This window comes from Rahnella aceris (assembly GCF_011684115.1).
In the GTDB taxonomy this organism is placed as follows: domain Bacteria; phylum Pseudomonadota; class Gammaproteobacteria; order Enterobacterales; family Enterobacteriaceae; genus Rahnella; species Rahnella aceris.
On sequence record NZ_JAADJV010000006.1, the window covers coordinates 114,785 to 171,823 of the forward strand.

Sequence of the window (57,039 nt, forward strand, 5' to 3'; positions counted from 1 at the left end):
TGGAAATGATGGTTGTGGGGAACATGACGGCTGATCAGGTTAAAGCGATGTCTCAGCAAATTATGCAAAAGCTGGGCGCGCATGGGACACGGTGGTGGCGCGGAAAGCAGGCTGTAGTGACTCAGCCGCTGAAAGCAAATATCCAGCGTATCGGGACAAGTTCGGACTCAGCACTGGCAGCGGTATATGTTCCCACCGGTTATGATGAAGTTCAGAGCATGGCGTACAGTGCATTGCTGGGACAGATTATTCAGCCATGGTTCTACAGCCAGCTTCGGACACAGGAACAGCTGGGTTATGCCGTGTTTGCTTTCCCTATTCCGGTAGGAAAACAGTGGGGGATTGGTTTCCTGCTGCAAAGTAACAGCAAGCAACCTGACTATCTGTATCAGCGCTATCTGGCATTTTATCAGCAGGCCGAAAAACGTCTGCGTGAAATGAAGGATGATGAGTTTCTGCAATATAAACAGGGACTGGTGCATGAAATGCAGCAAAATCCGCAGACGCTAGATGAGGAAGCCGACCGTCTGGGGAATGATTTCAGTCGCGGAAATCCGCAATTTGATACCCGCACGAATGTGATCCGGGTTATTGCCGGGCTGACTCAAACTCAACTGGCGGATTATTTCGATCAGGCTGTAATGAAGCAGGATGGTCTGGCGATGCTTTCGCAGGTCTCAGGCAACGATAGCAAGATCCCACAATATGCGGTGCCTGAGGGCTTTAAAACCTGGCCTGACACCTCCACGTTGCAACAGGTGCTGGAACCGCACGCGGATAAATAACGTGCTGATGTGCAAAGCAAAATAAAAAGGACGCGAGAGCGTCCTTTTTTACCACGGAGGAAAGGTGGCGAGATTTTTACAGTTCGGCGATCAGTATTTTGGAGCGACGCTGGTAGTTGTACATTTCTTGTTTCTGAATCGGCAACACATCCACTTCTGCTGGCTTGAAGCCACGTTCCTGGAACCAGTGAATACTGCGGGTCGTCAGTACGAACAGCCTGTTCAGCCCCATAAGTTTCGCCTGGCTGGCAACGCGTTGCAGTAACATTTCACCGCGTGAAGAGCTGCGGTAGTCGGGGTGAACCGCCACGCAGGCCATTTCGCCAATCCCTTCATCATGGAAGGGGTAAAGCGCTGCGCAGGCAATGGTCAGGTTATCCCGCTCGATAATGGTAAATTTATCGATTTCCATTTCCAGCTGTTCGCGGGAACGACGCACCAGAATACCCTGTTGCTCCAGCGGCCGGATAAGTTCCAGAATGCCGCCGATGTCGTTGATGGTTGCACGACGCACTTGCTCGGCACTTTCCATCACGATTTGCGTACCAATACCGTCTCGCGAGAACAGTTCCTGAACCAGCGCACCGTCTTCCTGATAACTGATCAGGTGACTGCGACGTACACCACTGCGGCAGGCTTTCACCGCGCCGCGCAGGAAGCGAACGGTGCCGGAAAGATAGTCACCGCTGGATTCCATCTGATCAATTCTTTGCTGTGCATCATTAGGGAACAGTTCGGAAATAATATTACCTTCCTCGTTGATTACCCCCTGAGAAGAGCAGAAGCCGATCATTTTTTCCGCTTTCAGTTTGATTGCTAGTTGTGTCGCTACTTCCTCAGAAGTCAGGTTGAAGCTTTCACCGGTAACCGAAACTGCCACCGGGCCAAGCAAGACAATGGCATTGCTGTCGAGCTGACGGTGAATCGCTTCTTCATCAATACGGCGGATACGGCCGCTGTGACAGTAATCAATACCGTCATCGACGCCCAGCGGTTGAGCAATGATAAAATTGCCGCTGACGACGTTGATGTGCGCACCTTGGAGTGGCGTATTATTCAGACTCATCGAAAGTCGCGCTGTGATATCGAGCTGCAGCAGACCTGCGGCTTGCTTAACCAGCTCGAGCGCGCGGGCATCGGTGACGCGGATGTTTTTATGATAAATCGGTTCGTAATTATGCTCAGAAAGGTTCTCATCAATCTGCGGTCGGGCGCCATAAACAACCACCAGACGGATGCCTAAGCTGTGTAACAGGCCGATATCATTGACAATATTGCTGAAATTCTCATGTTCAATGGCTTCTCCACCGAGCATGACAACGAATGTTTTGCCACGGTGAGCATTTATATAGGGAACTGAGTGGCGAAATCCCTGGACCAGTTCAGTACTACGTTCCTTCACGGCAAAACCTCGTATGAATTTTTATTCGTAATTTTTGTATTTTTATTCTTTTATGGCCCTGTGGCAAGTAAGAAATCTCTGTTTTTGTTTTAACCCTTATCACAAACATACAACAAATTGATAAATAGACTAAATGTTTAGGAATGACATGCAGGATATGATTCGTTAGAATTCGTAAATTGAGTTTTTTATCATCTTTTTTTAACTTTTGGACCTTTTTGAGACTGCATGACTGACGATACTCACAATCCCGGAAGACGACGCCTCCTGCAAACCGTAGCTGCTTCCTGGATGCTCAGCGTGAGTAAAGTAGGTTTTGCGGCCAGCTCACAGGTTATTGCCGTACGCATCTGGCCCTCGTCTACTTATACCCGAATCACCCTCGAATCCAGCACGCCCTTAAAATATAAGCAGTTTCTGCTCAGTGATCCGCCACGCGTTGTGGTGGATATCGAAGGCGTGCATCTCAACAGTGTGCTCAAGGGACTGGGTGAAAAAATCCAGCAAAGTGATCCTTACATCCGGCAGGCGCGGGTGGGGCAGTTTGATACCAAAACGGTGCGTCTGGTGTTTGAGCTAAAGCGTACAATCAATCCGCATGTCTTCACGCTGAAACCGGTCGCTGAATTCCATAACCGGCTGGTGATCGATTTGTATCCGCAAGAAGGTGAGATCAGTGCTCAGGATGATCCGCTGCTGGCGTTACTGGAAGATTACAACCGCGGAGATGTCGCGAGAACATTACCGCCGGAAACGAAGAAAGACGGCCAGGCGGGGCGAAGCCGGCCACTGGTGATTATGCTTGATCCCGGCCATGGCGGTGAAGATCCGGGAGCCATTGGCAAATACAAGACCCGTGAGAAAGATGTCGTGTTGCAGATTGGCCGCAGATTACAGAAGCTGATTGCGCGTGAACCCAATATGAAAGCGCATATGACCCGCAATGAAGACGTGTTTATTCCGCTCAAAGTCCGCGTGGCAAAGGCACGAAAACTGCGGGCAGACCTTTTTATCTCTATCCACGCAGATGCCTTTACCAGTCGGGCAGCAAGAGGCTCATCGGTTTTTGCGTTGTCGACCAAAGGCGCCACCAGTTCCGCAGCACGTTTTCTCGCACAAACGCAGAATGAATCTGACCTGATAGGCGGCGTCAGTAAAAGTGGCGACCGGTATCTGGATCACACGATGTTTGATCTGGTTCAGACGGCAACCATCAGCGATAGCCTGAAATTTGGCAAAGAAGTGCTGACGCGCATGGGAAAGATTAATCATCTGCACAAAAATAAAGTGGATCAGGCCGGATTCGCGGTATTGAAAGCGCCGGATATTCCGTCGATTCTGGTCGAAACGGCGTTTATCAGTAACATTAATGAAGAGAAAAAATTGCGGACTGCGCATTTTCAGCAGCAGGTGGCGGAGTCAATTCTGGCCGGGATCAAAGCGTATTTCGCACAAGGCGGGATGTCGACGATGGGATGAGTCGCGCGGGGGCGGGGTGATTATTCCGCGCTTCGCCGGAATTCAGATACAAAAAAACACCCGTTAGGGTGCCTGATGTTTTTCACTGATTTTTAGTAGTTGGTTGCGGGGGCCGGATTTGAACCGACGACCTTCGGGTTATGAGCCCGACGAGCTACCAGGCTGCTCCACCCCGCGTCCGTCACTACTGTTTACTGCTTTATTTCATCACATTATTCGAACTGAGCATCTTTATGCGTCTGTCTCGAATTGGTTGCGGGGGCCGGATTTGAACCGACGACCTTCGGGTTATGAGCCCGACGAGCTACCAGGCTGCTCCACCCCGCGTCCGTATACTGCTTTAATTCATCGTACAATTCAACCGGGCATTTAATGCATCGATATCGAATTGGTTGCGGGGGCCGGATTTGAACCGACGACCTTCGGGTTATGAGCCCGACGAGCTACCAGGCTGCTCCACCCCGCGTCCGATGGAGGCGAACTATACTCCCCATGAGATTTCGTGCAACCCTTTTTTGAATTTATTCAAATAAAGCACTTAGTTGCTGGCTTTTTATGCACAAAATCGCCGTTTGGTGTTCAATTTGGCTCAGTACACTTTTTTCGGCTGTGGTAATTCCTTTCTGATAGGGCGTTTGTTATCGTTTCGCCAGCCATTTCCCTGAAAGTAAGAGAGCGCGGAATAATGAAAGGACGTTGGAGTAAATATCTGCTGGGTGGTCTGGTGTTAGCGGTGCTGGCGGGGTGTTCTTCGCGACCGACTGACCGGGGCCAGCAGTATAAAGATGGCCGTCTGGATAATGCGCTTGAATATGTGAATGAGCCGAATGCTACAGGCAAGCCGGTAAATGCGCTGGATTACTCTAATCAGGTCGCTGCGGTACAAATTGCCTCTTCTTCTTTATATGGTCGTAATAACACGACATTCCAGGCTGTTGAACAATGGCTGCGCTCCGGGGCTGATACCCGCAATCTTAGCCAGTACGGCATCAGCGCCTATCAGATGGAAGGTGCTGACAATTTTGGTAACGTGCAACTGACCGGCTATTACACGCCAGTTGTGCAGGCGCGCTACACCCGTCAGGGCGAATTCCAGTATCCGCTGTACCGTATGCCGCCTAAACGCGGTCGTCTGCCCGATCGTGCTTCGATTTACTCCGGTGCCCTGAGTGATAACTATGTGGTGGCCTGGACCAACTCCCTGATGGATAACTTTATGATGGAAGTACAGGGCAGCGGTTATGTCGATTACGGCGATGGTCGCCCGTTCATGTTCTTCGGTTATGCGGGCAAGAATGGTCACGCTTACCGCAGTATCGGCAAAGTGCTGATCGACCGCGGTGAAGTGGCGCGTGAGAATATGTCTATGCAGGCGATCCGCCAGTGGGCAGATACTCACAGCCCGGCAGAAGTGCGTGAATTGCTGGAACAGAATCCGTCATTCGTTTTCTTCAAGCCTGAACCTTTCGCGCCAGTTCGCGGTGCCAGCGGTGTGCCGCTGATTGCCAAAGCCTCTGTAGCTTCTGACCGTTCGCTGATCCCGGCGGGTACTACCTTGCTGGCGGAAGTGCCGGAGCTTAACGATAAAGGCAAGTTTACCGGTAAATATCATATGCGTCTGATGGTCGCACTGGATGTTGGTGGTGCGATTAAAGGACAACATTTCGATATGTATCAGGGGATTGGTCCTGACGCTGGCCACTCCGCAGGATTTTATAATCACTATGGACGCGTCTGGGTGTTAAAATCAGCGCAGAACGGCAAGCCGTTGTTCACGGCATACGCGCCATCCAACTAGATTTCAAACGACAAAGTCTTCGAACGCACTGAGGTTTATCTTTTCATGACAGCGACTTACTCCGACGCTTATCAGCAACGTTTTGGCGGAACTGCCCGGCTTTATGGTCAGCAATCGCTGGAGCTGTTCTCGCAGGCGCATATCTGTGTGATTGGTATTGGCGGAGTGGGGTCATGGGCTGCGGAAGCGCTGGCCCGCACCGGTATTGGCGCGATCACGCTGATTGATATGGATGATGTGTGTGTGACCAACACCAACCGTCAAATCCATGCGTTACGTGAAAACGTCGGGCAGGCAAAAACGGAAATTATGGCGCAGCGCATTCTGGCGATTAATCCGGAGTGCAAAGTCACCTGCATTGATGATTTTATTACGCCGGATAACGTGGCTGAGATGCTCGATCACGGATTCAGCTATGTCATTGATGCTATCGACAGCGTCCGGCCTAAAGCCGCGCTGCTGGCCTATTGCCGTCGTTATAAAATTCCGGTGGTGACGACGGGCGGTGCGGGTGGTCAGATTGATCCGACCCAAATTGCTGTCGTGGATCTGGCGAAAACCATTCAGGATCCGCTGGCGGCAAAACTGCGTGAACGTCTGAAAAATGATTTCAACGTGGTGAAAAACAGCAAAGGTAAGCTCGGAATTGACTGTGTGTTTTCCAGCGAGCCGTTGATGTATCCGCAGGCTGATGGCTCGGTATGTGCTGCAAAGGCAAGCGCAGAAGGCCCTAAACGCATGGATTGCGCGTCTGGTTTTGGGGCTGCAACGATGGTTACCGCGACGTTTGGTTTTGTCGCGGTATCCCACGTACTGAAGAAGATGATGGCTAAGGCGCAGCGTCAGGCTCAGGCAGCCTGACGAGCCAGGGCGATTACGCCTTCTGCCAGCGCATGAAGCCCGCTGGAGCGGCTGGTACTCAGTTGCTCACGCAACCCCAATACATCAAACAGCGCCAGCGGATCCCGCATTAAAATCTCGTCTGGCGTTTTGCCTTCCACGGCGGTCAGTAGCACTGCCAGCAAACCTTTAACGATCCTTCCTTCGCTGTCACCATAGAAATGCATTGTTCCATTCACCGCTTTTTCCGCGCCTAGCCATACCCGGTTTTCACAACCAGACAGCTCATTTTCCGGCGTTTTCAACGTCGTATCCAGCGGTGGCAAAGATTTCGCCAGCAGGATTAACTGACGGTAGCGGTCTTCCCACTGACGGAATGACGCGAATTTTTCGGTCAGTGAGGATTCAGTGATCTCATGGCCGAAAGGATGTGGCGCTAACATGGTATTCCCCAAAGAATGAATTAGTCGGCTAACAGATCGAAAGCATATTTTACTGCCCTGACCAGCCGCATGACGTCCTGTTCATTATTATACGGCGCAAATGAAGCCCGTAATGTGCCGCTGATGCCCAGAGCATCCATCAATGGCTGGGCGCAATGCTGTCCGGCGCGCAAGGCAATGCCTTGTTCAGCCAGCAATGTCACAAGGTCACTGTGATGCACACCGGCGATATCGAATGCCAGAAGTGAGGCATTCTGACAGCGGAAACTGCGGAAACCCTCAATCTGCGTAAGCTGCTCTTCAGCCAGACTCGCCAGATTTTGTGTATATTTCTCTGCCGCTTGCAGATCTACGGTTTTTAACCATTTCAGCGCTGCTGACATCCCGATCACACCGGCAATGTTAGGCGTACCCGCTTCGAAGCGGTGGGGCACGGCCTGCGGTGTAAAACCGGTCATGGAAGCCTGGGTCAGCATTTTCCCGCCGCCCTGCCACGGTGCCATATTCTCGAGCAATTTAGTTTTGCCATACAGCACGCCGATGCCTGTCGGCCCGTAAAGCTTATGGCCGGAGAAGGCATAAAAGTCGATATCGAGTTGTTGAACGTCTGGCGAACAATGAACAACGCCTTGTGCGCCATCGATCAGAACGGGCGTGTCGTTAGCGTGTGCCAGTTCAACGGCACGGGCTATATCGGGTATTCCGCCGGTAACATTCGACATTTGCGTCAGTGCCAGCAAGCGGGTTTTGTTGTTCAGCAGGACGGAAAGGGCGGTGATATCAGGAATGCCGCACTCATCCACTGGCAGCGTGATCACCTGCGCCTGACATTGTTGTGCGACCATCAGCCACGGAATGAGGTTAGCGTGATGTTCCGCCTGACTGACAATAATCTCATCACCCGGTTGCAGTCGAGGGCGTAGCCAGCTTTGTGCCACCAGATTTATGGACTCCGTGGTTCCCCGCGTCCAGACGATATCTGCGGAATGCGGCGCGTTGATCCACTGCGCCACCAGCCTTCTGGCCTGCTCGTAGTCATCTGTCAGGGTTTGCGCCGCATGATACTGGCTGCGGTGCACGGTGGCTCCTTCCTGAGAGTAGAAATTTACAGTGGCCTCGATCACCGCCTGCGGCTTCAGGGCGGTGGCGGCACTGTCGAGATAACATTGCCCCTGAGACAACGCAGGAAACTGTTGACGAAAATCTGCGGGGTTAAAATCAGTCATACGAAATCAGATCCTTCGGCCTGAGTTAAAAATACAGGTTTATCTGTAACACAAGCCGCTTATTCATTTTAGGAATGGTTACCTGGAAATTCATCAGAGGTTTGTTATGCTGAATTACGAAGACTAGAAGCATTAGCCTGGAGTCTAACCAGGAATTTGAAGCATATTAATCTGCAAGGAGTCTATGATGAAGAAGATCGCCGCCGTAATTTCAGCTGCACTGCTGACGACAACACTTGCCGCCTGTTCGAGCAACTACGTGATGCATACCAACGATGGCCGCACCATTGTTGCTGAAGGCAAACCTAGCACCGACAGTGATACCGGTATGATCAGTTATACCGATGCGTATGGCAATAAGCAGCAGATCAATAAATCTGAAATCAAAGAAATGGCAGAAGGGAATTGATTCCTGACGTGAACACCTTGAGTCAGTCGCTCAGGTAACCTCACATTTTGCTTTGTGACAAAACCGGCTCCTCTTGCGAGGAAGCCGGTTTTGTCACATTATGCGCTCGTCATTCTGCTGCCTGGTGTTTCCTTTGCGTCCTTTATGCAGCAAAAAAAGCAAAAAAAAAGCACCGCAAATTGCGGTGCTAAAAAATCACTTTGGACAGACAGGGTAATGTACAGGAAGTGAAAAGTTTGTAGCATTCAAGCTACGCGTCTGGATTGCCAGACAATTGCAAACACAACATCACAACCACAAGCCAAAAGTATTTCAGCATCCTCATACCAATCTACTTTTCGTTCCGGCTCAGGAAGTGGCGCCACTATAGGTTTTTGCCTGTACATCCTCAACGGACAAATTATAATGTCTCGGATTAAAAAAACTAATACCTAAACCCACGGACAGGCGTTCCGCTAACCGGCGAATAAGAAGTATCCATTCTATGTCAAAACGTTTACCGCCTTTGAATTCTCTGCGGGTGTTTGATGCCGCAGCGCGTCACCTTAGTTTTACTAAGGCTGCCGAGGAACTGTTCGTCACGCAGGCCGCTGTTAGCCACCAGATTAAGTCACTTGAGGACTTTTTAGGGTTAAAACTGTTTCGCCGCCGCAATCGCTCTTTGTTACTGAGCGAAGAAGGGCAGAGCTATTATCTGGATATCAAAGAGATATTCTCTGCTCTGAATGAGGCCACACGTAAACTTCAGGCACGCAGTGCCAAAGGCGCGCTGACCGTCAGTTTACCGCCCAGTTTTGCGATTCAATGGCTGGTGCCAAGATTGTCTGGCTTTAACTCAGCTTATCCGGGCATCGATGTACGCATCCAGGCGGTAGACCGTGAAGAAGATAAATTGGCCGACGATGTCGACGTCGCCATATTCCATGGTCGGGGTAACTGGCCGGGGCTACGGGCAGAGCGATTGTATGCGGAGTATTTACTGCCGGTTTGTTCTCCTTCGTTGCTGATGGGGGATAATCCGCTGAAGGAACCCGCCGATTTAAGTCATCACACACTGCTGCACGATGCTTCCCGTCGGGACTGGCTGGCGTACACCAAACAGCTTGGGTTGCAGCAGGTGAATGTGCAGCAGGGGCCTATTTTCAGCCACAGTGCGATGGTGGTTCAGGCCGCCGTTCACGGGCAGGGTATTGCGCTGGTGAATAATGTCATGGCACAGACTGAGATTGAGGCCGGACGTCTGGTGTGTCCGTTCAGTGAAGTTTTAATTAGTAAAAATGCTTTTTATCTGGTTTGTCATGACAGTCAGGCAGAACTGGGTAAAATAGCCGCCTTTCGTCAGTGGATCCTCGCCCGTGCAGCCAGCGAGCAGGAAAAACTGCGCTTTCGTTTCGATCAGGCCTGATTCCTGGGGATAGAAAGTCCTGAGTCTGCTGATGAGATTGATTAATCAGGTTTTTCATCAGCAAATAACGATAACAGGTAACGCATAATGACCAGTCGTTCAATGTTGATTTTCGCCGCTATCAGCGGTTTTATCTACGTCGCTTTCGGTGCTTTTGGCGCACATGTGTTGAGCCAGTCGCTCGGCGAAGCGGAAATGGCATGGATCCATACCGGGTTAACTTATCAAAGCATTCATACGCTGGTAGTGATGATTCTGGGTGTTGCGATGCAGCGCCAGCGCAATGTGTGGTTCTACTGGAGCAGCGCCTTTTTAGCGCTGGGAACCGTTTTATTCAGCGGCAGCCTTTATTGTCTGGCGCTGTCACATCTCCGTTTGTTCGTTTTTGTCACTCCGATTGGCGGTACCTTGTTCCTGGTCGGTTGGATTTTGTTGTTGATCGGCGCATTGCGCCTGAAGAAAAAGGCCGAACGCCATGAATAAACTTGCTCTCTACTGCCGTCAGGGTTTTGAAAAAGAATGCGCAGCAGAAATTACTGACAAAGCTGCGAAGATGGAAATCTTCGGTTTTGCCCGCGTGAAAGAAAACAGCGGTTATGTGCTGTTTGAATGCTATCAACCAGATGATGCTGACCGTATCGCCAAAGAACTGCCCTTCCGCGAGCTGATTTTTGCCCGTCAGTTGATCGTGGTGGGAGAGTTGCTGAAAGATTTGCCGCCGGAAGATCGTGTTTCTCCGATTGTCGGCATGGTTCAGAACGTGATTACCAACGGTGGTGAGCTTCGCGTTGAAGTGCCTGATACCAATGAAAGCAAAGAGCTGACCAAGTTCTGCCGCAAACTGACTGTGCCGCTGCGTTCCGCGATGCGCGAATGCAAAGTGCTGGGCAAGAAAGAGAATGCGCTGCGTCCGGTAGTGCATGTGTTCTTTATCGCCCCGGGTTGCTGCTATGTGGGGTATTCCTACAGCAATAACAATTCACCGTTCTATATGGGTATTCCGCGCCTCAAGTTTCCTTCCGAAGCGCCAAGCCGTTCAACGCTGAAACTGGAAGAAGCTTTCCATGTCTTTATTCCGGCTGATGAGTGGGATGAACGTCTGGCAAGTGGCATGTACGCGGTGGATTTAGGCGCGTGTCCTGGCGGCTGGACGTATCAGCTGACACAACGCAGCATGATGGTCACGGCTGTCGACAACGGTCCGATGGCACCCAGCCTGATGGAAACCGGTCAGGTGATTCATCTGCGTGAAGACGGCTTCCGTTACAAATCCACCAGCACTAAGAACTACTGGCTGGTGTGTGACATGGTCGAAAAACCGGCTAAAGTGGCTGCGCTGATGTGTGACTGGCTGGTCAACGGCTGGTGCCGTGAGGCGATCTTTAACCTGAAGTTGCCGATGAAAAAGCGTTACGAAGAAGTCTCTAATATTCTTGAACGCATCGACGAACGTCTGAAAGAAAATGGCGTGAATGCCGAGATCTTCGCGAAGCAGCTTTATCACGATCGCGAAGAAGTCACCGTGCATATCCGCCGTTTCTGGTCGGCTATTGGCGGACGCCGCGACGAGCGTGATCGCTGATACTCGTCATACTTTGAACTGCAGGGGCGTGGGCTGCGTGCGTTCGCCCGAATCACTTACTTGCCACCTGCCTGCAATTCAAATTATTCAGAGTATCCTTCCTGAACACTTGCGTTTGAGAAGTGCTTTTTTATGGCAAACGCAGTTGCTGCAAATTGCCATCCAGCGCGACGTCGGTTTGCAGCGTTGATACACGTTTGCAGGCATACGCCAGTTCACGGTGCTCTTCGAGTTTTTTACGCCATTTTTCCGGCACGCCTTCCAGATTGTCGTAAAGCTCATCCAGCGATCCGGTCTGCGTCAGTAACGTGACCGCCGTCTTCGGGCCTATTCCCGGCACTCCCGGGATTTTACTGCTGCTGATCCCGGCCAGACCCCAGTAATCGGTGAGTTGCTGTGGCAATACGCCAAACGTTTCCTGAACAAACGGCATATCCAGCCAGCGTTTCTGGAAGTAATCGCGGATCTGAATATTGGGTGCCAGTAACTGACAGTACCCTTTATCGGTTGAAACGATGGTGACCTGATGGCCGCCGGATGACACTTTCGCGGCCAGTGTTGCCGCCAGGTCGTCTGCTTCATTACCTGCAGAATGCCAGCAGGCAATGCCTAGCCCTTCAAAACCGGCTTTCAGGCTGGGCATTTCCGCAACCAGATTATCTGGCATTGGTGAGCGCCCGGCTTTGTAGTCGGGCAGACACTGATGACGCCAACTGTCTGCCCGGTCATCTTCGTCAAATACGGCAACGGCATGTGTGGGCTGAGTATGCTGAATCAGCTGACCTATGGCGTTCTGGCAGGTAATCAGACAAGGCGAACCCTGAACCGCATGGATACGGCGGATCAGGTTCAGGGCATCAATAATCAGCAGATGTATTGCCATGTTAATCTCCATAATAAAGGCGACTCGCGTCGCCCTTAGATCTGCTTTAGAAGTGTGACTTGCCGTGTGATCGGTCGGTCAGGCACAAATCTCATAGCAAGGAATATATGCGCTGCCCGGCAATTTCATACGGTGCTGGGCGACGAAACCTTGCAGCAGGCTGTCCATTTTTTTCATTAAAGCCGGATCGCCGTGCAGCTTGAAGCGACCATGTTTTTCGATGGCGTGGATCCCAAATTCTTTCACGTTACCGGCCACAATACCGGAGAAGGCGCGGCGCAGTGCGGCGGCCAGTTCCTGCGGTGGCTGGTTAGGATAAAGATTCAGGTTCGCCATGTTTTCATGATTCGGTTCGAACGGGTGCTGCAAATCGGGCGCAATGCGAATCGACCAGTTGAAACTGTAGGCATCTCCGCTGTTACGACGGTTTTCTTTCACCAGCGGCATGGCGCGTTTCATCTGACGGGCGACTTCTGTCGGATCGTCGATGATGATGGTGTAGAACTTACAGGCTTCTTCACCCAGCGTTTCTTTAATGAAGGCATCAAGAACGTGGAAGTAATCCGCGCTTTCTTTCGGGCCGGTGAGGATCAGCGGTAAAACCTGATCGCTGTTTTCCGGATCCATCAGAATGCCCAGCAGATACAGTAATTCTTCTGCGGTACCTACACCGCCAGGGAAGATAATGATCCCGTGCGCAATGCGCACGAACGCCTCAAGCCGTTTTTCGATATCCGGCATGATGATCAGTTCGTTGACCAGTGGATTAGGCGGCTCAGCAGCAATAATCGACGGTTCTGTCATGCCGATAAAGCGGCCGGCTTTGTAGCGCTGTTGCGCGTGGCCGACGGCGGCGCCTTTCATCGGGGCTTCCATTGCGCCCGGGCCACAGCCGGTACAAATGTTCAGTTCACGCAGACCCAGCTGACTGCCGACGTTACGGGCATACTGATATTCAATTTCATTAATTGAATGTCCGCCCCAGCAAACCACCATGTTCGGATCTTCATCCAGATGCAGGGCGCGGGCATTGCGTAAGATAGAGAACACCAGATTGGTCAGATGCGCTGAGTTTTTGGTATTCAGGTGCTGAAAACGACCGGCGTTGTCAATTTGCCCGCTCACGAACAGAATATCGCGCAGTACAGCAAACAGGTTGGCCTGTAATGAGCGGATAATCCGGCCATCCACAAATGCGTCTTCCGGTGGGTTTACCAGTTCCAGTTTCACGCCACGCTCTCTGCGCAGCACATTGATATCAAAGCTTTCGTAACGGTCGAGAAGCTCTTTACTGCTGTCAGTCTGGCTGCCGCTGTTAAGCACGGCCAGTGAACAATTTCGGAAAAGACGATAGAGGTCGCTGCTCGCAGTACGTTTGAGCATGTCGACTTCCAGCTGCGACAACAAATCCATTGAGCCTAACGGGCTGATATGTGTAATCAAAGTTGCTCCTTGACACCAACGGGTGCAGTGATTCTTTCTGCTACCTGATTGCGGCGCATGATTTTTCGGATCATATTTTTTGCGCCGTACGCGATTTAACAGTAACCCCGTCATCAGGCTTTTACCAATGCTGACAGAGCGTTAGCTCAGTTCTTGAGCAACGTCTCGCATTATTGTCTGACAAGTCGCGCGGTTGCAGGTTCAAACGGGAAGTTGGATCTCCATGGATTGATGTCCAGACCACCGCGGCGTGTATAGCGCGCATAAACGGCAAGCTTTTCCGGCTGGCAGAAACGCAGCAAATCATTAAAGATGCGTTCAACGCATTGTTCGTGGAATTCATTGTGATGGCGGAAAGAAACCAGGTAACGCAGCAGCGCTTCATGGTCGATTTTCGGGCCGCGATATTGGACCTGAACGGAACCCCAGTCTGGCTGATGGGTGATCAGGCAGTTGGATTTCAGCAGATGACTGACCAGCGACTCTTCAACGATCTCAGCACCTTTAGCATTGGCCAGATAATCCGTGCTGAACTCGTAACTGTCGATCTCAATATCCTGCTCATCGATGCAAACACCGTCAAAATGCCCAACCGCTGAACCTTCAATCTCAGACAGACGGCTGACGCTCACCGTGACTTCGCCTTGCGCGCAGGCGCTTAAATCACGGGTTAATGTTTCCTTGACCGCCTGCCAGTCCGCGAAAACGGTCTGGTTGAAGCTGTTCAGATAGAGCTTGAAGCTTTTGGATTCGATCAGATTCTGGCTGTTGGCATTCAGACTGATTTCACCCACGGCAACCTGCGGCAGGCCTTTGGCATTGAGCCACGACAGTTCATACAGCGTCCAGATATCTGCGCCATGAAACGGTAAGTTGTCCGGATATAAACCCAGCGGTTCACGGTTCATGCTGCGCGGAACGGCCTGCAATAAAGACGCGTCGTATTGATCGACATAAGCCGTACTTTTACCCAGCGTCAGTTGCGCCAGGGCGGGGTTATCCTGATATGAGGACATGCTGTCACCTTACGAAATAGGTACAATAGAGAATAATCCCTAGTTTACCCCAGCCTTACCGGAAGATGAGAGAATTATGGAGTCTGAAGTTTCTGTAGCATTGCGTGAATTTACTCAACGTTATGTCGATCTCTGGCAACAGGAAACCGGCATGCCGCCCGCCAGTGAAGCCCTTTTTGGTGTGGATTCGCCGTGCGTGGTCAAAACAGATGAAGACAAGGTCTTCTGGCTAACACAGACGTTTACCCCTGATGCGACCTTGCAAAATGTAGAACGGGCGCTGGAATTACAGTTGCGTCCTGAGGCGCATGAGTTTTACACGACACAGTATGCAGGGGACATGACCGCCAGCTGGCAGGGAAATCCGCTGACGTTGTTGCAGGTCTGGAGCCAGGAAGATTTCACCCGTTTGCAGGAAAATCTGATCGGGCATCTGGTCACGCAAAAGAGGCTGAAGCTGACACCTACCCTTTTTCTGGCGACCACAGATTCCGAGCTGGATCTGGTTTCGTTATGCAATGTGACCGGTAATGTCGTGCTGGAACAGTTCGGCAGTAAAAAACGAACTATACTCTCGCCATCGTTATCAGAATTCCTTACAATGCTGACCGCTGTTTGTCCCGCCTGAGCAACATCATCTGAACGACCCATCCCGCAGAGCACAAATGGCTCACAAGCGTGTGAGAGATCTCTCACAAAGGCTGTAAGAGATCTCGCTAATTTGACTTAATTACTTCCTGGTTAAAATAATTTTCATAAATAAAATCAATTAGTTGGTTGATTTATTGGTTGTGAGACGGCTTACGCCCGCTGAGGTTGGCTTACAGCCTGCCTTGCTCCCAAGGCCGAAATCAACGATTCTAGTCAGGCACTAAGGAAGCATGAAGCAGAACATCAGGATGATGGCTGATTCATAAAAAAGGGGACGGCTCAGGAAGAGTCAGGACGGCATCGGATTATGCCAGGATGTTTCAGGACGAAACCAGGGACACCTCCAGGACGGAGAAGAGAGCTCACAAAGGAAGCTGAGCGGGTCACAGATGACCAAGGGACATCAGTCAGGATGACTTAGGACAGACCGTCAGGATGAAAGTTGGACGATGCAAAGGACAGCCGGTTAGGATAACCGCAGGAAAAGTTTTCAGGGATTGAGCAGGGAGCACTCAGGTAGCTGGATTGCTATAAAACGAACCGGGGGCACTGTGAAAACAGTGCCCCCAACTTTTATGTCTATAAAAATTACTTCTGTAAAATCTTCCTTCCAGCCCAAAGCGCCAGCCATTCCTCAGCCGATCGCCCCCAAGACATCATCCTGCCCCTGCTTTTTCGGCAACAGGAATAAAGTGGCAAAAATATCCAGCAGATAAATCGCGGCCAGCAAGGTAATTGCTGCGGTAAATGACACCTGTGCCACCAGCATTCCAATCACCAGCGGGCCAAAACCACCGACGCCACGTCCGAGATTAAATAACAGATTCTGGGCCGTCGCCCGGACACGTACCGGATAGAGATCGGAAATCAGGCCGCCGTAACCGCCAATCATGCCATTCACGAACATCCCCATCAGCGCGCCTGCGAACAACATCAGCGCCGGGTCAGACAACTGCGCGTAACACACCACCATCACGACAGCGCCAATCTGATAAATCAGGAAGATTTTCCAGCGCGGGAAACGATCCGACAACATGCCGAACAGCCAGATGCCGAAGGTCATACCGACAACCGTCACGGCGGTCCACAGGCCAGATTTGGTCAGTGAGAAGCCAAAGTTTTTCGACAGATAACTCGGCATCCAGATCATCAGCCCGTAATAACCAAAGTTCTGAACAGAGCACAGGATCAGAATGCCGATGCTGGCTTTGGTCGTGGCTTTATCGCGGAACAGTAACTTAATGCGGCTAAACAGTGAGCCATCATTATTGCTGGCAGTGTGTTTTACGAAGGCTTCCGGTTCGCCCATTGTGCGGCGGATAAGGAAAGAGGCCAGCGCCGGTAACAGTCCGACCAGGAACATGCCGCGCCAGCCGATAATGCCCAACAGCATCGGTGTCAGGAAGGCGGCCATTAGCACGCCGAGCTGCCAGCCCATGCCGACATAGGCCGAGGCGCGGTTACGTTTTTCCGCTGGCCACGCTTCTGCAATCAGCGCCATGCCGATACCAAATTCACCGCCCAGGCCGACACCAGCCAGAGTGCGATAGATCAGTAAATCCCAGTACCCTTGTGCGAAAGCGCATAAACCGGTGAAGAGGGAGAACATCAGAATGGTGAAGGTCAGTACCCGGATGCGGCCGAAACGATCGCTGATAGGTCCGAAAATGACGCCGCCCAGTACGGCACCAATCAGGGTCCAGGTCACCAGCGAACCACTTTGTGAGGAAGACAAACCAAATTCGCTGGTAATAGCCGGGAGCATGAAACCGAGGATCAATAAATCAAATCCGTCCATGGCGTAGCCGGTGACGGAGGCCAGCATGGCTTTTGCCGGTGTTGCGTGTGCTTTTTGAATGTGTTGTGCGGACATGTGGACAGATCTGTAAAGAAAAAAGTGGCGGTAGTTTGCCCGTATCGGGCGTTTATCGCTACCACGAAAAACTTATGGTTGGATAGATAAATTGGATAGGATGCAGAGAGTTGGGGCATCAGTCCTTCAATGTTATGCTTTGCGCCCCCCGGCGGAGGCTGCCCGGGGCCATGAACGAAGAGAGTCATTGATGAATATAGAAAACCAGGTTCGCCAGATTTTAGAAGATATCGAGCAGGTCATGCGTGATGAAAAATTGTGGCACGCCACGCCGCCGGAAGCGGAAGCCTTTGAAAGCAAAGAGCCGTTTTCAGTGGATACCCTGTCTGCTGAACAATGGCTCCAATGGGTGCTGGTTCCCCGTATGTACGCGTTGCTGGAGGCCCAGGCACCAATGCCAACCCGTTTTGCTATCACCCCCTATTTTGAAGTGGCGATGCCTGAAGCACTCCGTTTGCTGACTCAGCTGCAACGCCTCGACGATTTGCTGAACATAGAAGACTGACATGCTGGAAATTTTGTATCAGGACGAACATCTGATCGCAGTAAATAAACCTGCGGGTATGCTGGTTCACCGCAGCTGGCTGGACCGCCATGAAACGGTGTTTGTGATGCAAACATTGCGTGATCAGATTGGTCAGCATGTGTTTACGGTTCACCGGCTGGATAAGCCGACGTCGGGCGTTTTGCTGCTGGCGCTGTCCAGCGAAGTGGCGCGTTTGCTGTCGCAGCAGTTTGAAAATAACCAGATGAGCAAGGTGTATCATGCCGTGGTTCGCGGGTATGTGCCGCAAGACGGTACCCTCGATTACGCGCTGACGGAAGAGCTTGATAAAATCGCCGATAAGTTTGCCAGTCCGGATAAAGCGCCACAGCCTGCGGTCACGCATTATCGCGTGGTGGCTCAGGTCGAGATGCCCGTGGCTGTTGGTCGTTATGATACGGCCCGTTATAGCCTGGTTGAACTGAAACCAGAAACCGGTCGTAAACATCAGCTGCGCAGGCATATGTCGCATCTGCGTCACCCGATAATCGGAGACAGCGCGCACGGTGATTTAAAGCAAAACCGGGGTATGACGCAGCATTTCGGCTGTTCCGGGCTGATGCTGCACGCCAGTCATATGCAATTGCCTCATCCGGTTACGGGTGAGCCGTTGTCGATTCAGGCGCGCTGGGATCATCGCTGGCAAAATGTGGTGACACAGTTTGGCTGGCAGGGAAAAATCCCTGAGCTTGAAAGGGTTGAGTTTGCAGAAACTTGCCGTCAGGATAGTGCACAAATTTAGTCCCTTTGATTGAAATATTGGCATCACACAGGAGTGAAACCCATGGCAGAAGTCGGAATTTTTGTCGGTACGGTATACGGCAATGCGTTACTGGTGGCAGAGGAAGCGGAAACCGTGCTGAAAGGCCAGGGTCATGACGTGAAACTGTTTGAAGAAGGCACGCTTGAAGCCTGGCAATATTACCGTCATCACTTTGTGCTGATTGTGACGTCGACTACCGGTCAGGGGGATTTGCCGGACAGCATCGCGCCTTTGTATGTCGCCATCCGTGACACCGTGGGCTATCAGCCGGAGTTGCGTTACGGCATGATTGCGCTGGGTGATATCAGCTACGATCATTTCTGTGGCGGCGGCCATAAGCTGGATGATTTATTGCAGGAACAAGGCGCATCGCGCATTGGCGAAATGCTGGAAATTGACGCCATGGAAACTGCCGAACCGGAAACCGTTGCGATTCCGTGGGTGGAAAAATGGGGACAGTTGCTTAAATAACGTCACACCCTTTGCCGTTCTGCGCGCAAGAAATAAAAAGGTCAGGCAAACGCCTGACCTTTTTTGTATTCACATCTTCTGACCGGAATTTATCAGCGGCCGTTGGTGAGTTTTTCCAGATCAGATTCAATCTCAGAAATTTTATTCGCCACGACAGATTCAAGATGACGTAAGTCATCCAGGATTTTACGTTTCAGATCCACTTCTACCTGATCACGCTGACAGATTTGATCCAGCTCATCAATCACATAGCGCAGATTTGGGCTGATCTCATGAATTTCTTTATAACCCTGACCGGCATTATCGGCAACGATGGTTTTACGCTGGCGCGGGTATTTAAACTTCACGCTTTTAGCAAAAAACTCGCCTTTATCTCTGCGGAAATAGATCTTCAGAATATCGTTATTGGCCTCCTGACGCAGGCTGTAACGATCAATATCGTCGGGATTATTAATGCCCAGGCTTTTCAGATTGTCATACATAGCGCCACCTTCGTTTAGGAGAAAATCAGAGTGTCATGATGAACTGAACGGCGGCTTTAATCATTGATTAATTGCACAGTTTGCCGTTTAGAAGATAAAAAAATAGCGGGTTATTTTTTAAAACAATACCCGCTATTTTTAAGTTTAGTCGATTGTGCGCAATAACTCATTCAGGCCGGTTTTGCCCAGAGTTTTCGCATCTACTTTCTTGACGATGACAGCGCAGTACAGGCTGTATTTACCGTCTTTAGAAGGCAGGTTGCCGGAAACCACTACGGAGCCCGCTGGTACGCGGCCGTAATGCACTTCACCAGTTTCACGGTCATAGATTTTGGTGCTCTGGCCGATGTAAACACCCATGGAAATCACCGAGCCTTCTTCCACGATCACGCCTTCAACGATTTCTGAACGCGCGCCGATGAAGCAATTGTCTTCGATGATAGTCGGGTTCGCCTGAAGTGGCTCCAGAACGCCGCCGATACCTACGCCACCGGACAGATGAACGTTTTTACCGATCTGCGCACAAGAACCGACAGTCGCCCAGGTATCAACCATGGTGCCTTCATCAACGTAAGCGCCGATGTTGACATAAGAAGGCATCAGCACGGTGTTGCGTGCAATGAATGCGCCTTTACGCACGGCAGCAGGTGGCACCACGCGGAAACCTTCACGCTGGAAACGCGCTTCATCGTAGTCAGCGAATTTCATTGGCACTTTATCGAAGTAACGGCTCTCACCGCCTTCCATCACCTGGTTGTCATTGATTCTGAACGAGAGCAGTACCGCTTTCTTCAGCCACTGATGCGTCACCCATTCGCCATCAATCTTCTCCGCAACGCGCAATTCGCCGCTGTCGATTTTGCTGATAACTTCAGTGATAGCGTCGCGCGTTACGCTGTCAACGTTAGCCGGAGTAATGTCTGCACGGCGCTCGAAGGCTTGTTCAATAACGGTTTGTAGTTGCTGCATCCTGTTCTCTTTCCTGAATTGGTTTTAAAAGATAGTGGTACTTGTATCACATTTTATCGCCAGGGTTGAGTGCCTCAGTTAACCGGCGTGTGATTTCCTGGCGAGTTTGCTTATCCAGCGCACGACGCTCGCCATTTGCCAGAATAAATAAGTCCTCTACGCGTTCGCCGATGGTCGAGATGCGCGCACCGTGCAGCGACAGGCCGAGATCAGAGAAGACTTCCCCGACGCGTGCCAGCAGGCCGGGTTGATCCAGCGACACCAGTTCCATATACGTCCGGCGGTCGGTATGCGTCGGCAGGAAACTGACTTCGGTCTGCACGCTGAAATGACGCAGTTTCGGCGAAGGACGTCGCGCACGCGGCGGCTGATAAGCCTGCGTCATCGACTGTTCCAGCGCGTAACGAATGGCTTCATGCCGGTCTTGCGCCAGCGGGCTGCCGTCCGGTTCCAGTACAATGAAAGTATCCATCGCCATGCCGTCGCGATTGGTGAAAATTTGCGCGTCATGAATGCTCAGGTTACGCCTGTCCAGCTCACCGGCGACGGTGGCAAACAGATACGGTCGGTCAGGGCTCCAGATAAATATCTCGGTCCCGCCGCGCGTTGCCTGACGGCTGACCAGCACCAGCGGTTTGGTGGAGTCATGTTCCAGCAGGTGTCTTGCGTGCCATGCCAGTTGATTGGGTGAATGGCGCAGGAAATAATCCGCCCGGCAGCGGCTCCAGATACGGTGCAGCGCTTCTTCATCAATATTATCCATACGCAGCAATGCCAGCGCCTGAAGGCGGTGATGACGCACGCGCTCGCGAAGATCCGGCGTATTTTGCATGCCGCGGCGCAATTGCTTTTCGGTGGCAAAATACAGTTCGCGTATCAGGCTTTGTTTCCAGCTGTTCCACAGGGTTTCATTGGTGGCACAGATATCCGCCACGGTCAGGCTGACCAGATAGCGAAGGCGAACTTCGGTCTGCATTTCTGCGGCGAACTGCTGGATTTCATTAGGATCCTGAATATCGCGGCGCTGTGCCGTCACTGACATCAGCAAGTGACAGCGAACCAGCCACGAGACCAACTGGGTTTCACGGGAATTCAGCCCGTGCAGTTCGGCAAATTCCAGCACATCCTGCGCGCCGAGAATCGAGTGATCACCACCGCGGCCTTTGGCAATATCGTGGAACAGGGCAGCCATCAGCAACAGTTCAGGCTGTGGCAGCCGCGGATACAGCTCCACACAGAGTGGATGCTTCGGCCGGGTTTCTTCGTGAGCAAAGCTTTCAAGTTTTTGCAGCACGCGAATGGTATGTTCATCGACTGTGTACGCGTGGAACAAGTCGAATTGCATCTGCCCGACGATCTGCCCCCATTGCGGCATATATGCCCACAGCACGCTGTGGCGGTGCATAGGCACCAGCGCGCGTGACACGGCGCCCGGATGGCGCAGGATCGACATAAACATTTCGCGCGCCTGCGGGATCATGCATAGCGGCTCTTTGAGATGTCGACGGGCATGGCGCAGCAGGCGGACGGTGGTGGAGTAAATCCCTTTGATTTCGCGATGGCGCACCATCAGGTGGAACATGCTGATGATAGTTTCCGGACGGCGGTCAAAGAGCGTGCTGTCCCGCAGATCAATCAGATCGCCACGCAGTTGGAAATCTTCATCGAGCGGCCGTGGTTTTTCATTCGGGCCGATGGCCAGAATCGCTTCATCGAACAACTGCAATAACATCTGATTCAGCTCGCCGACCCGGCGGGTCATGCGGTAGAAATCTTTCATCATGCGTTCGACGGGCTGATTGCCTTCGCCCTGATATTGCAGCAATTGCGCCACACTTTGCTGGCGGTCGAACAGCAGACGGTTGTCGTAGCGGGGCAGCAGCAAATGCAGGGCAAAACGGATTCGCCACAGGAAACTCTGACATTCCAGCAGTTCGTTGCGCTCGGCTTTGGTCAGAAAACCAAAGGCCACCATTTCGTCCAGCGATGTGGCGCCAAAATGACGACGGGCTACCCATAAAATGGTGTGAATGTCGCGCAGGCCGCCGGGGCTGCTTTTGATATCTGGCTCAAGGTTATAACTGGTGCCGTGATAACGCAGATGGCGTTCATTTTGTTCATCAATTTTGGCGCGGAAGAAGTTTGGCGAAGGCCAGAATCCGTCGCTGAAAATGTGTTTCTGCATACTGAGAAACAGCGCGACATCGCCGCAGATCAGGCGGGATTCGATCAGGTTGGTGGCTACGGTTAAATCAGCCAATCCTTCCAGCAGACATTCTTCCAGCGTACGCACGCTGTGTCCGACTTCCAGCTTAACGTCCCACAGCAAGGTAATCAGTTCACCGATGCGCAATGCCTGTTCATCGTTAAGCCGTTTCTGGCTGAGCACCAGAACATCGATATCCGATAAAGGATGCAATTCGCCGCGCCCGTAGCCGCCTACGGCCACCATCGCGGTTTCCGGAATATTGTCGAAGCCGTAGAAGGTCCACAAACGCTGTAACAGCTGATCGATGTAATGCGTCCGTGCGTCTACCAGTTCTTCAGCCTGTTGCCCGGCATTGAAGGCATCCGCCAGCCATGCCTGAAACTGTTCCATATGCTGTTTCAGGCTCTGACGGTTTAAATCGTCGTCCGGATAGACAGAAGGGGAGGCCGGTTGTAGCGGAAAAGTACGGGCGAGATCCTGCGTGGTTTGCAGTAGTACGCTCTTTTCAGCCGGGAAGTTTTCAATCATGGGTGCGCAGCCCTACACGTGAGAGACCAATAAACGTGAAAGATAAAAAAAACCGGCTTTCGCCGGCTTGATTCACAGATTTATACCCTCTCCGCAGAGCGGGTGACTGTTTAGTCGTGCGTCAGGATAGCCGGAATGGTGTCATCCTTACGCAGCGTCATAATTTCACAACCGTTATCTGTCACCACAATAGTATGCTCGTACTGAGCCGACAAGCTGCGATCTTTAGTTTTTACTGTCCAGCCGTCTTTCATGGTGCGGATACGGTAATCGCCTGCGTTGACCATCGGTTCAACGGTAAACGCCATACCCGCCTGAAGCACAACACCGCCGTCATCCGCATCGTAATGCAGTACCTGAGGCTCCTCGTGGAAACCCTCACCGATGCCGTGACCGCAATATTCGCGTACCACAGAGAATTTCTCGGCTTCAACGAACTTCTGGATCTCTTTACCCAACGTGCGCAGGCGGATACCAGGCTTGATCAGGCGCAGTGCGATATACAGGCTTTCCTGCGTGATACGGCAAAGACGCTCACCCAGAATCGTCGGTTTACCCGCGATGAACATTTTGGAGGTGTCACCATGGAAACCATCCTTAATGACCGTGACATCAATGTTGACGATGTCGCCATCTTTCAAAATTTTGTCTTCGCTCGGAATACCGTGGCACACCACTTCGTTAACGGAAATACAGACAGATTTCGGGAAGCCGTGGTAATCCAGGCAGGCAGAAACCGCCTGTTGCTTGTTCACGATGTGATCGGCGCAAATGCGATCCAGCTCGCCGGTGCTGACGCCCGGTTTAACGAAAGGCTCAATGATTTCCAGCACTTCCGCGGCCAGACGGCCAGCAACGCGCATTTTTTCGATGTCTTCAGGGGTTTTGATTGAAATAGCCATGTGTTGTCCTGCGGGTTCTGTGCATCAGGTGTGCTTTATTTCTACACCGATGTCGTCAATAATTAGCTGTGGCTTATGGTATCAGCCCTGATATTTGCTGCCAAACTATCATTTCCCGGGAAGCAATCCGGTGAACAAAAGTTGCTGCCGGGCCGTTATTTATGGTATAAAGCGCGCCGGCAATCCGCTCTGGGTCTTACGACTCTGAGGGATTAAAGCCAAAATCACTCATTGTGTACTTATTAACGTAAGTAATAACACACACGTATCGACACATACGCCGGGGTGCCTTGGGAATTCGTTCTGCAGGGTCGGTTGTATGGGATACGTGGAGGCATAACCCCAACTACTTAATAGAGGTTTTATCATGGCAACTGTTTCCATGCGCGACATGCTCAAGGCCGGTGTTCACTTCGGTCACCAAACCCGTTACTGGAACCCGAAAATGAAGCCATTCATCTTCGGCGCTCGTAACAAGGTTCACATCATCAACCTTGAGAAAACTGTTCCAATGTTCAACGAAGCTCTGGCTGAGTTGCAGAAGATCTCCTCCCGTAAAGGTAAGATCCTGTTCGTTGGTACTAAACGCGCAGCAAGCGAAGCGGTAAAAGAAGCTGCACACAACTGCGACCAGTTCTTCGTGAACCATCGCTGGTTGGGCGGCATGCTGACTAACTGGAAAACAGTTCGTCAGTCCATCAAACGTTTGAAAGATCTGGAAATTCAGTCTCAGGACGGCACCTTCGAGAAGCTGACCAAGAAAGAGGCGCTGATGCGTACTCGTGAACTGGCTAAGCTGGAAAACAGCCTGGGTGGTATCAAGGATATGGGTGGTCTTCCTGATGCTCTGTTCGTTATCGATGCTGATCACGAACACATTGCAATCAAAGAAGCTAACAACCTGGGTATCCCGGTATTCTCCATTGTTGATACCAACTCCGATCCGGATGGCGTTGACTTTGTTATCCCAGGTAACGATGACGCAATCCGTGCAGTAAATCTGTACCTGAGCGCTGTTGCTGCCACTGTTCGTGAAGGCCGTTCGCAAGATCTGGCTGTTCAGGCAGAAGAAAGCTTCGTAGAAGCTGAATAATAAGGCAAGCTCAGCAGAGCCCTTATTAACCAGGTATTGAAATATGTTGGTTAGGGGGCCTTTATTGGCCCCCTTTGCTTATCTTAAATGCGAGAAATATCTCACCGCAAAAACCCTTTTTGCACTGAGATAATCGAGGAAAATACAATGGCTGATATTACCGCTGCCCTGGTAAAAGAACTGCGCGAACGTACTGGCGCTGGCATGATGGATTGTAAGAAAGCTCTGGTTGAAGCTAACGGCGACATCGAGCTGGCAATTGAAAACATGCGTAAATCTGGCGCGATCAAAGCGGCGAAAAAAGCAGGCAACGTAGCTGCTGACGGCGTGATCAAAACCAAAATCGAAGGTAACTTCGGCGTGATTCTGGAAGTTAACTGCCAGACTGACTTCGTGGCTAAAGATGCTGGTTTCCAGGCTTTCGCTGACAAAGTACTGGACGCTGCTGTTGCAGGTAAAGTGACTGACGTTGAAGTCCTGAAAGCTCAGTTCGAAGAAGAACGTATTCAGCTGGTTGCTAAAATCGGTGAGAACATCAACATTCGCCGCGTTCAAATCCTTGAAGGCGACGTGTTGGGCAGCTACCTGCACGGCGCTCGTATCGGCGTTCTGATTGCTGCTAAAGGCGCTGATGAAGAACTGGTTAAGCAAATTGCTATGCACGTTGCAGCAAGCAAACCAGAATTCGTTAAGCCTGAAGATGTGTCTGCCGAAGTGGTAGAAAAAGAGTACCAGGTTCAGCTGGACATCGCGATGCAGTCTGGCAAGCCAAAAGAGATTGCAGAGAAAATGGTTGAAGGCCGCATGAAGAAATTCACCGGCGAAGTTTCTCTGACTGGTCAGCCTTTCGTTATCGACCCAAGCAAAACTGTGGGTCAGGTTCTGAAAGAACATAGCGCTGACGTGACTAACTTCATCCGCTTCGAAGTGGGCGAAGGTATCGAGAAAGTTGAGACTGACTTTGCTGCTGAAGTTGCAGCAATGACTAAACAGTCTTAATCAGTATCTGATACACCCTAAAATGGAACCGCTGCGAAAGGGCGGTTCCGTTTTATCCAGCCCCAAATTCCTATTACATTGTGCGTGAATGTCATTCAGACAGCGCTATGATGTAAAGACTGACTATCCATTAAGACACATTGCTTCTAGGACAGACACCATGGCTACCAATGCGAAACCCGTTTATCAACGTATCCTGCTCAAACTCAGTGGCGAAGCCCTGCAGGGTAGTGAAGGTTTTGGTATCGACGCGAGTGTATTAGATCGCATGGCTCAGGAAGTAAAAGAGCTGGTCGAACTCGGCATTCAGGTAGGTGTTGTGATCGGCGGCGGTAACTTGTTCCGTGGCGCGGGTCTGGCACAGGCGGGCATGAATCGTGTTGTAGGCGACCATATGGGTATGCTGGCGACTGTCATGAATGGCCTGGCAATGCGTGATGCATTACACCGCGCCTATGTTAACGCACGCCTGATGTCTGCAATCCCTTTGAACGGTGTTTGTGATAATTACAGCTGGGCAGAAGCCATCAGCTTGCTGCGTCATAACCGTGTGGTGATTTTCTCCGCCGGTACCGGCAATCCTTTCTTTACCACTGACTCAGCAGCGTGTCTGCGCGGGATCGAAATCGAAGCTGATGTGGTATTAAAAGCGACCAAAGTTGACGGCGTATATTCTGCCGACCCGGTGAAAAATCCGGAAGCGACACTCTACGAAACACTGACCTATCAGGAAGTGTTGGAACAGGAATTGAAAGTGATGGATCTGGCGGCCTTCACGCTGGCCCGCGATCACAATCTGCCAATTCGCGTTTTCAACATGAATAAGCCTGGTGCACTGCGTCGCGTGGTGATGGGTGAAAATGAAGGAACGCTGATTTCTAAAGCGGAGTGATCCTTCACAATTGAACATTACGTTCAGCCAGCCTCTGCTGGCATGAGTATTCACGGACTATACTGATGTTATGGTCTGCCAGGTAATCAGCTTTCAAAGGTTCACAACGTGATTAACGAAATCAAAAAAGACGCTGAAATTCGCATGGAAAAATGCGTTGAATCATTCAAAACGCATATCAGCAAAATCCGTACCGGCCGTGCATCTCCGGGCATCCTGGATGGCATCATGGTGGAATACTACGGTTCAGCAACGCCTCTGCGTCAGCTGGCACAGGTGACGGTGGAAGATTCCCGTACTCTGGCAATCTCTGTTTTTGACCGCTCTATCAGCGCTGCTGTTGAAAAAGCGATCATGACCTCTGATTTGGGTCTGAACCCGTCTTCTGCAGGCGCGACAATTCGTGTTCCATTGCCAGCGCTGACCGAAGAACGTCGTAAAGACTTGATCAAAGTGGTGCGTGGCGAAGCAGAGCAGGGCCGTGTCTCTGTCCGTAACGTCCGCCGCGATGCGAACGATAAAACCAAAGCACTGTTGAAAGATAAAGAAATCAGCGAAGACGAAGATCGCCGTTCCCAGGACGATATTCAGAAACTGACTGATATTTTCATCAAGAAAATCGACGTTGCTCTGAGCGAGAAAGAAGCCGAGTTAATGGAGTTCTAATCCGGCTTGAATTTCTTCCAAAGCGCCGCAATTGCGGCGCTTTGTCTTTTATCGGGCTTTAAATTTTTTACCTGTTCGAACAATCTCATGGACAAGCCAGATAAGAGGTTTCAGACTGTGCACTTTCCGAATTTACGAGCGCTATCCCGGGCATTTTCATGAAACAAATGACTATTCTTGGTTCGACAGGGTCTGTCGGCACCAGCACGCTTTCCGTTGTCCGGTCTAACCCTGACGATTTCGCCGTTAAAGCACTGGTTGCAGGGCGCAATGTTGACGTTATGGCGCAGCAGTGTCTTGAGTTTCACCCTGCCTATGCTTCGATGGCGGATGAATCTTCTGCCCGTGCGCTGAGAGCCATTCTGGCTGAACAGGGAAGCCGTACCGAGGTGCTTTCCGGACCCGATGCGGCGACTGAACTGGCCGCTCTTGATGATGTGGATCAGGTGATGTCGGCTATCGTGGGGGCTGCGGGCTTGTTACCGACACTCGCTGCTGTCCGCGCCGGTAAAAAGGTACTTCTGGCTAACAAAGAATCGCTGGTGACCTGCGGGCGCATTTTTATGGACGCTGTCCGCCATAGTCAGTCTCAGCTATTGCCTATCGACAGTGAACATAACGCTATTTTCCAGAGTTTGCCTGAATCCATTCAAAAACAGCTGGGATATGCTTCCCTCGAAAGCCACGGGATCTCCCGCATTATTTTAACCGGATCCGGTGGCCCGTTCCGCGAACTGCCGTTGGATAAATTTCGCGATGTCACTCCTGATCAGGCTTGCGCGCATCCCAACTGGTCGATGGGGCGTAAAATTTCCGTCGACTCGGCAACCATGATGAATAAAGGGCTGGAGTATATTGAAGCCCGCTGGTTGTTTAATGCCTCTGCTGCTGAGATGGAAGTGATTATCCATCCGCAATCCGTGATCCATTCCATGGTGCGTTATTGCGATGGCAGCGTGCTGGCTCAACTTGGCTCGCCGGATATGCGTACCCCAATTGCGCATGCCATGGCATATCCGCACAGAGTCAGAACTGACGTCGAAGCGTTGGATTTTTGTAAAATGGGTGCGATGACTTTCAGTGCACCGGATTACGCACGTTATCCTTGTTTGCAATTGGCTATCGAAGCCAGCAACACCGGGCAGGCAGCGACGACGGCACTGAATGCCGCGAATGAAATTTCGGTGGCCGCGTTCCTCAATGGTGAGATTCGTTTTACTGACATTGCTGGCCTGAATCGTCAGGTGATGGAGCAGTTAGTGAGCGCTGAACCTGATTCTGTTGAGGAAGTGTTGGAGATCGACGCGCAGGCGAGAGCCAGTGCACGTGAGAAACTTCATACATTTGCGCTATAAGGCTGTTTTTGTACTTATGCAGCAGTTTGTTAGCATCACATTGAAATGGTATAGTCTGCGCCACACTGACAGTAGATTTGGCTTTTCAGGGCCTGAGTGTTAAAGGTGGAATCGGTGATCTGTCAGTGTAAGCCGTGCCTGCAAGGGGGACACGGCTTTTTTGCGCGTGTAGTCGCACCAGCGACAGAAAGGTGTGCCGCCAGCTAACTGTTGTGGCGTCGTCAGCCAGAAGAATGTTATGCCAGCCAGAAAGCCGCTGTGTTCTGATAAAAGGAAATGAGTACGCGTTATGTCCCTCGAAAATCAACAGATGTCTGATATGTATTGCTCTCAACCTCGCCATGTTGCCATTATCATGGACGGTAACGGACGCTGGGCAAAACGTCAGGGGAAAATGAGGGTATTCGGTCATAAAGCAGGAGTGAAGTCGGTGCGCAAAGCGGTAAGTTTTGCTGCCAGTCATCACCTTGATGCACTCACGCTTTATGCCTTTAGTAGTGAAAACTGGAATCGTCCGGCCCAGGAAGTCTCCGCATTGATGGAGTTGTTCGTCCGTGCATTAGACAGTGAAGTCAAAAGCTTGCATAAACATAATGTCAGGCTTCGGGTCATTGGCGACGTCAGTCGCTTTAGTGCTCGTCTGCAGGAACGCATTCGTCGTTCAGAAACAATGACTCAAAATAACGACGGTCTTACCCTGAACATTGCCGCGAATTACGGTGGCCGATGGGATATTATTCAAGGCGTTAAGACTCTGGCGGGTCAGGTTGAAGCCGGCACGCTGCGGGCAGAACAGATTACAGAAGAATTGCTGAATTCAGCGGTCTGTATGAGCGAACTGGCCCCCGTCGATTTGGTGATCAGAACCGGTGGGGAACATAGGATCAGTAACTTTTTGCTGTGGCAAATTGCCTACGCGGAGCTCTACTTTACCGATGTCCTCTGGCCTGATTTTGATGAAAATACCTTTGAAGGTGCGCTGACTGCTTTTGCACAACGCGAGCGCCGCTTCGGGGGGACTACACCTATCGGCGCCAATGCGTCCTAGGGAGAACATTTGCTGAAGTATCGCATTATCACAGCTCTGATTTTAATACCGATTGTTATTGCAGCACTCTTTTTATTACCGCCTGTCGGTTTTGCCATCGTGACGTTAGTTGTGTGCATGCTGGCAGCGTGGGAGTGGGGGCAACTGGCCGGTTTTGCAAGCCGTAATCAGCGCATCTGGCTGGCTATATTATGTGGTTTCCTGCTGGCAGCGATGATGTTGAGCATACCTGCTTACCAGCAAAGCGTGCATCTGTTGCAAGTCGGAGGCTCATTATGGGCTGCGCTTGCGTGGTGGTGTCTGGCATTGGTGCTGGTGGTTGGATATCCTGCTTCGGCAGCCTTCTGGCGCCATTCCCGTGTGCTGCGCTTAGTCTTTGGCATACTGACTATTGTGCCGTTTTTCTGGGGTATGGTCGCACTGCGCCAATACGGTTATGCAGAAAATCATCATACTGGCGCATGGTGGTTGTTATATGTGATGCTACTGGTCTGGGGGGCAGACTCCGGCGCTTACCTGTTTGGTAAATTATTTGGTAAGCATAAACTGGCGCCTAAAGTATCCCCGGGGAAAACCTGGGAAGGGTTTGCTGGCGGTCTTCTGACTTCAGCCCTCATAGCCTGGTTATTTGGCCGCTATGCACCACTTGATGTGGTACCGTCGACCTTATTGATTTGTTCCGTTGTTGCCGCGCTGGCTTCTGTGCTGGGCGACCTGACGGAAAGTATGTTCAAACGCGAGGCAGGGATCAAAGACAGTGGTCATATGATCCCTGGTCACGGCGGAATACTGGATCGTATCGACAGCCTGACGGCTGCGGTGCCTGTATTCGCCTGTCTGATGCTGTTAGTGTATTAATCCGTCTGTGACGGTGAAGTTTCCTAAGGAATAGTTAGACATATGATGAACATACTCTGGAGCCTGGCCGCCTTTATCGTCGCATTGGGGGTGCTTATCACCGTGCACGAGTTCGGCCATTTCTGGGTTGCTCGTCGTTGTGGTGTGCGTGTCGAACGTTTTTCTGTCGGTTTTGGACGCGCGCTATGGCGCCGGACTGACCGTCAGGGAACAGAGTATGTTCTGGCCATCATTCCTCTCGGAGGCTACGTTAAGATGCTCGACGAGCGCGTCGAGGCTGTAGCGCCTGAATTCCGCCACCAATCTTTCAATAACAAAAAAATCTGGCAGCGCGCTGCTATCATCAGCGCCGGGCCGATCGCCAATTTCATTTTTGCTGTTTTTGCTTACTGGCTGATCTTCGTCATCGGCGTGCCGAGCGTGCGTCCTGTCGTGGCAAATGTCACTGCAAATTCAATTGCCGCACAATCCAATATTTCACCCGGAATGGAACTAAAATCTGTTGCGGGTATCGAAACGCCTGATTGGGATTCAGTTCGTATGGCGTTAGTCGGCGAAATTGGTGATGATCAAACGACGGTTGATGTGGCGCAATTTGGCTCGTCCCAGGTCGTTGAGAAAACTCTGGATTTGCGTCAATGGCAGTTTGATCCTGAAAAGCAGGATCCGGTGGTGTCTCTGGGGATGATTCCCAGAGGGCCGCAGATAGAATCTGTTCTGCAGGAGGTGCAGCCAGATTCAGCCGCGCAAAAGGCGGGTTTGCAAGCCGGGGACAGGATCGTTAAAGTCGATGGTCAGATTCTGGAAAGCTGGCAGTCGTTTGTCATACAGGTACGTGACAATCCGGGTAAACCAATTGCACTGGAAGTTGAGCGGGCGGGGAATCCCGTCGCGTTAACGCTGACGCCGGACACGAAGTCCGCAGGTAAAGGCAAGATACAGGGTTTTGCTGGTGTGGTACCGAAAGTGATACCGCTGCCTGATGAATATAAAACAATCCGTCAGTATGGCCCGTTTGTGGCGTTTTATGAGGCCGGGGATAAAACCTGGCAACTGATGAAACTCACAGTGAGCATGCTGGGTAAGTTAATTACCGGAGATGTGAAGCTGAACAATCTGAGTGGCCCAATATCCATCGCACAGGGCGCAGGAATGTCAGCTGAATATGGTTTGGTGTCTTACCTCACGTTTTTGGCACTCATTAGTGTCAATCTGGGGATCATCAACCTCTTCCCATTACCGGTATTAGATGGTGGACACCTGCTGTTTCTCGCAATAGAAAAGCTTAAAGGTGGGCCAGTTTCCGAGCGAGTTCAGGACTTCAGTTACCGCATTGGTTCAGTTTTGCTGGTGTTGTTGATGGGGCTTGCACTTTTCAATGATTTCTCCCGTCTTTAAGGCCGGAGATTAGGTTAGGAAGAACGCATAACAACGATGGCGATCAAAAAGTTGCTCATAGCGTCGCTGCTGTTTGGCAGCGCCACCGTATACGGTGCAGACGGTTTCGTAGTGAAAGATATTCATTTCGAAGGCCTGCAGCGAGTTGCCGTCGGTGCGGCGTTACTCAATATGCCGGTTCGCGTCGGTGATACGGTGACTGACGATGATATCAGTAATACCATTCGTGCATTGTTTGCCACTGGCAACTTCGAGGATGTTCGTGTCCTGCGCGATGGAAATTCTCTGATTGTTCAGGTCAAAGAACGTCCAACTATTGCCAGCATTACTTTCTCCGGTAACAAATCGGTGAAAGATGACATGCTGAAGCAAAACCTGGAGGCCTCTGGCGTCCGTGTTGGCGAAGCCCTTGACCGTACAACCATCGGCAGCATCGAGAAAGGTCTCGAAGACTTCTATTACAGCGTCGGTAAATACAGTGCATCGGTAAAAGCGGTTGTGACCCCTTTGCCACGTAACCGTGTTGATCTGAAGCTGGTCTTCACCGAAGGTGTTTCTGCCAAAATTCAGCAGATCAACATTGTTGGTAACCATGCCTTTACGACCGATGATCTGATTTCACGCTTCCAGCTGCGTGATGAAGTGCCATGGTGGAACGTGGTCGGTGACCGTAAATATCAGAAACAAAAACTCGCGGGTGACCTTGAAACCCTGCGTAGTTTCTATCTGGATCGCGGTTATGCCCGTTTCAACATTGATTCGACTCAGGTCAGCCTGACGCCGGACAAAAAAGGCATCTACATTACGCTGAACATCACAGAAGGTGAGCAATACAAACTTTCTGGCGTTGAAGTGACTGGCAGCATGGCGGGTCACTCAGCAGAAGTTCAAAGCCTGACTAAAATTGATAAAGGCGAACTGTATAACGGCGCCAAAGTCACCAAAATGGAAAACGACATCAAGCAGATGCTGGGTCGTTATGGCTATGCCTATCCGCGTGTGACTACACAGCCAGAAATTAATGATGCAGACAAGACCGTCAAACTGCATATCAACGTTGATGCGGGGAACCGTTTCTATGTACGTCATATCCGTTTTGAAGGTAATGACACCAGTAAGGACAGCGTACTGCGCCGTGAAATGCGTCAGATGGAAGGTGCCTGGTTGGGCAACGATCTGGTCGATAAAGGTAAAGAGCGTCTGAACCGTCTGGGTTATTTCGAAACGGTTGATGTTGATACGCAGCGTGTTCCAGGTTCGCCTGATCAGGTTGATGTTGTCTACAAAGTGAAAGAACGTAACACCGGTAGCTTCAACTTTGGTGTGGGTTACGGTACTGAGAGTGGTGTCAGCTTCCAGGTGGGTGTCCAGCAGGATAACTGGCTGGGTACGGGTAATTCTGTTGGCATCAGCGGTACTAAAAACGATTACCAGACATATGCAGAATTCACTATCACTGACCCTTACTTCACCGTTGATGGCGTAAGTCTGGGTGGTCGTATCTTCTATAACGACTTCAAAGCTGATGATGCGGACCTGTCCAGCTATACCAACAGAAGTTATGGTATTGGCGGTAATCTTGGTTTCCCAATCAATGAAAATAACTCATTGCGCCTGGGTCTGGATTACGTACACAACGATCTGTCCAATATGGAACCACAGATCGCTATGTTCCGTTATCTGAACTCTGTTGGGCTGAAACCGCCGGTGACCACCAGTGACAATGCTGATGCTGACTTTAGTGCGAATGATTTCTTCGCCAACCTCGGCTGGGGTTATAACAATCTCGACCGTGGCTACTTCCCGACATCTGGGACGAAAGCCAGTCTGAACGGTAAAGTAACCGTTCCGGGTTCTGATAACGAATATTATAAAATTACATTTGATTCAACCAGTTATATGCCGCTAAATCAGGATCGTGACTGGGTGCTGATGGGCCGTGCGCGTGCAGGTTACGCAGACGGTCTTGGCGGTAAAGAAGTGCCGTTCTACGACAACTTCTATGCCGGTGGTTCAAGCAGTGTTCGTGGTTTCCAGTCGAACACCATTGGTCCAAAAGCGGCATACTACAAATGTACTACGGCTAACACATCTTACAGCGGCTGTCCGATTGATAACTCAAACGACGCAGTTGGCGGTAACGCAATGGCAGTATTGAGTGCTGAACTGATTGTTCCGACTCCATTTGTTAGCGAGAAATACGCTAACTCATTGCGTACTTCCCTGTTCGTGGACAGCGGTACTGTTTGGGATACAGGTTGGGAAAACACCCCGCAGACTATTGCGGCAGGCGTTCCTGATTACAGTAAACCAGGTAACATTCGTGTTTCTTCGGGTCTTGCGTTGCAGTGGATGTCTCCACTTGGACCATTGGTCTTCTCCTACGCACAACCGGTCAAGAAATATGAAGGCGATAAGGCAGAACAGTTCCAGTTTAACATTGGTAAAACCTGGTAACGTTCTGTCCGGGCAGAAGTTGTCCAGCAGAATCGCAATGGCCTGATGATAAATCTCATACACGGGTTTCGGCCCGTGTATTGTTTTCATGTCAGGTGTTTTGTGTAATTTAATGTGCCATATGGCACAACGGGTGATGGAAGGAGTTTATAGTGAAAAAGTGGTTATATGCCGCAGGCCTCGGTTTAGTTATGGCTTCTTCAGCTAGCGTTCAGGCTGCTGATAAAATTGCTATCGTTAACGTAGCAAGTATTTTCCAACAAATGCCTGCTCGTGAAGCTGTAGCAAAACAGCTGGAAAACGAGTTCAAAAGCCGTGCGACAGATTTGCAATCTCAGGAACGTGATCTGCAAACCAAAATGCAACGTCTGCAACGCGATGGCTCTACAATGAAAGCCAGCGACCGTTCTAAACTTGAAAAAGACGTAATGGCTCAGCGTGAAGCATTCTCTGCAAAAGCGCAGCAATTCGACCAGGACAACCGTCGTCGTCAGGGCGAAGAGCGCAACAAAATCCTGAGCCGTATTCAGGACGCTGTGAAAACTGTAGCAAGTAAAGAAGGTTATGACGTTGTTATCGATGCTAATGCCATTGCATATGCTGACAATAGCAAAGACATTACTGCTGATGTGCTGAAACAGGTTAAATAAACATGTCTTCAATTCGACTGGCTGATCTCGCACAGCAGTTGGATGCACAATTGCACGGTGATGGCGAAATTGCCATCACCGGCGTTGCTTCAATGCATTCCGCACACTCTGAGCAAATCACGTTTTTATCAAACAGCCGTTACCGTGAACAGTTGGCTTCCTGCAATGCAGGCGCCGTAGTGTTGACCGAAGCGGATCTGCCATTTTGCCCTACAGCGGCATTAGTGGTTAAAAACCCTTACCTGACGTATGCGCGGATGGCGCAATTGCTGGATACCACGCCAGCACCGGCAGTGGATATCGCGGCGAGTGCGGTGATTTCAGACAGTGCAACATTAGGTAAGAATGTCTCGGTTGGCGCAAATGCAGTCATCGAATCAGGCGTTGTATTGGGTGACAATGTTGTCATCGGTGCAGGCTGTTTTATCGGTAAAGAGGCAAAAATAGGCGCTGGCACACGGTTGTGGGCCAATGTTTCTATTTATCACCGCGTTGAAATCGGCGAGCAGTGCTTGATTCAGTCAGGTACTGTGATCGGCGCTGATGGTTTTGGTTATGCCAATGATCGTGGTAATTGGGTTAAAATCCCACAGTTAGGTACTGTCATTATCGGTGACCGTGTTGAAATCGGTGCCTGTACCACGATTGACCGTGGCGCACTGGATGACACTATCATTAGCAATGGCGTCATCATTGATAACCAATGTCAGATTGCACACAACGTCGTGATTGGAGACAATACGGCGGTCGCTGGCGGTGTTATTATGGCCGGTAGTCTGAAAATTGGACGCTACTGCCAGATCGGCGGAGCCAGTGTTATCAATGGTCACATGGAAATCTGTGATCAGGCCGTAGTGACGGGAATGGGAATGGTAATGCGACCAATCACTGAACCTGGGGTATACTCCTCCGGTATCCCGTTACAACCGAATAAAGTTTGGCGTAAGACGGCTGCATTGGTAATGAATATCGACGAGATGAATAAACGCCTCAAAGCTGTCGAGCGTAAAATCGAAAAAGATTAATTACCACCTACGGTGCTGCTTTGTGTTCCCTTCGTTGAGTGAACCTGCGACATACGTTCCTATTTGCGGCCTGCCTGATGACCTTCTTTTGGGGTCTGGCAGGCCGTGTTATTGATGCCATCAGTTTTTATAGACAGGAAGAGTATTTTGACTACTGACACTCATACTCTGCATATTGAAGAGATACTGGATTTACTGCCACACCGTTACCCGTTCTTGCTGGTTGATCGCGTGTTGGATTTTGAGAAAGGGAAATTTTTGCGCGCTGTGAAAAACGTTTCTTTTAACGAACCGTTCTTCCAGGGCCATTTCCCGGGTAAACCGATTTTCCCGGGCGTTTTGATTCTGGAAGCAATGGCTCAGGCCACCGGCATTCTGGCATTTAAAAGCGTTGGAAAACTGGAACCTGGCGAATTGTATTATTTTGCAGCAATCGACGATGCACGCTTTAAACGTCCGGTCCTGCCGGGTGACCAGATGGTTCTGGAAGTTGAATTCATTAAAGAGCGTCGTGGCGTTGCTCGTTTCAAAGGTGTCGCGAAAGTCGATGGCGAGATCGCTTGCGAGGCATCAATGATGTGCGCCCGCCGCCGGGAGTCTTAATACATGATTGATAAAACCGCCTTTATTCATCCAAGCGCTATTGTTGAAGACGGTGCTGTTATCGGTGCCAGAGTTCATATCGGTCCTTTCTGCTACGTGGGTTCCCAGGTAGAAATTGGTGAAGGCACCGAGCTTAAATCACACGTAGTTCTTAATGGCGTGACCAAAATTGGTCGCGATAACCGCATCTTTCAGTTCGTTTCCATTGGTGAAATTAACCAGGATCTGAAATATGCCGGTGAACCAACACGCGTTGAGGTCGGCGATCGCAACAATATTCGTGAGAGCGTTACCATTCATCGTGGTACCGTTCAGGGCGGTGGTCTGACAAAAGTGGGTAGTGATAACCTGTTGATGGTTAACGCACATATTGCCCACGATTGTGTCATTGGGAATCGCTGTATTCTGGCGAACAACGCGACCCTCGGTGGTCACGTTGAGGTTGATGATTTCGCGATCATTGGCGGCATGACGGCAGTGCATCAGTTCTGTATTATCGGTGCGCATGTGATGGTGGGTGGATGTTCCGGGGTTGCTCAGGATGTTCCTCCGTTTGTCATTGCGCAAGGTAACCATGCGACACCTTTCGGCATCAATATCGAAGGGCTTAAGCGACGTGGTTTCGAAAAAGCCGATCTGCACGCTATCCGCAATGCTTATAAGTTACTGTACCGCAGCGGTAAAACGCTGGAAGAAGCACAACCGGAAATCGCTGCTATCGCGGCTGAATTCCCGAAAGCTAAACCTTTCAGTGATTTCTTTGACCGCTCAACGCGCGGTATTATTCGCTGATCTGCGCTACGGAAAACAATGCAAAAGCCTGTTCTGACAATTGGCCTGGTGGCCGGTGAAACGTCCGGTGACATTCTTGGCGCCGGGCTGATTCGAGCCTTGAAGAAGCATCATCCTGATGCCCGTTTTGTGGGTGTCGCGGGTCCGCTGATGCAGGCGGAAGGATGCGAAGCCTGGTACGAGATGGAAGAACTGGCGGTTATGGGCGTGGTGGAAGTTCTTGAACGGCTGCCACGCTTGTTGAAAATCCGCAAAGATCTGACCCGTCGTTTTAGCGAACTGAAGCCTGATGTGTTCGTGGGCATTGATGCTCCTGACTTCAACATCACGCTTGAAGGTCGTTTGAAGCAGCGCGGTCTGCGTACTATTCACTATGTCAGCCCGTCTGTCTGGGCCTGGCGTCAAAAACGTGTTTTCAAAATCGGCAAGGCAACGGATCTGGTTTTGGCATTCCTGCCTTTCGAAAAAGCGTTTTATGACAAATTCAATGTTCCCTGTCGTTTCATTGGTCATACGATGGCCGATGCGATGCCGCTGCATCCTGATAAACAGGCTGCACGTTTGTCACTCGGTATTCCTGAAGATGTGCATTGCCTTGCTTTGCTGCCGGGAAGTCGTCACGCTGAAGTGGAAATGCTCAGCGCGGATTTTCTGAAAACAGCTTTGCAGCTACGACAGACTTATCCTGATTTACATGTCGTTGTGCCCCTGGTGAATGCCAAACGTCGCGAGCAGTTTGAACGGATCAAGGCTGAAATAGCCCCTGATCTTCCTGCGCATTTGCTCGATGGGAAAGGTCGGGAAGCGATGATCGCCAGTGATGCCGCTTTACTGGCATCGGGAACGGCAGCGCTGGAATGTATGCTGGCAAAATGCCCGATGGTTGTGGGTTATCGTATGAAGCCTTTCACTTTCTGGCTGGCGGAACGTCTGGTGAAAACGCCGTATGTTTCATTGCCAAATCTGCTGGCACGGCGGGAAATTGTCACCGAATTACTGCAAACCGAATGTGTACCTGACAAACTTTCTGCTGCGTTGCTGCCTTTATTGGCTGGTGGTGAGAAAAGCCGGGAACTGCGTGAGACGTTCCTGGAACTGCATGAAAGTATCCGCCGTGACGCAGACGAACAGGCTGCTCAGGCTGTCATGGAGCTGGCAAAGCGATGAGTGATGTATTTATCTATCCACAAGCTGTCTGTATTGCAGGCGTGGATGAAGTGGGGCGTGGTCCTTTAGTGGGGGCAGTCGTCACCGCTGCTGTGATTCTTGATCCTGCTAACCCGATTGCCGGGCTGGCAGATTCCAAGAAACTCTCTGAAAAGCGCCGTGAGGCGTTATACATCGAAATCAAAGAGAAAGCGCTGGCCTGGAGTCTCGGGCGCGCTGAACCACATGAAATTGATGAACTGAATATTTTGCATGCCACCATGCTGGCAATGCAAAGAGCCGTTGCCGGTTTGTGTATTACGCCTGATATGGTGCTGATTGACGGCAATCGCTGCCCTAAACTTCCGATGGCTTCACAGGCGATAGTGAAAGGGGACAGCAAAGTCGCTGAAATTAGCGCAGCCTCAATTTTGGCTAAAGTCACCCGCGACCGCGAAATGGTTGAACTGGATCTTCAGTTCCCTGAATATGGTTTTGCGAAGCACAAAGGCTATCCGACGCCGGTGCATCTTGAAAGTCTTGCCCGTCTTGGAGCCACTACACACCACCGTCGAAGTTTTTCACCGGTGAAACGCGCGCTCGGACTGGCATAACGCGTCATTTGTTCCTGCCCGTTTTTATTGCTAAAAAAGACGGGCACACAAACCTTTAATTCACTCATTTCTGGACTCTGGATATGGCCGAACCTCGTTTTATTCATCTGCGTGTACATAGCGACTATTCCATGGTGGATGGGCTTGCGAAGGTCGGTCCGCTGGTGAAATGCGCAGCGTCACTCGGCATGCCTGCTCTGGCGATTACCGATTTCACTAACTTGTGCGGACTGGTTAAATTTTACGGTGCGGCACATGGCGCAGGTGTAAAACCGATTATCGGTGCAGACCTGAATGTCCAAAGCGAAATTCTGGGTGATGAACTGGCCCAACTGACTGTTCTGGCGATGAATAATCAGGGTTACCAGAACCTGACATTATTGATTTCCAGAGCATATCAGCGCGGTTACGGCGCAGCCGGGCCGATCGTCGACCTCGAATGGCTGGCAGAACTCAATGAAGGTTTGATCCTGCTGTCCGGCGCGAGAATGGGTGATGTCGGTAAGTTTCTGACCCGCGGAAATGATTTGCAAGTCAGTCAGTGCCTGGATTTCTACCAGCAGTATTTCCCTGATCGCTATTATCTCGAATTGATCCGTACCGGTCGGGCAGAAGAAGAAAACTATCTGCATGCGGCGGTCGCACTGGCGACAGAACGCGGTTTGCCGGTGGTGGCAACCAACGACGTGCGCTTTATGGTGCCGACCGACTTTGATGCCCATGAGATTCGTGTTGCGATCCACGATGGCTTTACACTGGATGATCCTAAACGTCCGCGCAATTACACTTCACAGCAATATATGCGCAGTGAAGATGAAATGTGCGAGCTGTTTGAGGATTTGCCTGAAGCTCTGCAAAACAGCGTGGAAATCGCCAAACGCTGTAATGTCACCATCCGTCTGGGCGAATATTTTCTGCCGCAGTTTCCTACCGGTGATATGACCACTGAAGATTTTCTGGTCGAAAAATCAAAAATCGGGCTGGAAGAGCGCCTTGAGTTTTTATTCCCGGATCCGGAAGTTCGTGCACAAAGACGCCCTGAATATGACGAGCGTCTGGACATCGAACTTAAAGTTATCAACCAGATGGGTTTCCCCGGTTACTTCCTGATCGTAATGGAATTCATCCAGTGGTCGAAAGATAACAGCGTGCCTGTCGGGCCGGGGCGTGGTTCCGGTGCGGGTTCTCTGGTGGCGTATGCCCTGAAAATCACCGATCTGGATCCGCTCGAGTTTGACCTGCTGTTCGAACGTTTCCTTAACCCTGAACGTGTTTCCATGCCCGACTTTGACGTCGACTTCTGCATGGAAAAACGCGACCGGGTTATCGATCACGTTTCAGAAATGTATGGCCGCGAAGCGGTCTCGCAGATCATCACCTTCGGTACCATGGCGGCCAAAGCGGTGATCCGCGATGTGGGGCGTGTTCTGGGCCATCCTTACGGTTTCGTTGACCGCATTTCCAAACTGGTGCCTCCTGATCCGGGGATGACGCTTGAAAAAGCATTTGCCGCTGAGCCGCAGTTGCCAGAGATTTACGAGGCTGACGAAGAAGTTAAGTCGCTGATCGATATGGCGCGTCAGCTGGAAGGTGTAACCCGTAATGCCGGTAAACATGCCGGTGGTGTGGTGATTGCGCCGACCAAAATCACTGATTTCGCGCCGCTTTATTGTGACGCAGAAGGTAATCACCCGGTCACGCAGTTCGATAAAAATGACGTGGAATACGCGGGTCTGGTGAAGTTCGACTTCCTCGGTCTGCGTACGCTGACCATCATCGACTGGGCGCTGGAGATGATCAACGCCCGCCGTGCGAAAGCCGGTGAGGCACCGCTGGATATTGCGGCCATCCCGCTGGATGATAAAAAAAGCTTCGACATGCTGCAACGCTCGGAAACCACGGCGGTATTCCAGCTTGAATCCCGCGGCATGAAAGATTTGATCAAACGTCTGAAGCCCGACAGCTTCGAAGATATGATCGCACTGGTCGCGCTGTTCCGCCCTGGGCCATTGCAGTCCGGCATGGTGGATAACTTTATTGACCGTAAACATGGTCGTGAAGAGATTTCTTATCCGGATATCCAGTGGCAGCATGAATCCCTGAAACCTGTGCTGGAGCCGACATACGGCATCATCCTGTATCAGGAACAGGTTATGCAGATTGCGCAGGTTCTGGCCGGTTACTCGCTGGGTGGTGCAGACATGCTCCGCCGTGCAATGGGTAAGAAAAACCCGGTGGAGATGGCCAAGCAGCGCGGTGGTTTTGAAGAGGGGGCCAAATCTCGGGGTATTGACGGCGAACTGGCGATTAAAATCTTTGACCTGGTAGAGAAATTTGCCGGTTACGGTTTTAACAAATCTCACTCGGCGGCTTACGCTTTAGTCTCGTATCAGACGCTGTGGCTGAAAGCGCACTATCCTGCGGAGTTCATGGCGGCGGTAATGACGGCTGATATGGATAACACCGAGAAAGTGGTCGGGCTGGTGGATGAATGCTGGCGTATGGGGCTGAAGATTTTACCGCCTGATATCAACAGCGGTCTGTATCATTTCCACGTGAATGATGAAGGCGAAATTGTTTACGGCATCGGCGCGATTAAAGGCGTGGGTGAAGGTCCGATTGAAGCCATTATTGAAGCGCGTAACGAAGGCGGCTATTTCAAAGAACTGTTTGATCTCTGCGCGCGTGCTGACGTCAAAAAACTGAACAAACGTATTCTCGAGAAGCTGATCATGTCCGGGGCGTTTGACCGCCTGGGACCACACCGTGCCGCGTTGATGAGTTCCCTAAGCGACGCATTGAAAGCCGCTGATCAACATGCCAAAGCCGAGGCGATTGGTCAGGTTGATATGTTTGGTGTGCTTGCAGAAGCACCTGAGCAGGTTGAGAAATCTTACGCGAATGTGATGCCATGGCCGGAACAAACTGTTCTGGATGGCGAACGTGAGACGCTCGGCTTGTATCTGACCGGCCATCCGATCACACAATATTTGAAAGAAATTGAACGTTATGGCGGCGGCCAGCGTTTAAAAGATATGCATCCGACGGAACGGGGCAAAATGACCGTCGCAGTGGGGCTGGTCCTCGCTGCGCGTGTCATGGTCACCAAGCGGGGTAACCGCATTGGGATCTGTACACTTGATGACCGTTCCGGTCGTCTGGAAGTGATGTTGTTCACCGAAGCGTTGGAAAAATTCCAGCATTTATTGGAAAAAGACCGTATCCTTATCGCCACAGGACAGGTCAGCTTTGATGACTTCAGTGGCGGGCTTAAAATGATGGCCCGCGATGTAATGGACATCAGTGAAGCACGGGAAAAATATGCTCGCGGTCTTGCTATCTCGCTGACTGACAGGCAAATTGATGACCAGCTTTTGAACCGTCTCCGCCAATCGTTGGAACCACATCGATCGGGGACGATACCAGTGCATCTGTATTACCAACGAGAAAACGCAAGAGCCCGGCTACGATTCGGGGCGTCATGGCGTGTTACGCCAACGGACAAACTGTTGCTGGATTTGCGAGGCCTGGTCGGTACTGAGCAGGTGGAACTGGAATTTGACTAAAATAGGAATGCTATGAGTCTGAATTTTCTTGATTTTGAACAGCCGATTGCGGAACTGGAAGCGAAAATTGACTCGCTGACTGCAGTCAGCCGTCAAGACGAAAAATTAGATATTAATCTGGACGAAGAAGTTGCACGCTTGCGCGAGAAAAGCGTTGAACTGACCCGTAAGATTTTCTCTGATCTGGGTGCCTGGCAAATTGCCCAACTGGCACGCCATCCTCGTCGTCCTTATACGCTTGATTACATCAAACATATCTTTACCGATTTTGATGAACTGGCGGGTGATCGTGCATTCGCAGACGATAAAGCTATCGTTGGTGGTATTGCTCGTTTGGGCGAACGTGCCGTGATGATCATTGGTCATCAGAAAGGCCGTGAAACGAAAGAGAAAATTCGTCGTAACTTCGGCATGCCCGCCCCGGAAGGGTATCGCAAAGCGCTACGTCTGATGGAAATGGCTGAGCGTTTCAAACTGCCAATCATCACCTTCATCGACACACCGGGCGCTTATCCGGGCGTGGGCGCTGAAGAACGTGGTCAGTCTGAAGCGATCGCCCGTAACCTGCGCGAAATGTCCCGTCTGAATGTCCCGGTTATCTGCACCGTGATCGGTGAAGGTGGTTCAGGTGGTGCACTGGCGATTGGTGTGGGTGATAAAGTTAATATGCTGCAATACAGCACCTATTCGGTTATTTCGCCGGAAGGTTGTGCATCAATTCTGTGGAAGAGTGCGGATAAAGCCCCTCTGGCCGCGGAAGCGATGGGCATCATTGCACCGCGTCTGAAAGAGCTGAAACTGATCGACTCTGTGATCCCTGAGCCTTTGGGTGGCGCTCACCGTAACGTAGAAGCGATGGCTGCTTCTCTGCGTGCACAACTTGAAGCTGATCTGAGCGATCTGGATGTGTTGAGTACGGAAGAGCTGCGTAACCGTCGTTATCAGCGTCTGATGACTTACGGCTACTGCTGATCCTGAACGTGATTTTCGAAAGGCCACGCATTGCGTGGCCTTTTTTATTGTCCGTTTTCATCTATCCATCTTTCCAGCATTCTTAAATTTCCCCATTTCACTTTAAACTCAACGGTAAAGGGTACCCAGCAGGCACTAACCGTGTTTCTATAAATACCTTAGAAAATAAATAACAGAAGGATTTGTCAGATGAATATTATCGCTATCATGCGCCCGGAAGGGGCTTACTACAAAGACGAGCCGATCCGTGAACTGGATAGCGCGCTGACGCTTCTCGGATTTCAGGTCATTTATCCGCGCGATCGCGCGGATCTGCTCAAACTCATCGAAAATAATGCCCGCATTTGCGGCGCTATTTTCGACTGGGATCAGCATAGCGAAGAGCTGTGTACAGCCATTAATGAGCTGAATGAATATCTGCCGCTTTACGCTTTCATCAATACGCATTCGACGCTGGACGTCGACGTTAATGAAATGCGCATGGTGCTCTATTTCTTTGAATACGCACTGAGTGCGGCGGAGGATATTGCCAAACGCATCCGCCAGTACACCGATGAATACATCGATACCATTACGCCGCCGCTGACTAAAGCGTTGTTCACCTACGTAGAAGAAGGAAAGTACACTTTCTGTACGCCGGGGCATATGGCCGGTACGGCGTTTTTAAAAAGCCCGGTAGGGACGTTGTTCTATGATTTTTTCGGGGCCAAAACGTTGAAAGCCGATGTGTCGATTTCTGTGACAGAACTTGGTTCCCTGTTGGATCACACTGGTCCGCATCTAGAGGCGGAGGAATATATCGCCCGTACTTTCGGCGCCGAGCAAAGTTATATCGTCACTAATGGCACCTCGACGGCCAATAAAATTGTCGGAATGTATGCGGCACCGGCAGGGAGTACGGTGCTGATTGACCGCAACTGTCATAAATCGCTCGCCCATCTGATGATGATGACCAATATTGTGCCGGTCTATTTGCGTCCCAATCGCAACGCGTATGGCATTCTTGGCGGGATTCCTAAGCATGAATTCACCCGCGAAAGCATCGAAGAGAAAATTGCACAGACAGAGAATGCTACCTGGCCAGTGCACGCAGTGATCACTAACTCGACTTACGACGGCTTGCTGTACAACACGGATTACATCAAAAACACACTGGATGTTCCGTCGATTCATTTCGATTCTGCATGGGTGCCATACACTAATTTCCATCCGATTTATGACGGTAAAAGCGGAATGAGCGGCGAGCGCATTCCCGGAAAAGTCATTTACGAAACGCAATCAACGCACAAACTACTGGCAGCTTTCTCTCAGGCATCGATGATTCACATTAAGGGTGATTACAACGAAAGTACCTTTAATGAAGCCTATATGATGCACACCACAACATCGCCAAATTACGGCATTGTGGCTTCTGCAGAAACTGCCGCGGCGATGTTGCGCGGTAACCCCGGACGGCGTCTCATTAACCGCTCGGTTGAACGCGCGCTGCATTTCCGTAAGGAGATACAGCGGTTGCGGGAAGAAACCGAGGGCTGGTTCTTTGATATCTGGCAGCCTGAATATATTGATGAAGCCGAGTGCTGGCCGCTGAACCCCGATCAAAACTGGCACGGTTTTGCCAACGCCGATACCGATCATATGTATCTTGATCCGATCAAAGTGACGATCCTGACACCCGGAATGGATGAAACGGGTAAGCTGGAAGAACAGGGGATCCCGGCGGCGTTAGTGGCGAAATTCCTCGATGAGCGCGGTGTGGTGGTAGAAAAAACCGGTCCGTACAATCTGCTTTTCCTGTTCAGTATCGGCATTGATAAAACCAAATCCATGAGTCTGATGCGTGGCCTGACTGATTTTAAGCGCAGTTATGATCTCAATTTGCGGGTCAAGAATATGCTGCCTGATCTGTATGCGGAAGATCCTGATTTTTATCGCAATATGCGGATTCAGGATCTGGCGCAGGGGATCCACAAACTGATCGTTCGTCACGACCTGCCGCGTTTAATGTTGGAAGCATTTGATGTGCTGCCGGAAATGAAAATGACGCCGTACGAAATGTTCCAGCATCAGGTACGCGGACATATTGATGAATGCGACATTGATGAACTGGTCGGCAAAGTGTCTGCCAACATGATCCTGCCTTATCCGCCGGGTGTACCTGTGGTGATGCCGGGCGAGATGATCACGGAAGAAAGTCGGGCTGTGCTCGATTTCCTGATTATGCTTTGTTCAATAGGCGAGCGTTACCCTGGTTTTGAAACTGATATTCATGGAACGCGGCTCACAGAAGACGGGCGCTATCTGGTGAAGGTCTTAAAACTTCCGGAAGCGGGCTAGCAAACTGCCCTCTTTAGGAGGGCTTTTTATTGACGTGTTTGGCCGCCCTGAGTAACGTGCAGGTCAGAAATCAACAGGACATGACTATGCTTAATCTCCGCCAGATCCACCATATCGCCATCATTGGCTCTGATTATCAGGCCAGCAAACACTTCTACTGTGACATTCTCGGGTTCACGTTACTGGGGGAGTTTTACCGTGAGGAACGCGATTCCTGGAAAGCTGACCTGGCGCTTAATGGTCATTACACCATTGAATTATTCAGCTTTCCGCAACCGCCAGCCCGGCCAAGTCGTCCTGAGGCGTGCGGATTACGCCATCTGGCGTTCAGCGTTGAAGATATCGCACAGTCCATTTCCGCCCTCACTGAAGCCGGCATTGTCTGCGAACCGGTAAGAATTGATCCTTACACCGGCAAAAAATTTACTTTCTTCAACGATCCGGATGGCTTGCCGCTGGAACTGTACGAATCCTGATTATCCTATGAGTTCAAAACTGGCCGTGACATTTCTTTCAAAACATCTGCTCAATAAAATCGGTGATGCACGAAGACTTTGCGTTGCGTTCAGCGGTGGACTGGATTCTTCCGTACTGCTGGCCGGACTGGCTGAGTTACGCGACAAAGCGTTGCCGGATATCGAACTGCGTGCATTGCATATCCACCATGGACTAAGCCAGTTTGCAGATGACTGGGTCGCACACTGCCAGACGTTTTGTCAGCAGCGAGATATCCCTTTCTCTGTCGCTAAAGTGCAGGTAGATGCACAGGAAGGTGGGATTGAAGCGGCGGCACGAACGGCACGTTATCAGGCATTTGCTGAAAGTCTGACTGCTGGTGAAGTGTTACTGACAGCACAACACCTGAATGACCAATGTGAAACTTTCATGCTGGCGCTTAAACGTGGAAGCGGACCTGCCGGTCTCTCGGCGATGAGCGGGGACAGTTCAATACACGGTTATCGCTTGTTAAGGCCTTTTCTGGAGCTCAGCCGTGAGCAGCTTGAAGAATACGCGAAGCAGTTAAAGCTCAGCTGGATTGAAGATGACAGTAACCGGGATGCCCGCTTTGATCGCAATTTTCTGCGACTGGATATTTTTCCCGCACTTTACCAGCGCTGGCCGCACTTTGCGCAAGCCACAGCCCGCAGCGCATCACTTTGCGCAGAGCAGGAGACGCTGCTGGATGAGTTGCTCAGTGAGTCTCTCACTTCATTGACCGATGAGCAGGGCAGTCTGTCGGTTGAGAGGCTGAAGGCGTTTTCAGCCGTCAGACGCTCTGCGCTATTACGTCGCTGGCTGGCATCGCGTGGCGCAAGAATGCCTTCGCGTGAACAACTGCAGAGAATATGGGATGAGGTAGCTTTGAGCCGCGAAGATGCCCAGGCGCAGTTAGTGCTGGGGAAAATGGTAGTCCGGCGTTTCCGTGGGCGTTTGTATGTATTGCCAGAACGCCGGTCGCTTAAAGATCAAATCCTCTGCTGGGATCCGGCTGAAAAATTAACGCTACCTGACGGTCTGGGCTGTCTGATTGCCGATCATGTTCTCATCGCGCAGGGGGCTGACTGTTTGATCCGCCAGCCACGTGCTGGCGAAAAGATCACTGTGCGTTTTCAGGTGCAGGGATATATCGAAAAAGTCGGACGGGATCGTGCGCGCCAGGCGAAAAAATTGTGGTCTGAGTTAGGTGTGCCGCCATGGGAACGGGGCCGTATCCCTTTGGTTTATTACAATGATCAATTGATGGCAGCCCCGGGTTGGTTTATTACGCGCCAGTCCCGGGCTGAAAATAATGAAGCGCAATGGCGGATCATCTGGTCGGCTGCGTAATAAACGGAAAGAACGGTTTATTTGAGGCGGATGTTATTTGCCCGGGGAGTTGTGATGCAAGTAATGGGAAGAACACTGGCAGGGATAGTGGCATCGATGCTGATCAATTTGCCTGCTCTGGCGGGGGGAAATGTGGTTGACGGGCAGTCTAAATCAGCCAGCTGCTCGGCATGTCACGGCGCAACGGGTAAAGCCATGAATTCGATTTATCCTAATCTGGCAGGGCAAAATGCAGATTATCTGGCGCTTTCACTGCATGCTTACAAGAAGGGTGAGAGAAGTGGCGGGCAGGCGGGTGTGATGCAGGCTTTTAGTGCGTCATTATCCGATCAGGATATCAGTGATTTGGCAGCGTATTACGCCAGTCTGACGTCGTTGAAATGATATTGCCTCAGAAATGCAAACGGGCAATCCTGAGATTGCCCGTTAGGTAACTGACGTCGGTTGTCGCTATTCGGCACTGACGACAACGGTGCCAATTTCCGGATGGCTAAAGCTTTCAATGTGATCCAGACGCAGATCTCGTTGTTCGCCGTTCGCCTCAACCACCAGATATTCCACTTTCTTACGCATTAACAAATCGTTGGCTTTAGCCTCAACGACTTCTCCGCTACGCATCTTCAGCGTCAAAACCAGGTGATGCTGGCAGGCGAGCTCGAGATTATCGTAGTCATCACAATTGATGGGTTTGTACTCATCATTCATCGACATAATCGCTCACCAATAAGTTAGCGGCGGCGTAGGCCGCCTGGTCCCTAACGGAAGACGGAAGTTCAGCATTTGCTGCGACTTCGTCCAATGCTTTCAATACACAGCCCAACGCATCGGGCACATATCCGAGATCACCGCTGGCAATTTCAGAATATCTACGGCGTACCAACTCACAGTATTGTTGCATAAGTTCTCCCTAAAAAGCGTATCCCTCTGAGGAAAGCGCAGAAAGATAAGCTCTCAGTATTTAACGACTATAGCACAGGAGAGTGTGAGTTATTAGCAGGCCTGTAAAGGTAAATCGTTTGCGTAAAGCCTTTATTGCGGATGACCATCGGGGGAAAACTGGCCGCAGCAGGATGCTTTCAAGTACACTGTGCGTCTATTATCAAGGGGTTTACCATGGCGTTAAAAGCAACCATTTATAAAGCAGCGGTCAATATCGCTGATATGGATCGTAATTTCTTTCATGACGCCAGCCTGACTCTGGCACAGCATCCTTCCGAAACAGAACAACGCATGATGCTGCGTCTGCTGGCATGGATTTACCATGCCGACGAACGACTGACTTTTACCCGCGGATTAAGCGCCGAAGATGAGCCGGAAATCTGGCGTAAAAACGACCATAACGGCATCGAATTATGGGTCGAATTAGGACTACCTGATGAGAAGCGTCTGAAAAAAGCCTGTAACCAATCGCGTGAGGTGGTCCTTTATGCGTATGGTGAGCGTGCTGCGAAAGTCTGGTGGTCGCAAATCGAGGGGAAAGTCAGAGGTTTTGAGAACCTGCGTATCCGTTATTTAGAAGATGAGTTGCTGAATCAATTGACTGCTTTTGGCAGCCGTACCATGAACTTACAGGCCACATTGCAGGACGGAACTATTTGGCTTTCTGATGCTCAGAGTAATTTGGAAATTCATTTTTCTGAATGGAAAGAGTCTGTCATAAAAGAAGCCAGGTAATCAGCGTGCTAATCCTTTCAGGAAAACTGGAAATACCTGACAGCGAAATCGAATTAACGGCGATCCGCGCTCAGGGCAACGGCGGTCAGAACGTCAATAAAACATCAACGGCTATCCATTTACGCTTTGATATTAAAGCGTCGAGTTTGCCAGAATATTACAAAGAGCGCTTACTGGCTTTTAATCATCATTCCGTTACTGCCGACGGTTGGGTCATTATCAAAGCCCAGGAATACCGGAGTCAGGAGATGAATCGCGAAGCCGCTCTGGCCCGGTTGGGGGCACTGATTTCACAGGCGATGGTAGTAGAAAAACCGCGCCGCGCGACGAAGCCGACTCGTGGGTCTAAAATTCGTCGGGTTGAAAGTAAAGTTCGCAAGGGTGCGACAAAAGCATTACGGGGCAAAATACGTTAGCCCTAACTTCGTGCTGCAGGACAATTTTTATCGCGGCACTGTAGAAAAGCAGTAGGGGAGAAACTGTGAAAAAAATCATCATTAGTGCAGTGCTGGCGCTCGGGGCGCTGTCACTCTTCGGTTGCCATACCGCCGCCTTTAATCATGAAAAACCTTTGCAGGCTATGCAGCAGAGTTACAGTGGCGTGTTGCCGTGCGCAGATTGCAGTGGCCTGAAGACGTCATTATTCCTGGATCAGGATGGGACTTACATCCTTCAGGAGGAATATCAGGGCGGCAAAGAGGGCGATCAGGTGTTTGCCAGCTACGGACGCTGGGCCCGCACTGCGGATAAACTGGTGCTGACGGACAGCCAGGGCGAGAAACGTTATTTCCATCCGAAAGATGAAAATCTGGAAATGTTGGATCAAAGCGGTGAGCCGATTACGTCCACATTCAACTATACGTTGACGCCGGTGCAGCAGAATTTGCCGAAAACGCCAATGGCACTGAGCGGAATGATGCAATACAGCGCCGATGCTGCTTCCTTTAAAGATTGTGCGACAGGCAACATATTCCCGATGTCGGCAAATAAATCGCTGGAAGAAGGGTATCTTGCCTCGCGTAAAACCCCCAATCAGCTGGTCTTCCTTTCTATGGACGGGCATTTCATGACAGAGCCGTCAATGGAAGAAGGGCAGGTGCAAAAGGCTGTGGTTGCAGATAAAAACGTACGGTTTGATGCAACGAAGTCCTGCCCGTAAAAGCGATTAGGCTCAGGCGGAATAGCACAAATAAAAATGCCCGCATTACGCGGGCATTTTTATGGACAAATGATCATCAGCGGATCTTAACGCGGGATCTGGCTCAGCAGATATTCCACGATATCGCTTTGTTTGATCATCTGTTTTTCGCCAGTGCGACGGTTTTTGTATTCCAGCTCTTCAGCATCCAGATTACGATCACCAATCACCACCTGATGCGGCACACCGATCAGTTCCATGTCCGCGAACATGACGCCCGGACGTTCTTTACGATCGTCGAGGATCACATCGATACCGTGTGAACGCAGTTCTTTATACAGCGCTTCTGCCGCATCTTTCACACGGAAAGATTTGTGCATGTTCATTGGCAGGATAGCGACCTGGAACGGCGCGATAGCATCCGGCCAGATAATACCGCGGTCATCGTGGTTTTGTTCAATCGCCGCAGCGACCACACGAGTCACACCAATACCGTAACAACCCATGGTCATCAACTGGTTACGGCCATCCTCGCCCTGAACGGTAGCATTCATCGCTTCGGAATATTTGGTTCCCAGCTGGAAGATATGACCAACTTCGATACCGCGTTTAATGACCAGCGTTCCCTGACCATCAGGGCTTGGATCACCGGCTACCACATTACGGATATCGGCTACTTCTGGCAGCGCAGCATCGCGATCCCAGTTAATTCCGAAATAGTGTTTACCGTCGATGTTAGCGCCTGCGCTGAAATCGCTCATTGCAGCAACAGTACGATCCGCGACGATTGGCATTGGCAGATTAACCGGACCGAGTGAACCCGGGCCAGCCGCGACGATCTCACGAATCTCTGCTTCCGTTGCAAATGTTAGTGGTGCAGCAACTTGCGGCAGCTTCTCGGCTTTGATTTCGTTCAGCTCATGATCACCACGAACCAGCAAAGCAACCAGTTTATGACCGCTTTCCGCTGCTGCATGAACCATCAGAGTTTTCACCGTTTTCTCAATCGGAACCTGGAACTGTTCTGTCAGTTCAGCGATAGTTTTTGCGTCCGGCGTTTCGACAATTCGCATTTCTTCTGTTGCTGCAGCACGTGGCGTTGCGGGTGCCAGCGCTTCTGCGAATTCGATATTAGCGGCGAAATCAGAAGAATCAGAGAATACGACATCATCTTCACCGCTCTGTGCCAGCACCTGAAATTCGTGAGAGGCGCTGCCGCCGATAGAACCGGTATCCGCCAGCACGGCACGGAAATCCAGACCCATACGGTTGAAAATCTGACTGTAGGCCGCGTACATCGCGTCATAAGTTTCCTGCAAAGATTCCTGCGTCGTATGGAATGAGTAGGCATCTTTCATCAGGAATTCACGGGAACGCATTACACCAAAACGCGGGCGAACTTCGTCACGGAATTTAGTCTGGATCTGGAAGAAATTCAGTGGCAGCTGCTTGTATGAGCTGACTTCATTACGGATCAGGTCAGTGATCACTTCTTCATGGGTTGGACCCAGTACGAACGGGCGCTCGCCACGATCAACGAAACGTAACAATTCCGGACCATATTGCTCCCAACGTCCGCTCTCCTGCCACAAATCAGCGGGCTGGACTACCGGCATCGACACTTCAATGGCGTTCGCGTTGTTCATTTCTTCGCGTACGATGTTTTCAACTTTCTTGAGAACACGTAAGCCGGTCGGCAGCCAGGTATACAGGCCTGAGGCCAGTTTACGGATCATCCCTGCGCGCAGCATCAGCTGGTGGCTGATAACTTCCGCGTCGGCTGGCGTCTCTTTCAGTGTAGAGAGCAGATATTGAGTAGTACGCATGATGTGTTGGTTCCGTTAGCACTGCAAATTGCAATCGGGCTGCCATGGGCAGCCAAAACGTGAAAAGTGGCTTAGTTTACCAGCGAGTTGCTATTGTCAAAAGAGAGGCAGAGGAAATTTAGTCTTTGTCGAGGGACAATACCTGATTCACAGAGCCTGTGACCCGCCAGCGGACATTAAACTCGAGTAAACGAACGGCATAATCGCGCGCTGTGGCTTCACCTTTGCGATAAGCCGGACGGGGATCCTGTCCTAAAACCTGCGTGATGAAGCGGCGCAGATGCGGGTATTGCCTCGCATGCTCAGCCAGCTGCTGTTCAGCCTGTGGTAAAAATTCTACCGGCATATCGGCATCAGGTGCGTGCTGAGCAAAACCGGCGTGTGCATCAGGATGGCTTTCCGCAAAGGGAAGATACGGCTTAATGTCCACAACAGGTGTGCCATCCACTAAATCCAGACTGCCAAGCTGCAGAATGACATTCTGACCCTGACAGCGAATCCCTTTCAGTTCAACCAGAGACATCCCGAGCGGATTAGGCCGGAAGGTTGAACGGGTGGCAAATACACCGGTACGCACATTCCCGCCCAAACGTGGTGGGCGAACTGTCGGACGCCAGCCGCTTTCCATCGTCTGATGGAAAATAAACATCACCCATAAATGGCTGAAGTCTTCCAGCCCGCGAACAGCTTCGGGCTGGTTATAAGGCGGATGCAGATGTAATTCGCCGCCACCATCCTGGATCAATCCGGGCTGGCGCGGAACAGCAAACTTCTCTTTATAGGGCGAGTGAATGATCCCTATTTGCTCAAAAGAAAATGAGGTCATTTAAACGTGACGTTCAGGGCGGAACCCTGACAAATCGCCTGCTGGAAGCAGCCTGGTACGCCGCTGATAATCTGGCACTGATGTAACAATACGGCATTGGCCTTCATGTAGGATGCACGGGTCAGCATTCTTTTCCGTGCAGTAGCCAGACTCGGTGGCGCATCATTTTGAGCGCTCTGGCAAGATTCGCCGGAGACTTCGCCCAGATCACGGAATGGAGTTCCGACTAAAGCTTCTGCATCTTTATAGAGCTTTACAGGAGCGGGGCGTACTGGTGCCGGCTTTGGTTTGACAGGTTTTGGTTCTTCTTTTACAACAGGCGCAGGGGGGGTTGGCTGTGTGTGTTGAGTCAGGGAACAACCCGCCAGCAAAAGTGCCGACAAACAGAGAGGTAAAGCACGCATGGTATATCCTCTGCTTTTTAATATGTTTACAGGAAAGAATGTGGCGTTATTGAACCAAGGTATTGAGAAAATAACAAGGCGGGCATAAGCCCGCCTTGTTATTTATTTATGAAAAGATGTATTTGCGAGTCTACTATCTTAGAAACGAATACTCAGGAAAAATGTAGGGTTCCTGATTTCGGGCAATTACCAACCTTTCACTGCGCCACCGTTGAAGATTTTATTCGCTGCAGCGTTCACTTCATCAGACTGGTAAGCCTGAACGAATTTCTTCACGTTTTCAGCATCTTTGTTATCTTCACGTGCAACGATCAGGTTCACGTATGGAGATTCTTTATCTTCTACGAAGATACCGTCTTTCTCTGGCGTCAGGTTGATCTGGCTGGCGTAAGTGGTGTTGATTACGGCCAGAGCGATTTTCGCATCATCCAGTGAACGTGGCAGTTGTGGTGCTTCGAGTTCGACCAGTTTCAGATTTTTAGGGTTCTCAGTCACATCCAGAACTGTCGGTAACAGACCAACACCGTCTTTCAGTTTGATCAGACCTTGTTTTTGCAGCAGCAGCAGAGAACGGCCGAGATTAGTCGGGTCGTTTGGCAGCGCAACCTGGTCGCCATCTTTCAGCTCATCAATAGATTTGATTTTCTTAGAGTAACCGGCGATTGGGTAAACGAACGTGTTACCCACCGGGACCAGTTTGTAACCGCGATCTTTGATCTGCTGATCAAGATAAGGTTTATGCTGGAAGGCGTTAACATCGATATCACCTTTGCTCAGCGCTTCGTTAGGCAATACATAATCATTGAAAGTCACCAGCTCAACATCAAGACCGTATTTCTCTTTAGCTACTTTCTGTGCAACTTCAGCGACCTGCTGTTCAGAACCTACAATCACACCTACTTTGATGTGATTTGGATCTTGTTCTTTTGGCCCGCAGCCCACTAAAGCCAGCGATCCCAGAAGCGCGCCGACAACTGCAATGGATTTGAATTTGTTAGACATGTCCTTTCCTCAATAAACGGATATAAATCATTCACAGGTAGCTATTACAGCTGTTGTTTCGTTATTTATGTGTGACTGCTTTTACGATGCGGTCGCCACAAAATTGAATTAAATACACCAAAACCACTAGCAGGACTAATACAGTATTCATGACAGTTGCGTCGTAACCGATATAACCGTACTGATAACCGATTTGTCCCAAACCACCGGCACCGACAGCGCCACCCATAGCAGAATAGCCTACAAGAGTGATCAGCGTGATGGTGGCAGCATTGACCAGACCTGGCAGAGCTTCCGGCAATAAGATTTTTCGGATGATCTGCATCGGTGTTGCACCCATTGCGCGGGCGGCTTCCACCAGACCGCTTGGAATTTCCAGCAGGGCATTCTCAACCATGCGGGCAATAAACGGCGCAGCACCCACAGTCAGCGGGACAATCGCTGCCTGCAAACCGATTGAGGTGCCGACAATCATACGCGTGAAGGGAATCATCCATACCAGCAAGATAATAAAAGGAATGGAACGGAAAATGTTAACCAGCGCCGACATCACGCGATAGACATTTTTATTCTCTGCAATCTGACCCGGACGGGTGACGTACAGCAGTACGCCGAAAGGCAAACCTAACACAAAACCAAAGAGGCCAGAGGTTAGCGTCATGATGACCGTTTCCCAGATTCCGCGGCCCATTAACCACATCATTGCCTCAGACATAACCCAGTACCTCTACTTTCACCTGATTCTCATGCAGGAACTGAATTGCCGCCTGAGTATTTTCTTCTGAACCGTGCATTTCTGTCAGCATAATCCCGAACTTTACACCGCCGGCATAATCCATCTGAGCACTGATAATATTATTGTTGATGTCAAAGCGACGGACTGCTTCGGAAAGCAGCGGGGCATCAACGGACTGACCGGTAAATTCCAGGCGCAGTAAAGGAACGCGACCCGTTTCAGGCTGAGGTACCAGACGCACGGCGTAATCTTCCGGAATATCCAGGTGCAACGTTGACTGAATAAATTGCTGTGCAAGCGGAGTCTTAGGATGTGAGAACATCTCACTTACTTTATCCTGCTCAATCAGTTTGCCATCGCTGATCACAGCAACTTGATCGCAAATGCGTTTTACGACGTCCATCTCATGGGTGATCAGCAGAATCGTGAGACCCAGACGACGGTTGATATCTTTTAGTAATTCCAGGATTGCGCGGGTGGTAGCTGGATCCAGTGCACTGGTAGCTTCATCACACAGCAATACTTTTGGATTACTGGCCAGCGCACGGGCAATGGCTACGCGTTGTTTTTGTCCACCGGAAAGATTCGCCGGGTAGGCATCATGCTTATCTTCCAGCCCGACCAGGCTCAGCAGCTCGGAAACTCGTTTCTTAATATCGGCTGAAGAAAGATTGTCGAGTTCGAGTGGCAGGGCAACGTTGCCAAAAACGGTGCGAGAGGACAGCAGGTTAAAGTGCTGGAAAATCATGCCAATCTGGCGGCGTGCGCGGGTCAGCGCTTTCTCTGAGAAGGACATCAGATCCTGACCATCGACCAACACCTGGCCTTTAGTCGGGCGCTCCAGCAAATTGACGCAGCGTATTAAGGTACTTTTCCCCGCGCCGGAAGAACCGATTACGCCATAAATTTGTCCGGCAGGGACGTGAAGACTCACGTCAGAGAGCGCGACGATCTGGCGCGAACCCTGCAGGAAAATCTTGGTGATGTTAGAAAGTTTAATCATATTATTTTTTATTCTGTCTTTTTGCCGTG

55 protein-coding genes and 3 tRNA genes (1 of these 58 running past the window's edge) are annotated in these 57,039 nt (G+C 50.7%); 36 read left to right on the forward strand and 22 right to left on the reverse strand.

What is annotated here, in order from left to right; translation table 11 throughout:
* Positions 1–785, forward strand: the end of a protein-coding gene (gene ptrA / locus GW591_RS22305; protein ID WP_121020171.1) for a pitrilysin. The gene continues 2,101 nt to the left of window position 1, outside the view; 785 of the gene's 2,886 nt are visible here — the last part of the coding sequence; the start codon falls outside the window, past its left edge; its stop codon occupies positions 783–785.
* A gap of 76 nt (positions 786–861) precedes the next feature.
* On the opposite strand, the gene argA is transcribed toward ptrA, so the two are convergent.
* Positions 862–2,187: an amino-acid N-acetyltransferase gene (gene argA / locus GW591_RS22310; protein WP_013574171.1), complete on the reverse strand. Its 1,326-nt coding sequence runs from the start codon at positions 2,185–2,187 to the stop codon at positions 862–864.
* Positions 2,188–2,415: 228 nt separating this feature from the next.
* On the opposite strand from argA, the gene amiC reads away from it, so the two are divergent.
* Complete coding sequence (gene amiC, locus GW591_RS22315; protein WP_119261288.1) at positions 2,416–3,666, forward strand: N-acetylmuramoyl-L-alanine amidase AmiC; 1,251 nt, start codon at positions 2,416–2,418, stop codon at positions 3,664–3,666.
* Between the two features lie 100 nt (positions 3,667–3,766).
* Here amiC and GW591_RS22320 read toward each other — a convergent pair.
* From GW591_RS22320 to GW591_RS22330, 3 genes are all read right to left on the reverse strand, one after another.
* A tRNA-Met gene (locus GW591_RS22320) sits at positions 3,767–3,843 on the reverse strand.
* Between the two features lie 73 nt (positions 3,844–3,916).
* Positions 3,917–3,993, reverse strand: a tRNA-Met gene (locus GW591_RS22325).
* A gap of 62 nt (positions 3,994–4,055) precedes the next feature.
* Positions 4,056–4,132 (reverse strand) — tRNA-Met (locus GW591_RS22330).
* 219 nt (positions 4,133–4,351) lie between these two features.
* Here GW591_RS22330 and mltA point away from each other — a divergent pair.
* Both mltA and tcdA read left to right on the forward strand, forming a co-directional pair.
* Positions 4,352–5,464: a murein transglycosylase A gene (gene mltA, locus GW591_RS22335; RefSeq protein WP_013574173.1), complete on the forward strand. Its 1,113-nt coding sequence runs from the start codon at positions 4,352–4,354 to the stop codon at positions 5,462–5,464.
* Between the two features lie 45 nt (positions 5,465–5,509).
* Positions 5,510–6,325, forward strand: coding sequence for a tRNA cyclic N6-threonylcarbamoyladenosine(37) synthase TcdA (gene tcdA / locus GW591_RS22340; protein WP_037035155.1), 816 nt, complete (start codon positions 5,510–5,512; stop codon positions 6,323–6,325).
* Here the strand turns inward: tcdA and csdE are convergent.
* Together csdE and csdA are read right to left on the reverse strand one after the other, a co-directional pair.
* Positions 6,313–6,747 carry a cysteine desulfurase sulfur acceptor subunit CsdE gene (csdE, locus tag GW591_RS22345; RefSeq protein WP_037035153.1) on the reverse strand — a complete coding sequence of 145 codons (435 nt, stop codon included), beginning with the start codon at positions 6,745–6,747 and terminating at the stop codon, positions 6,313–6,315. The two genes, tcdA and csdE, sit on opposite strands and share 13 nt — an antisense overlap.
* A gap of 20 nt (positions 6,748–6,767) precedes the next feature.
* A complete protein-coding gene (gene csdA / locus GW591_RS22350) occupies positions 6,768–7,973 on the reverse strand; it encodes a cysteine desulfurase CsdA (protein ID WP_166861382.1) in 1,206 nt (401 codons plus the stop codon).
* 187 nt (positions 7,974–8,160) lie between these two features.
* Between csdA and GW591_RS22355 the strand changes: the two genes are divergently transcribed.
* The 4 genes from GW591_RS22355 (at position 8,161) to rlmM (ending at position 11,369) form a co-directional block, all read left to right on the forward strand.
* Positions 8,161–8,382: a YgdI/YgdR family lipoprotein gene (locus tag GW591_RS22355; RefSeq protein ID WP_013574177.1), complete on the forward strand. Its 222-nt coding sequence runs from the start codon at positions 8,161–8,163 to the stop codon at positions 8,380–8,382.
* 484 nt (positions 8,383–8,866) lie between these two features.
* On the forward strand, positions 8,867–9,787 hold the full coding sequence (locus GW591_RS22360; RefSeq protein ID WP_013574178.1) for a transcriptional regulator GcvA: 921 nt from the start codon (positions 8,867–8,869) through the stop codon (positions 9,785–9,787).
* 87 nt (positions 9,788–9,874) lie between these two features.
* On the forward strand, positions 9,875–10,270 hold the full coding sequence (locus tag GW591_RS22365) for a DUF423 domain-containing protein (RefSeq protein ID WP_013574179.1): 396 nt from the start codon (positions 9,875–9,877) through the stop codon (positions 10,268–10,270).
* A complete protein-coding gene (rlmM, locus tag GW591_RS22370) occupies positions 10,263–11,369 on the forward strand; it encodes a 23S rRNA (cytidine(2498)-2'-O)-methyltransferase RlmM (protein WP_013574180.1) in 1,107 nt (368 codons plus the stop codon). Before GW591_RS22365 ends, rlmM begins: the two co-directional genes overlap by 8 nt.
* Before the next feature lie 130 nt (positions 11,370–11,499).
* On the opposite strand, the gene xni is transcribed toward rlmM, so the two are convergent.
* The 3 genes from xni to queF all read right to left on the reverse strand — a co-directional run bounded on the left by xni (position 11,500) and on the right by queF (position 14,711).
* Entirely contained in the window at positions 11,500–12,252 is a 753-nt protein-coding gene (xni, locus tag GW591_RS22375; protein ID WP_013574181.1) for a flap endonuclease Xni, read from the reverse strand.
* 78 nt (positions 12,253–12,330) lie between these two features.
* The gene (gene ppnN / locus GW591_RS22380; protein ID WP_013574182.1) at positions 12,331–13,695 is read right to left on the reverse strand and encodes a nucleotide 5'-monophosphate nucleosidase PpnN; all 1,365 of its coding nucleotides are present in this window, start codon (positions 13,693–13,695) and stop codon (positions 12,331–12,333) included.
* 170 nt (positions 13,696–13,865) lie between these two features.
* Positions 13,866–14,711, reverse strand: a complete 846-nt coding sequence (gene queF, locus GW591_RS22385) for an NADPH-dependent 7-cyano-7-deazaguanine reductase QueF (RefSeq protein ID WP_112152495.1) — start codon at positions 14,709–14,711, stop codon at positions 13,866–13,868.
* Positions 14,712–14,787: 76 nt separating this feature from the next.
* Between queF and syd the strand changes: the two genes are divergently transcribed.
* Positions 14,788–15,339 (forward strand): SecY-interacting protein, encoded by a 552-nt coding sequence (gene syd, locus GW591_RS22390; RefSeq protein WP_013574184.1) that lies wholly within the window; start codon positions 14,788–14,790, stop codon positions 15,337–15,339.
* 657 nt (positions 15,340–15,996) lie between these two features.
* On the opposite strand, the gene GW591_RS22395 is transcribed toward syd, so the two are convergent.
* Complete coding sequence (locus GW591_RS22395; protein ID WP_166861384.1) at positions 15,997–17,235, reverse strand: MFS transporter; 1,239 nt, start codon at positions 17,233–17,235, stop codon at positions 15,997–15,999.
* A 190-nt stretch (positions 17,236–17,425) separates the two neighbouring features.
* Here GW591_RS22395 and GW591_RS22400 point away from each other — a divergent pair, with 190 nt between their 5' ends.
* From GW591_RS22400 to GW591_RS22410, 3 genes are read left to right on the forward strand one after another with little or no spacing between them, the layout of a single operon-like run.
* Positions 17,426–17,740 carry a YqcC family protein gene (locus tag GW591_RS22400; protein WP_013574186.1) on the forward strand — a complete coding sequence of 105 codons (315 nt, stop codon included), beginning with the start codon at positions 17,426–17,428 and terminating at the stop codon, positions 17,738–17,740.
* 1 nt (position 17,741) lies between these two features.
* Complete coding sequence (gene truC / locus GW591_RS22405; protein ID WP_166861385.1) at positions 17,742–18,521, forward strand: tRNA pseudouridine(65) synthase TruC; 780 nt, start codon at positions 17,742–17,744, stop codon at positions 18,519–18,521.
* Between the two features lie 42 nt (positions 18,522–18,563).
* Positions 18,564–19,013 carry a flavodoxin gene (locus GW591_RS22410; protein ID WP_013574188.1) on the forward strand — a complete coding sequence of 150 codons (450 nt, stop codon included), beginning with the start codon at positions 18,564–18,566 and terminating at the stop codon, positions 19,011–19,013.
* A 92-nt stretch (positions 19,014–19,105) separates the two neighbouring features.
* Here the strand turns inward: GW591_RS22410 and GW591_RS22415 are convergent, their stop codons facing one another.
* The 4 genes from GW591_RS22415 to map all read right to left on the reverse strand — a co-directional run bounded on the left by GW591_RS22415 (position 19,106) and on the right by map (position 24,103).
* Entirely contained in the window at positions 19,106–19,495 is a 390-nt protein-coding gene (locus GW591_RS22415) for a DUF3461 family protein (RefSeq protein WP_013574189.1), read from the reverse strand.
* 144 nt (positions 19,496–19,639) lie between these two features.
* On the reverse strand, positions 19,640–20,464 hold the full coding sequence (dapD, locus tag GW591_RS22420) for a 2,3,4,5-tetrahydropyridine-2,6-dicarboxylate N-succinyltransferase (RefSeq protein WP_013574190.1): 825 nt from the start codon (positions 20,462–20,464) through the stop codon (positions 19,640–19,642).
* 46 nt (positions 20,465–20,510) lie between these two features.
* Positions 20,511–23,201 carry a bifunctional uridylyltransferase/uridylyl-removing protein GlnD gene (gene glnD, locus GW591_RS22425; protein WP_013574191.1) on the reverse strand — a complete coding sequence of 897 codons (2,691 nt, stop codon included), beginning with the start codon at positions 23,199–23,201 and terminating at the stop codon, positions 20,511–20,513.
* A gap of 110 nt (positions 23,202–23,311) precedes the next feature.
* The gene (gene map, locus GW591_RS22430; RefSeq protein ID WP_013574192.1) at positions 23,312–24,103 is read right to left on the reverse strand and encodes a type I methionyl aminopeptidase; all 792 of its coding nucleotides are present in this window, start codon (positions 24,101–24,103) and stop codon (positions 23,312–23,314) included.
* Between the two features lie 367 nt (positions 24,104–24,470).
* On the opposite strand from map, the gene rpsB reads away from it, so the two are divergent.
* From rpsB to GW591_RS22535, 21 genes are all read left to right on the forward strand, one after another.
* Complete coding sequence (rpsB, locus tag GW591_RS22435; RefSeq protein WP_013574193.1) at positions 24,471–25,196, forward strand: 30S ribosomal protein S2; 726 nt, start codon at positions 24,471–24,473, stop codon at positions 25,194–25,196.
* 147 nt (positions 25,197–25,343) lie between these two features.
* On the forward strand, positions 25,344–26,195 hold the full coding sequence (gene tsf, locus GW591_RS22440) for a translation elongation factor Ts (RefSeq protein WP_013574194.1): 852 nt from the start codon (positions 25,344–25,346) through the stop codon (positions 26,193–26,195).
* A gap of 160 nt (positions 26,196–26,355) precedes the next feature.
* Positions 26,356–27,087 (forward strand): UMP kinase, encoded by a 732-nt coding sequence (gene pyrH / locus GW591_RS22445; RefSeq protein ID WP_013574195.1) that lies wholly within the window; start codon positions 26,356–26,358, stop codon positions 27,085–27,087.
* A gap of 108 nt (positions 27,088–27,195) precedes the next feature.
* Complete coding sequence (frr, locus tag GW591_RS22450) at positions 27,196–27,753, forward strand: ribosome recycling factor (protein ID WP_013574196.1); 558 nt, start codon at positions 27,196–27,198, stop codon at positions 27,751–27,753.
* A gap of 158 nt (positions 27,754–27,911) precedes the next feature.
* Entirely contained in the window at positions 27,912–29,108 is a 1,197-nt protein-coding gene (gene ispC / locus GW591_RS22455) for a 1-deoxy-D-xylulose-5-phosphate reductoisomerase (protein WP_013574197.1), read from the forward strand.
* 289 nt (positions 29,109–29,397) lie between these two features.
* Positions 29,398–30,156 carry a (2E,6E)-farnesyl-diphosphate-specific ditrans,polycis-undecaprenyl-diphosphate synthase gene (ispU, locus tag GW591_RS22460; RefSeq protein WP_013574198.1) on the forward strand — a complete coding sequence of 253 codons (759 nt, stop codon included), beginning with the start codon at positions 29,398–29,400 and terminating at the stop codon, positions 30,154–30,156.
* A gap of 9 nt (positions 30,157–30,165) precedes the next feature.
* Positions 30,166–31,014 (forward strand): phosphatidate cytidylyltransferase, encoded by an 849-nt coding sequence (gene cdsA / locus GW591_RS22465; protein WP_013574199.1) that lies wholly within the window; start codon positions 30,166–30,168, stop codon positions 31,012–31,014.
* 42 nt (positions 31,015–31,056) lie between these two features.
* Positions 31,057–32,412 (forward strand): sigma E protease regulator RseP, encoded by a 1,356-nt coding sequence (gene rseP, locus GW591_RS22470; protein WP_013574200.1) that lies wholly within the window; start codon positions 31,057–31,059, stop codon positions 32,410–32,412.
* Positions 32,413–32,448: 36 nt separating this feature from the next.
* A complete protein-coding gene (gene bamA, locus GW591_RS22475) occupies positions 32,449–34,869 on the forward strand; it encodes an outer membrane protein assembly factor BamA (RefSeq protein WP_013574201.1) in 2,421 nt (806 codons plus the stop codon).
* A 152-nt stretch (positions 34,870–35,021) separates the two neighbouring features.
* Positions 35,022–35,519, forward strand: a complete 498-nt coding sequence (gene skp / locus GW591_RS22480) for a molecular chaperone Skp (RefSeq protein ID WP_013574202.1) — start codon at positions 35,022–35,024, stop codon at positions 35,517–35,519.
* A gap of 2 nt (positions 35,520–35,521) precedes the next feature.
* The gene (gene lpxD / locus GW591_RS22485) at positions 35,522–36,544 is read left to right on the forward strand and encodes a UDP-3-O-(3-hydroxymyristoyl)glucosamine N-acyltransferase (RefSeq protein ID WP_013574203.1); all 1,023 of its coding nucleotides are present in this window, start codon (positions 35,522–35,524) and stop codon (positions 36,542–36,544) included.
* Between the two features lie 114 nt (positions 36,545–36,658).
* A complete protein-coding gene (fabZ, locus tag GW591_RS22490) occupies positions 36,659–37,147 on the forward strand; it encodes a 3-hydroxyacyl-ACP dehydratase FabZ (RefSeq protein ID WP_086935265.1) in 489 nt (162 codons plus the stop codon).
* A 3-nt stretch (positions 37,148–37,150) separates the two neighbouring features.
* Positions 37,151–37,939: an acyl-ACP--UDP-N-acetylglucosamine O-acyltransferase gene (gene lpxA, locus GW591_RS22495; protein ID WP_013574205.1), complete on the forward strand. Its 789-nt coding sequence runs from the start codon at positions 37,151–37,153 to the stop codon at positions 37,937–37,939.
* 18 nt (positions 37,940–37,957) lie between these two features.
* Positions 37,958–39,106, forward strand: a complete 1,149-nt coding sequence (gene lpxB, locus GW591_RS22500; protein WP_037035142.1) for a lipid-A-disaccharide synthase — start codon at positions 37,958–37,960, stop codon at positions 39,104–39,106.
* A complete protein-coding gene (gene rnhB, locus GW591_RS22505) occupies positions 39,103–39,699 on the forward strand; it encodes a ribonuclease HII (RefSeq protein WP_037035141.1) in 597 nt (198 codons plus the stop codon). The genes lpxB and rnhB overlap by 4 nt, the downstream gene beginning before the upstream one ends.
* Positions 39,700–39,782: 83 nt before the next feature.
* Positions 39,783–43,265, forward strand: coding sequence for a DNA polymerase III subunit alpha (dnaE, locus tag GW591_RS22510; RefSeq protein ID WP_013574208.1), 3,483 nt, complete (start codon positions 39,783–39,785; stop codon positions 43,263–43,265).
* 12 nt (positions 43,266–43,277) lie between these two features.
* A complete protein-coding gene (accA, locus tag GW591_RS22515; protein ID WP_013574209.1) occupies positions 43,278–44,237 on the forward strand; it encodes an acetyl-CoA carboxylase carboxyl transferase subunit alpha in 960 nt (319 codons plus the stop codon).
* 189 nt (positions 44,238–44,426) lie between these two features.
* Complete coding sequence (locus GW591_RS22520) at positions 44,427–46,574, forward strand: lysine decarboxylase LdcC (RefSeq protein ID WP_015689430.1); 2,148 nt, start codon at positions 44,427–44,429, stop codon at positions 46,572–46,574.
* Between the two features lie 86 nt (positions 46,575–46,660).
* Positions 46,661–47,050 carry a VOC family protein gene (locus GW591_RS22525; protein WP_015689431.1) on the forward strand — a complete coding sequence of 130 codons (390 nt, stop codon included), beginning with the start codon at positions 46,661–46,663 and terminating at the stop codon, positions 47,048–47,050.
* A gap of 7 nt (positions 47,051–47,057) precedes the next feature.
* The gene (gene tilS, locus GW591_RS22530; protein WP_112197852.1) at positions 47,058–48,401 is read left to right on the forward strand and encodes a tRNA lysidine(34) synthetase TilS; all 1,344 of its coding nucleotides are present in this window, start codon (positions 47,058–47,060) and stop codon (positions 48,399–48,401) included.
* Positions 48,402–48,455: 54 nt separating this feature from the next.
* Positions 48,456–48,785, forward strand: coding sequence for a c-type cytochrome (locus GW591_RS22535; RefSeq protein WP_112197851.1), 330 nt, complete (start codon positions 48,456–48,458; stop codon positions 48,783–48,785).
* A gap of 66 nt (positions 48,786–48,851) precedes the next feature.
* On the opposite strand, the gene rof is transcribed toward GW591_RS22535, so the two are convergent.
* Both rof and GW591_RS22545 read right to left on the reverse strand, forming a co-directional pair.
* Positions 48,852–49,112, reverse strand: a complete 261-nt coding sequence (gene rof, locus GW591_RS22540) for a Rho-binding antiterminator (RefSeq protein WP_119261296.1) — start codon at positions 49,110–49,112, stop codon at positions 48,852–48,854.
* Positions 49,099–49,299, reverse strand: coding sequence for a YaeP family protein (locus GW591_RS22545; RefSeq protein WP_013574215.1), 201 nt, complete (start codon positions 49,297–49,299; stop codon positions 49,099–49,101). The genes rof and GW591_RS22545 overlap by 14 nt, the downstream gene beginning before the upstream one ends.
* Before the next feature lie 215 nt (positions 49,300–49,514).
* Here GW591_RS22545 and GW591_RS22550 point away from each other — a divergent pair, with 215 nt between their 5' ends.
* The 3 genes from GW591_RS22550 to nlpE all read left to right on the forward strand — a co-directional run bounded on the left by GW591_RS22550 (position 49,515) and on the right by nlpE (position 51,234).
* Complete coding sequence (locus GW591_RS22550; RefSeq protein ID WP_013574216.1) at positions 49,515–50,075, forward strand: YaeQ family protein; 561 nt, start codon at positions 49,515–49,517, stop codon at positions 50,073–50,075.
* On the forward strand, positions 50,042–50,491 hold the full coding sequence (gene arfB, locus GW591_RS22555) for an alternative ribosome rescue aminoacyl-tRNA hydrolase ArfB (protein WP_153376608.1): 450 nt from the start codon (positions 50,042–50,044) through the stop codon (positions 50,489–50,491). Before GW591_RS22550 ends, arfB begins: the two co-directional genes overlap by 34 nt.
* A 65-nt stretch (positions 50,492–50,556) precedes the next feature.
* Positions 50,557–51,234, forward strand: coding sequence for an envelope stress response activation lipoprotein NlpE (nlpE, locus tag GW591_RS22560; RefSeq protein WP_015689434.1), 678 nt, complete (start codon positions 50,557–50,559; stop codon positions 51,232–51,234).
* Positions 51,235–51,320: 86 nt separating this feature from the next.
* Here nlpE and proS read toward each other — a convergent pair whose 3' ends face one another.
* The 6 genes from proS to metN form a co-directional block, all read right to left on the reverse strand.
* The gene (gene proS, locus GW591_RS22565) at positions 51,321–53,039 is read right to left on the reverse strand and encodes a proline--tRNA ligase (RefSeq protein ID WP_121020167.1); all 1,719 of its coding nucleotides are present in this window, start codon (positions 53,037–53,039) and stop codon (positions 51,321–51,323) included.
* A gap of 118 nt (positions 53,040–53,157) precedes the next feature.
* On the reverse strand, positions 53,158–53,865 hold the full coding sequence (gene tsaA, locus GW591_RS22570) for a tRNA (N6-threonylcarbamoyladenosine(37)-N6)-methyltransferase TrmO (protein ID WP_013574220.1): 708 nt from the start codon (positions 53,863–53,865) through the stop codon (positions 53,158–53,160).
* A complete protein-coding gene (rcsF, locus tag GW591_RS22575) occupies positions 53,862–54,269 on the reverse strand; it encodes an Rcs stress response system protein RcsF (protein WP_112197849.1) in 408 nt (135 codons plus the stop codon). Before rcsF ends, tsaA begins: the two co-directional genes overlap by 4 nt.
* 186 nt (positions 54,270–54,455) lie before the next feature.
* Positions 54,456–55,271: a MetQ/NlpA family lipoprotein gene (locus tag GW591_RS22580; protein ID WP_013574222.1), complete on the reverse strand. Its 816-nt coding sequence runs from the start codon at positions 55,269–55,271 to the stop codon at positions 54,456–54,458.
* Between the two features lie 61 nt (positions 55,272–55,332).
* Positions 55,333–55,986, reverse strand: coding sequence for a methionine ABC transporter permease MetI (locus tag GW591_RS22585; RefSeq protein WP_166861388.1), 654 nt, complete (start codon positions 55,984–55,986; stop codon positions 55,333–55,335).
* Positions 55,979–57,010: a methionine ABC transporter ATP-binding protein MetN gene (metN, locus tag GW591_RS22590; RefSeq protein WP_013574224.1), complete on the reverse strand. Its 1,032-nt coding sequence runs from the start codon at positions 57,008–57,010 to the stop codon at positions 55,979–55,981. The genes GW591_RS22585 and metN overlap by 8 nt, the downstream gene beginning before the upstream one ends.
* Positions 57,011–57,039 lie beyond the last annotated feature (29 nt).

What these genes read in the sequence shown, in the direction of transcription:
- csdE (WP_037035153.1), bottom strand. Translation starts at nt 6,747, where the DNA reads ATGTTAGCGCCACATCCTTTCGGCCATGAGATCACTGAATCCTCACTG.
- ispU (WP_013574198.1), top strand. Translation starts at nt 29,398, where the DNA reads ATGTCCCTCGAAAATCAACAGATGTCTGATATGTATTGCTCTCAACCT.
- GW591_RS22410 (WP_013574188.1), top strand. Translation starts at nt 18,564, where the DNA reads ATGGCAGAAGTCGGAATTTTTGTCGGTACGGTATACGGCAATGCGTTA.
- dapD (WP_013574190.1), bottom strand. Translation starts at nt 20,464, where the DNA reads ATGCAGCAACTACAAACCGTTATTGAACAAGCCTTCGAGCGCCGTGCA.
- syd (WP_013574184.1), top strand. Translation starts at nt 14,788, where the DNA reads ATGGAGTCTGAAGTTTCTGTAGCATTGCGTGAATTTACTCAACGTTAT.
- rof (WP_119261296.1), bottom strand. Translation starts at nt 49,112, where the DNA reads ATGTCGATGAATGATGAGTACAAACCCATCAATTGTGATGACTACGAT.
- truC (WP_166861385.1), top strand. Translation starts at nt 17,742, where the DNA reads ATGCTGGAAATTTTGTATCAGGACGAACATCTGATCGCAGTAAATAAA.
- GW591_RS22550 (WP_013574216.1), top strand. Translation starts at nt 49,515, where the DNA reads ATGGCGTTAAAAGCAACCATTTATAAAGCAGCGGTCAATATCGCTGAT.
- bamA (WP_013574201.1), top strand. Translation starts at nt 32,449, where the DNA reads ATGGCGATCAAAAAGTTGCTCATAGCGTCGCTGCTGTTTGGCAGCGCC.
- GW591_RS22580 (WP_013574222.1), bottom strand. Translation starts at nt 55,271, where the DNA reads ATGTCTAACAAATTCAAATCCATTGCAGTTGTCGGCGCGCTTCTGGGA.
- ispC (WP_013574197.1), top strand. Translation starts at nt 27,912, where the DNA reads ATGAAACAAATGACTATTCTTGGTTCGACAGGGTCTGTCGGCACCAGC.
- GW591_RS22520 (WP_015689430.1), top strand. Translation starts at nt 44,427, where the DNA reads ATGAATATTATCGCTATCATGCGCCCGGAAGGGGCTTACTACAAAGAC.
- metN (WP_013574224.1), bottom strand. Translation starts at nt 57,010, where the DNA reads ATGATTAAACTTTCTAACATCACCAAGATTTTCCTGCAGGGTTCGCGC.
- GW591_RS22545 (WP_013574215.1), bottom strand. Translation starts at nt 49,299, where the DNA reads ATGCAACAATACTGTGAGTTGGTACGCCGTAGATATTCTGAAATTGCC.
- GW591_RS22395 (WP_166861384.1), bottom strand. Translation starts at nt 17,235, where the DNA reads ATGTCCGCACAACACATTCAAAAAGCACACGCAACACCGGCAAAAGCC.
- GW591_RS22415 (WP_013574189.1), bottom strand. Translation starts at nt 19,495, where the DNA reads ATGTATGACAATCTGAAAAGCCTGGGCATTAATAATCCCGACGATATT.
- GW591_RS22525 (WP_015689431.1), top strand. Translation starts at nt 46,661, where the DNA reads ATGCTTAATCTCCGCCAGATCCACCATATCGCCATCATTGGCTCTGAT.
- GW591_RS22535 (WP_112197851.1), top strand. Translation starts at nt 48,456, where the DNA reads ATGCAAGTAATGGGAAGAACACTGGCAGGGATAGTGGCATCGATGCTG.
- mltA (WP_013574173.1), top strand. Translation starts at nt 4,352, where the DNA reads ATGAAAGGACGTTGGAGTAAATATCTGCTGGGTGGTCTGGTGTTAGCG.
- GW591_RS22585 (WP_166861388.1), bottom strand. Translation starts at nt 55,986, where the DNA reads ATGTCTGAGGCAATGATGTGGTTAATGGGCCGCGGAATCTGGGAAACG.
- rpsB (WP_013574193.1), top strand. Translation starts at nt 24,471, where the DNA reads ATGGCAACTGTTTCCATGCGCGACATGCTCAAGGCCGGTGTTCACTTC.
- queF (WP_112152495.1), bottom strand. Translation starts at nt 14,711, where the DNA reads ATGTCCTCATATCAGGATAACCCCGCCCTGGCGCAACTGACGCTGGGT.
- tcdA (WP_037035155.1), top strand. Translation starts at nt 5,510, where the DNA reads ATGACAGCGACTTACTCCGACGCTTATCAGCAACGTTTTGGCGGAACT.
- dnaE (WP_013574208.1), top strand. Translation starts at nt 39,783, where the DNA reads ATGGCCGAACCTCGTTTTATTCATCTGCGTGTACATAGCGACTATTCC.
- xni (WP_013574181.1), bottom strand. Translation starts at nt 12,252, where the DNA reads ATGGCAATACATCTGCTGATTATTGATGCCCTGAACCTGATCCGCCGT.
- accA (WP_013574209.1), top strand. Translation starts at nt 43,278, where the DNA reads ATGAGTCTGAATTTTCTTGATTTTGAACAGCCGATTGCGGAACTGGAA.
- tsaA (WP_013574220.1), bottom strand. Translation starts at nt 53,865, where the DNA reads ATGACCTCATTTTCTTTTGAGCAAATAGGGATCATTCACTCGCCCTAT.
- rlmM (WP_013574180.1), top strand. Translation starts at nt 10,263, where the DNA reads ATGAATAAACTTGCTCTCTACTGCCGTCAGGGTTTTGAAAAAGAATGC.
- fabZ (WP_086935265.1), top strand. Translation starts at nt 36,659, where the DNA reads ATGCCATCAGTTTTTATAGACAGGAAGAGTATTTTGACTACTGACACT.
- tsf (WP_013574194.1), top strand. Translation starts at nt 25,344, where the DNA reads ATGGCTGATATTACCGCTGCCCTGGTAAAAGAACTGCGCGAACGTACT.
- rnhB (WP_037035141.1), top strand. Translation starts at nt 39,103, where the DNA reads ATGAGTGATGTATTTATCTATCCACAAGCTGTCTGTATTGCAGGCGTG.
- arfB (WP_153376608.1), top strand. Translation starts at nt 50,042, where the DNA reads ATGGAAAGAGTCTGTCATAAAAGAAGCCAGGTAATCAGCGTGCTAATC.
- lpxB (WP_037035142.1), top strand. Translation starts at nt 37,958, where the DNA reads ATGCAAAAGCCTGTTCTGACAATTGGCCTGGTGGCCGGTGAAACGTCC.
- lpxA (WP_013574205.1), top strand. Translation starts at nt 37,151, where the DNA reads ATGATTGATAAAACCGCCTTTATTCATCCAAGCGCTATTGTTGAAGAC.
- csdA (WP_166861382.1), bottom strand. Translation starts at nt 7,973, where the DNA reads ATGACTGATTTTAACCCCGCAGATTTTCGTCAACAGTTTCCTGCGTTG.
- rseP (WP_013574200.1), top strand. Translation starts at nt 31,057, where the DNA reads ATGATGAACATACTCTGGAGCCTGGCCGCCTTTATCGTCGCATTGGGG.
- GW591_RS22360 (WP_013574178.1), top strand. Translation starts at nt 8,867, where the DNA reads ATGTCAAAACGTTTACCGCCTTTGAATTCTCTGCGGGTGTTTGATGCC.
- pyrH (WP_013574195.1), top strand. Translation starts at nt 26,356, where the DNA reads ATGGCTACCAATGCGAAACCCGTTTATCAACGTATCCTGCTCAAACTC.
- GW591_RS22400 (WP_013574186.1), top strand. Translation starts at nt 17,426, where the DNA reads ATGAATATAGAAAACCAGGTTCGCCAGATTTTAGAAGATATCGAGCAG.
- glnD (WP_013574191.1), bottom strand. Translation starts at nt 23,201, where the DNA reads ATGATTGAAAACTTCCCGGCTGAAAAGAGCGTACTACTGCAAACCACG.
- GW591_RS22355 (WP_013574177.1), top strand. Translation starts at nt 8,161, where the DNA reads ATGAAGAAGATCGCCGCCGTAATTTCAGCTGCACTGCTGACGACAACA.
- lpxD (WP_013574203.1), top strand. Translation starts at nt 35,522, where the DNA reads ATGTCTTCAATTCGACTGGCTGATCTCGCACAGCAGTTGGATGCACAA.
- proS (WP_121020167.1), bottom strand. Translation starts at nt 53,039, where the DNA reads ATGCGTACTACTCAATATCTGCTCTCTACACTGAAAGAGACGCCAGCC.
- amiC (WP_119261288.1), top strand. Translation starts at nt 2,416, where the DNA reads ATGACTGACGATACTCACAATCCCGGAAGACGACGCCTCCTGCAAACC.
- GW591_RS22365 (WP_013574179.1), top strand. Translation starts at nt 9,875, where the DNA reads ATGACCAGTCGTTCAATGTTGATTTTCGCCGCTATCAGCGGTTTTATC.
- map (WP_013574192.1), bottom strand. Translation starts at nt 24,103, where the DNA reads ATGGCTATTTCAATCAAAACCCCTGAAGACATCGAAAAAATGCGCGTT.
- tilS (WP_112197852.1), top strand. Translation starts at nt 47,058, where the DNA reads ATGAGTTCAAAACTGGCCGTGACATTTCTTTCAAAACATCTGCTCAAT.
- rcsF (WP_112197849.1), bottom strand. Translation starts at nt 54,269, where the DNA reads ATGCGTGCTTTACCTCTCTGTTTGTCGGCACTTTTGCTGGCGGGTTGT.